This window comes from Terribacillus aidingensis, from assembly GCF_040703035.1.
GTDB lineage: Bacteria > Bacillota > Bacilli > Bacillales > Amphibacillaceae > Terribacillus.
In genome coordinates, this window is the sequence record NZ_CP159996.1 from 1,089,963 (window position 1) to 1,147,633 (window position 57,671).

At 38.6% G+C, this 57,671-nt stretch carries 64 protein-coding genes, 1 tRNA gene, 1 pseudogene and 2 riboswitches (1 of these 68 only partly in view); of the genes and pseudogenes, 46 read left to right on the top strand and 20 right to left on the bottom strand.

Annotated features, from left to right (window positions below; translation table 11 throughout):
* Positions 1–39: 39 nt before the first annotated feature.
* A complete protein-coding gene (locus ABXS78_RS05895) occupies positions 40–309 on the bottom strand; it encodes a hypothetical protein (RefSeq protein ID WP_366249317.1) in 270 nt (89 codons plus the stop codon).
* 620 nt (positions 310–929) lie between these two features.
* Here ABXS78_RS05895 and ABXS78_RS05900 point away from each other — a divergent pair.
* From ABXS78_RS05900 to ABXS78_RS05930, 7 genes are all read left to right on the top strand, one after another.
* On the top strand, positions 930–1,343 hold the full coding sequence (locus tag ABXS78_RS05900) for a PTS sugar transporter subunit IIA (RefSeq protein ID WP_366249318.1): 414 nt from the start codon (positions 930–932) through the stop codon (positions 1,341–1,343).
* A 15-nt stretch (positions 1,344–1,358) separates the two neighbouring features.
* Entirely contained in the window at positions 1,359–1,829 is a 471-nt protein-coding gene (locus ABXS78_RS05905; protein ID WP_366249319.1) for a PTS sugar transporter subunit IIB, read from the top strand.
* Positions 1,830–1,847: 18 nt separating this feature from the next.
* A complete protein-coding gene (locus tag ABXS78_RS05910; RefSeq protein WP_095223831.1) occupies positions 1,848–2,597 on the top strand; it encodes a PTS sugar transporter subunit IIC in 750 nt (249 codons plus the stop codon).
* Positions 2,597–3,442, top strand: coding sequence for a PTS system mannose/fructose/sorbose family transporter subunit IID (locus ABXS78_RS05915; protein ID WP_366249320.1), 846 nt, complete (start codon positions 2,597–2,599; stop codon positions 3,440–3,442). The genes ABXS78_RS05910 and ABXS78_RS05915 overlap by 1 nt, the downstream gene beginning before the upstream one ends.
* A gap of 26 nt (positions 3,443–3,468) precedes the next feature.
* Positions 3,469–4,536 carry an SIS domain-containing protein gene (locus ABXS78_RS05920; protein WP_366249321.1) on the top strand — a complete coding sequence of 356 codons (1,068 nt, stop codon included), beginning with the start codon at positions 3,469–3,471 and terminating at the stop codon, positions 4,534–4,536.
* Positions 4,537–4,615: 79 nt separating this feature from the next.
* Positions 4,616–7,393: a sigma 54-interacting transcriptional regulator gene (locus ABXS78_RS05925; protein WP_366249322.1), complete on the top strand. Its 2,778-nt coding sequence runs from the start codon at positions 4,616–4,618 to the stop codon at positions 7,391–7,393.
* An 18-nt stretch (positions 7,394–7,411) separates the two neighbouring features.
* A complete protein-coding gene (locus ABXS78_RS05930) occupies positions 7,412–7,696 on the top strand; it encodes an HPr family phosphocarrier protein (protein ID WP_366249323.1) in 285 nt (94 codons plus the stop codon).
* 38 nt (positions 7,697–7,734) lie between these two features.
* Here ABXS78_RS05930 and rpoN read toward each other — a convergent pair whose 3' ends face one another.
* Complete coding sequence (rpoN, locus tag ABXS78_RS05935) at positions 7,735–9,027, bottom strand: RNA polymerase factor sigma-54 (RefSeq protein WP_366249324.1); 1,293 nt, start codon at positions 9,025–9,027, stop codon at positions 7,735–7,737.
* 229 nt (positions 9,028–9,256) lie between these two features.
* Between rpoN and ABXS78_RS05940 the strand changes: the two genes are divergently transcribed.
* Positions 9,257–9,329 (top strand) — tRNA-Val (locus ABXS78_RS05940).
* A 108-nt stretch (positions 9,330–9,437) separates the two neighbouring features.
* Here ABXS78_RS05940 and ABXS78_RS05945 read toward each other — a convergent pair.
* From ABXS78_RS05945 to ABXS78_RS05960, 4 genes are read right to left on the bottom strand one after another with little or no spacing between them, the layout of a single operon-like run.
* On the bottom strand, positions 9,438–9,953 hold the full coding sequence (locus tag ABXS78_RS05945) for a site-specific integrase (RefSeq protein ID WP_366249325.1): 516 nt from the start codon (positions 9,951–9,953) through the stop codon (positions 9,438–9,440).
* Positions 9,916–10,272, bottom strand: coding sequence for a hypothetical protein (locus ABXS78_RS05950; protein ID WP_366249326.1), 357 nt, complete (start codon positions 10,270–10,272; stop codon positions 9,916–9,918). The genes ABXS78_RS05945 and ABXS78_RS05950 overlap by 38 nt, the downstream gene beginning before the upstream one ends.
* A gap of 11 nt (positions 10,273–10,283) precedes the next feature.
* Entirely contained in the window at positions 10,284–10,553 is a 270-nt protein-coding gene (locus tag ABXS78_RS05955; protein WP_366249327.1) for an Arm DNA-binding domain-containing protein, read from the bottom strand.
* Positions 10,553–10,759 (bottom strand): helix-turn-helix transcriptional regulator, encoded by a 207-nt coding sequence (locus tag ABXS78_RS05960; protein WP_366249328.1) that lies wholly within the window; start codon positions 10,757–10,759, stop codon positions 10,553–10,555. Before ABXS78_RS05960 ends, ABXS78_RS05955 begins: the two co-directional genes overlap by 1 nt.
* A 315-nt stretch (positions 10,760–11,074) precedes the next feature.
* Here ABXS78_RS05960 and ABXS78_RS05965 point away from each other — a divergent pair, with 315 nt between their 5' ends.
* Positions 11,075–11,686, top strand: a complete 612-nt coding sequence (locus tag ABXS78_RS05965) for an undecaprenyl-diphosphatase (RefSeq protein WP_366249329.1) — start codon at positions 11,075–11,077, stop codon at positions 11,684–11,686.
* Between the two features lie 427 nt (positions 11,687–12,113).
* Here the strand turns inward: ABXS78_RS05965 and ABXS78_RS05970 are convergent, their stop codons facing one another.
* Positions 12,114–14,210 (bottom strand): heavy metal translocating P-type ATPase, encoded by a 2,097-nt coding sequence (locus tag ABXS78_RS05970; protein WP_366249881.1) that lies wholly within the window; start codon positions 14,208–14,210, stop codon positions 12,114–12,116.
* A gap of 28 nt (positions 14,211–14,238) precedes the next feature.
* Complete coding sequence (locus ABXS78_RS05975; protein WP_366249330.1) at positions 14,239–14,607, bottom strand: metalloregulator ArsR/SmtB family transcription factor; 369 nt, start codon at positions 14,605–14,607, stop codon at positions 14,239–14,241.
* Positions 14,608–14,798: 191 nt separating this feature from the next.
* On the opposite strand from ABXS78_RS05975, the gene ABXS78_RS05980 reads away from it, so the two are divergent.
* The 5 genes and pseudogenes from ABXS78_RS05980 to ABXS78_RS06000 all read left to right on the top strand — a co-directional run.
* Positions 14,799–15,131 carry a metalloregulator ArsR/SmtB family transcription factor gene (locus ABXS78_RS05980; protein WP_366249331.1) on the top strand — a complete coding sequence of 111 codons (333 nt, stop codon included), beginning with the start codon at positions 14,799–14,801 and terminating at the stop codon, positions 15,129–15,131.
* A gap of 19 nt (positions 15,132–15,150) precedes the next feature.
* A complete protein-coding gene (locus tag ABXS78_RS05985; RefSeq protein ID WP_366249332.1) occupies positions 15,151–16,419 on the top strand; it encodes an NAD(P)-binding domain-containing protein in 1,269 nt (422 codons plus the stop codon).
* A 4-nt stretch (positions 16,420–16,423) separates the two neighbouring features.
* Positions 16,424–16,906 (top strand): N-acetyltransferase family protein, encoded by a 483-nt coding sequence (locus tag ABXS78_RS05990; RefSeq protein ID WP_366249333.1) that lies wholly within the window; start codon positions 16,424–16,426, stop codon positions 16,904–16,906.
* On the top strand, positions 16,903–17,139 hold the full coding sequence (locus ABXS78_RS05995; protein WP_366249334.1) for a hypothetical protein: 237 nt from the start codon (positions 16,903–16,905) through the stop codon (positions 17,137–17,139). The genes ABXS78_RS05990 and ABXS78_RS05995 overlap by 4 nt, the downstream gene beginning before the upstream one ends.
* A 140-nt stretch (positions 17,140–17,279) precedes the next feature.
* Positions 17,280–17,452 (top strand): annotated as a pseudogene (locus tag ABXS78_RS06000) (helix-turn-helix domain-containing protein); the annotation flags it as partial.
* 121 nt (positions 17,453–17,573) lie between these two features.
* Here ABXS78_RS06000 and ABXS78_RS06005 read toward each other — a convergent pair.
* A complete protein-coding gene (locus ABXS78_RS06005) occupies positions 17,574–18,068 on the bottom strand; it encodes a hypothetical protein (protein WP_366249335.1) in 495 nt (164 codons plus the stop codon).
* Between the two features lie 72 nt (positions 18,069–18,140).
* Positions 18,141–18,962 carry an EcsC family protein gene (locus ABXS78_RS06010; protein ID WP_366249336.1) on the bottom strand — a complete coding sequence of 274 codons (822 nt, stop codon included), beginning with the start codon at positions 18,960–18,962 and terminating at the stop codon, positions 18,141–18,143.
* A gap of 429 nt (positions 18,963–19,391) precedes the next feature.
* Here ABXS78_RS06010 and ABXS78_RS06015 point away from each other — a divergent pair, with 429 nt between their 5' ends.
* From ABXS78_RS06015 to ABXS78_RS06030, 4 genes are all read left to right on the top strand, one after another.
* Positions 19,392–20,006: a hypothetical protein gene (locus ABXS78_RS06015; RefSeq protein WP_366249337.1), complete on the top strand. Its 615-nt coding sequence runs from the start codon at positions 19,392–19,394 to the stop codon at positions 20,004–20,006.
* Positions 20,007–20,010: 4 nt separating this feature from the next.
* Positions 20,011–21,849, top strand: coding sequence for a DUF6792 domain-containing protein (locus tag ABXS78_RS06020; RefSeq protein ID WP_366249338.1), 1,839 nt, complete (start codon positions 20,011–20,013; stop codon positions 21,847–21,849).
* Positions 21,849–22,187 (top strand): hypothetical protein, encoded by a 339-nt coding sequence (locus ABXS78_RS06025; RefSeq protein WP_366249339.1) that lies wholly within the window; start codon positions 21,849–21,851, stop codon positions 22,185–22,187. The genes ABXS78_RS06020 and ABXS78_RS06025 overlap by 1 nt, the downstream gene beginning before the upstream one ends.
* Positions 22,188–22,517: 330 nt before the next feature.
* A protein-coding gene (locus ABXS78_RS06030; protein ID WP_366249340.1) for an IS3 family transposase occupies positions 22,518–23,680 on the top strand; the annotation gives its coding sequence in 2 pieces (ribosomal slippage) (positions 22,518–22,794 and positions 22,794–23,680; 1,164 coding nt in all).
* 117 nt (positions 23,681–23,797) lie between these two features.
* On the opposite strand, the gene ABXS78_RS06035 is transcribed toward ABXS78_RS06030, so the two are convergent.
* The gene (locus tag ABXS78_RS06035) at positions 23,798–24,220 is read right to left on the bottom strand and encodes a hypothetical protein (protein ID WP_366249341.1); all 423 of its coding nucleotides are present in this window, start codon (positions 24,218–24,220) and stop codon (positions 23,798–23,800) included.
* Between ABXS78_RS06035 and ABXS78_RS06040 the strand changes: the two genes are divergently transcribed.
* A complete protein-coding gene (locus ABXS78_RS06040; RefSeq protein WP_366249882.1) occupies positions 24,212–24,352 on the top strand; it encodes a peptidoglycan-binding domain-containing protein in 141 nt (46 codons plus the stop codon). The two genes, ABXS78_RS06035 and ABXS78_RS06040, sit on opposite strands and share 9 nt — an antisense overlap.
* A gap of 367 nt (positions 24,353–24,719) precedes the next feature.
* On the opposite strand, the gene ABXS78_RS06045 is transcribed toward ABXS78_RS06040, so the two are convergent.
* The 3 genes from ABXS78_RS06045 to ABXS78_RS06055 form a co-directional block, all read right to left on the bottom strand.
* Positions 24,720–25,523 carry an alpha/beta hydrolase gene (locus tag ABXS78_RS06045; RefSeq protein ID WP_366249342.1) on the bottom strand — a complete coding sequence of 268 codons (804 nt, stop codon included), beginning with the start codon at positions 25,521–25,523 and terminating at the stop codon, positions 24,720–24,722.
* Between the two features lie 293 nt (positions 25,524–25,816).
* Positions 25,817–26,026, bottom strand: coding sequence for a hypothetical protein (locus tag ABXS78_RS06050; RefSeq protein WP_366249343.1), 210 nt, complete (start codon positions 26,024–26,026; stop codon positions 25,817–25,819).
* A 149-nt stretch (positions 26,027–26,175) separates the two neighbouring features.
* On the bottom strand, positions 26,176–26,622 hold the full coding sequence (locus ABXS78_RS06055; RefSeq protein WP_366249344.1) for a GNAT family N-acetyltransferase: 447 nt from the start codon (positions 26,620–26,622) through the stop codon (positions 26,176–26,178).
* Positions 26,623–27,764: 1,142 nt separating this feature from the next.
* Between ABXS78_RS06055 and ABXS78_RS06060 the strand changes: the two genes are divergently transcribed.
* The 3 genes from ABXS78_RS06060 (at position 27,765) to ABXS78_RS06070 (ending at position 29,361) form a co-directional block, all read left to right on the top strand.
* Positions 27,765–28,130, top strand: a complete 366-nt coding sequence (locus ABXS78_RS06060; protein WP_366249345.1) for a hypothetical protein — start codon at positions 27,765–27,767, stop codon at positions 28,128–28,130.
* A gap of 113 nt (positions 28,131–28,243) precedes the next feature.
* Complete coding sequence (locus ABXS78_RS06065; protein WP_366249346.1) at positions 28,244–28,465, top strand: phage terminase small subunit-related protein; 222 nt, start codon at positions 28,244–28,246, stop codon at positions 28,463–28,465.
* Positions 28,466–28,797: 332 nt separating this feature from the next.
* Entirely contained in the window at positions 28,798–29,361 is a 564-nt protein-coding gene (locus ABXS78_RS06070) for a GNAT family protein (protein ID WP_366249883.1), read from the top strand.
* A gap of 413 nt (positions 29,362–29,774) precedes the next feature.
* Here the strand turns inward: ABXS78_RS06070 and ABXS78_RS06075 are convergent, their stop codons facing one another.
* Together ABXS78_RS06075 and ABXS78_RS06080 are read right to left on the bottom strand one after the other, a co-directional pair.
* Positions 29,775–30,203: a GNAT family N-acetyltransferase gene (locus tag ABXS78_RS06075; RefSeq protein WP_366249884.1), complete on the bottom strand. Its 429-nt coding sequence runs from the start codon at positions 30,201–30,203 to the stop codon at positions 29,775–29,777.
* Between the two features lie 187 nt (positions 30,204–30,390).
* Complete coding sequence (locus ABXS78_RS06080) at positions 30,391–30,840, bottom strand: NUDIX hydrolase (RefSeq protein ID WP_366249347.1); 450 nt, start codon at positions 30,838–30,840, stop codon at positions 30,391–30,393.
* 521 nt (positions 30,841–31,361) lie between these two features.
* Between ABXS78_RS06080 and ABXS78_RS06085 the strand changes: the two genes are divergently transcribed.
* Together ABXS78_RS06085 and ABXS78_RS06090 are read left to right on the top strand one after the other, a co-directional pair.
* Positions 31,362–31,814 (top strand): MarR family transcriptional regulator, encoded by a 453-nt coding sequence (locus ABXS78_RS06085; RefSeq protein WP_366249348.1) that lies wholly within the window; start codon positions 31,362–31,364, stop codon positions 31,812–31,814.
* A 24-nt stretch (positions 31,815–31,838) separates the two neighbouring features.
* On the top strand, positions 31,839–32,357 hold the full coding sequence (locus ABXS78_RS06090) for a GNAT family N-acetyltransferase (RefSeq protein ID WP_366249349.1): 519 nt from the start codon (positions 31,839–31,841) through the stop codon (positions 32,355–32,357).
* Positions 32,358–32,421: 64 nt separating this feature from the next.
* On the opposite strand, the gene ABXS78_RS06095 is transcribed toward ABXS78_RS06090, so the two are convergent.
* On the bottom strand, positions 32,422–32,601 hold the full coding sequence (locus ABXS78_RS06095; protein ID WP_366249350.1) for a hypothetical protein: 180 nt from the start codon (positions 32,599–32,601) through the stop codon (positions 32,422–32,424).
* 166 nt (positions 32,602–32,767) lie between these two features.
* Between ABXS78_RS06095 and ABXS78_RS06100 the strand changes: the two genes are divergently transcribed.
* From ABXS78_RS06100 to ABXS78_RS06115, 4 genes are all read left to right on the top strand, one after another.
* Positions 32,768–33,571, top strand: coding sequence for an HAD-IIB family hydrolase (locus ABXS78_RS06100; protein WP_366249351.1), 804 nt, complete (start codon positions 32,768–32,770; stop codon positions 33,569–33,571).
* A gap of 61 nt (positions 33,572–33,632) precedes the next feature.
* Entirely contained in the window at positions 33,633–34,013 is a 381-nt protein-coding gene (locus ABXS78_RS06105) for a VOC family protein (protein ID WP_366249352.1), read from the top strand.
* A gap of 40 nt (positions 34,014–34,053) precedes the next feature.
* Positions 34,054–35,055, top strand: coding sequence for an ROK family protein (locus tag ABXS78_RS06110; protein ID WP_366249353.1), 1,002 nt, complete (start codon positions 34,054–34,056; stop codon positions 35,053–35,055).
* Between the two features lie 105 nt (positions 35,056–35,160).
* Positions 35,161–35,379, top strand: a complete 219-nt coding sequence (locus ABXS78_RS06115) for a TM2 domain-containing protein (RefSeq protein ID WP_366249354.1) — start codon at positions 35,161–35,163, stop codon at positions 35,377–35,379.
* Between the two features lie 158 nt (positions 35,380–35,537).
* Here ABXS78_RS06115 and ABXS78_RS06120 read toward each other — a convergent pair whose 3' ends face one another.
* Complete coding sequence (locus ABXS78_RS06120) at positions 35,538–35,879, bottom strand: helix-turn-helix domain-containing protein (protein ID WP_366249355.1); 342 nt, start codon at positions 35,877–35,879, stop codon at positions 35,538–35,540.
* Positions 35,880–36,128: 249 nt separating this feature from the next.
* Between ABXS78_RS06120 and ABXS78_RS06125 the strand changes: the two genes are divergently transcribed.
* Together ABXS78_RS06125 and ABXS78_RS06130 are read left to right on the top strand one after the other, a co-directional pair.
* Positions 36,129–36,971, top strand: a complete 843-nt coding sequence (locus tag ABXS78_RS06125) for a sulfurtransferase (RefSeq protein ID WP_366249356.1) — start codon at positions 36,129–36,131, stop codon at positions 36,969–36,971.
* A 44-nt stretch (positions 36,972–37,015) separates the two neighbouring features.
* Positions 37,016–37,993 carry an aldo/keto reductase gene (locus ABXS78_RS06130; RefSeq protein ID WP_366249357.1) on the top strand — a complete coding sequence of 326 codons (978 nt, stop codon included), beginning with the start codon at positions 37,016–37,018 and terminating at the stop codon, positions 37,991–37,993.
* A gap of 27 nt (positions 37,994–38,020) precedes the next feature.
* On the opposite strand, the gene ABXS78_RS06135 is transcribed toward ABXS78_RS06130, so the two are convergent.
* A complete protein-coding gene (locus ABXS78_RS06135) occupies positions 38,021–39,184 on the bottom strand; it encodes an acyl-CoA dehydrogenase family protein (RefSeq protein WP_366249358.1) in 1,164 nt (387 codons plus the stop codon).
* A gap of 71 nt (positions 39,185–39,255) precedes the next feature.
* Positions 39,256–39,362, bottom strand: a riboswitch (SAM riboswitch).
* Between the two features lie 126 nt (positions 39,363–39,488).
* Positions 39,489–39,591: riboswitch (SAM riboswitch) on the top strand.
* 91 nt (positions 39,592–39,682) lie between these two features.
* Here ABXS78_RS06135 and ABXS78_RS06140 point away from each other — a divergent pair.
* The 14 genes from ABXS78_RS06140 (at position 39,683) to ABXS78_RS06205 (ending at position 54,153) form a co-directional block, all read left to right on the top strand.
* The gene (locus tag ABXS78_RS06140) at positions 39,683–41,086 is read left to right on the top strand and encodes an LLM class flavin-dependent oxidoreductase (protein WP_366249359.1); all 1,404 of its coding nucleotides are present in this window, start codon (positions 39,683–39,685) and stop codon (positions 41,084–41,086) included.
* A complete protein-coding gene (locus ABXS78_RS06145) occupies positions 41,083–42,114 on the top strand; it encodes a methionine ABC transporter ATP-binding protein (RefSeq protein WP_366249360.1) in 1,032 nt (343 codons plus the stop codon). The genes ABXS78_RS06140 and ABXS78_RS06145 overlap by 4 nt, the downstream gene beginning before the upstream one ends.
* On the top strand, positions 42,080–42,745 hold the full coding sequence (locus ABXS78_RS06150) for a methionine ABC transporter permease (RefSeq protein ID WP_095222854.1): 666 nt from the start codon (positions 42,080–42,082) through the stop codon (positions 42,743–42,745). Before ABXS78_RS06145 ends, ABXS78_RS06150 begins: the two co-directional genes overlap by 35 nt.
* 19 nt (positions 42,746–42,764) lie before the next feature.
* Positions 42,765–43,577, top strand: a complete 813-nt coding sequence (locus tag ABXS78_RS06155) for a MetQ/NlpA family ABC transporter substrate-binding protein (protein WP_366249361.1) — start codon at positions 42,765–42,767, stop codon at positions 43,575–43,577.
* A gap of 459 nt (positions 43,578–44,036) precedes the next feature.
* Complete coding sequence (locus ABXS78_RS06160; protein ID WP_366249362.1) at positions 44,037–45,005, top strand: sensor histidine kinase; 969 nt, start codon at positions 44,037–44,039, stop codon at positions 45,003–45,005.
* On the top strand, positions 45,006–45,659 hold the full coding sequence (locus ABXS78_RS06165) for a response regulator transcription factor (protein WP_366249363.1): 654 nt from the start codon (positions 45,006–45,008) through the stop codon (positions 45,657–45,659).
* A 105-nt stretch (positions 45,660–45,764) separates the two neighbouring features.
* Positions 45,765–47,957, top strand: coding sequence for an MMPL family transporter (locus ABXS78_RS06170; protein ID WP_366249364.1), 2,193 nt, complete (start codon positions 45,765–45,767; stop codon positions 47,955–47,957).
* Positions 47,958–48,083: 126 nt separating this feature from the next.
* On the top strand, positions 48,084–48,506 hold the full coding sequence (locus ABXS78_RS06175; RefSeq protein ID WP_366249365.1) for a MarR family transcriptional regulator: 423 nt from the start codon (positions 48,084–48,086) through the stop codon (positions 48,504–48,506).
* Positions 48,507–48,634: 128 nt separating this feature from the next.
* Positions 48,635–49,657, top strand: coding sequence for an NADH:flavin oxidoreductase/NADH oxidase (locus ABXS78_RS06180; RefSeq protein WP_366249366.1), 1,023 nt, complete (start codon positions 48,635–48,637; stop codon positions 49,655–49,657).
* A gap of 146 nt (positions 49,658–49,803) precedes the next feature.
* Entirely contained in the window at positions 49,804–50,637 is an 834-nt protein-coding gene (locus tag ABXS78_RS06185) for a glycerophosphodiester phosphodiesterase family protein (RefSeq protein WP_366249367.1), read from the top strand.
* A 594-nt stretch (positions 50,638–51,231) separates the two neighbouring features.
* Positions 51,232–51,780: an SAM-dependent methyltransferase gene (locus ABXS78_RS06190; RefSeq protein WP_366249368.1), complete on the top strand. Its 549-nt coding sequence runs from the start codon at positions 51,232–51,234 to the stop codon at positions 51,778–51,780.
* Between the two features lie 51 nt (positions 51,781–51,831).
* Positions 51,832–52,326, top strand: coding sequence for a DUF402 domain-containing protein (locus tag ABXS78_RS06195; RefSeq protein ID WP_366249885.1), 495 nt, complete (start codon positions 51,832–51,834; stop codon positions 52,324–52,326).
* A gap of 95 nt (positions 52,327–52,421) precedes the next feature.
* A complete protein-coding gene (locus tag ABXS78_RS06200; RefSeq protein ID WP_366249369.1) occupies positions 52,422–53,648 on the top strand; it encodes a Zn-dependent hydrolase in 1,227 nt (408 codons plus the stop codon).
* 70 nt (positions 53,649–53,718) lie between these two features.
* The gene (locus ABXS78_RS06205) at positions 53,719–54,153 is read left to right on the top strand and encodes an NUDIX domain-containing protein (RefSeq protein ID WP_366249370.1); all 435 of its coding nucleotides are present in this window, start codon (positions 53,719–53,721) and stop codon (positions 54,151–54,153) included.
* Between the two features lie 121 nt (positions 54,154–54,274).
* On the opposite strand, the gene ABXS78_RS06210 is transcribed toward ABXS78_RS06205, so the two are convergent.
* Complete coding sequence (locus ABXS78_RS06210) at positions 54,275–55,405, bottom strand: PrpF domain-containing protein (protein ID WP_366249371.1); 1,131 nt, start codon at positions 55,403–55,405, stop codon at positions 54,275–54,277.
* A gap of 137 nt (positions 55,406–55,542) precedes the next feature.
* Between ABXS78_RS06210 and ABXS78_RS06215 the strand changes: the two genes are divergently transcribed.
* Complete coding sequence (locus ABXS78_RS06215) at positions 55,543–56,412, top strand: LysR family transcriptional regulator (RefSeq protein ID WP_366249372.1); 870 nt, start codon at positions 55,543–55,545, stop codon at positions 56,410–56,412.
* 120 nt (positions 56,413–56,532) lie between these two features.
* Positions 56,533–57,671: the 5' portion of a citrate:proton symporter gene (locus ABXS78_RS06220; protein WP_366249373.1), read on the top strand. The gene runs 169 nt beyond the window's last position; the window shows 1,139 of its 1,308 coding nt (coding positions 1–1,139); it begins with the start codon at positions 56,533–56,535; its stop codon lies off the right edge, out of view.

A 57,671-nucleotide genomic window follows, 5' to 3' on the forward strand; every position in this document is an offset into this window, starting at 1 on the left:
CTGGCAGTTGCCAGTCGGTCCATTTTATTTAATTGCTAGTTAAGGGCGAGTAATTTCAATCACATCATTCTGGGGTGTTATGTATTCTTCTTTTTGCTGCAAATACCCGTATTGAAGTTCGACGCTCATGTATTCAAATGTATTATCTTCTTTGATTACAACCAAGAGTTCTATATCATCTCTGACTGACATATTCACTGGATCATGGAATGTCAGACCTAGTATCTTCTTCATATCAACTTCAGTCGTGTAAGGAGTAAAGATATAAGCTTTCTTCCAATCATACTCAATATAATCTCCAAGATCCAATGAATTCGTACCTTCCTCCTTTAGCTTGTAGTTTAGACTTTTTTCCAATGTCTTATCGTGATGAACGGATAAAAAAGGCAAAACTATATAGACAGAAATTCCAGTAATTGCAACTAAGCAAAAAATTACTAATAGTATTTTTATTTTTCTTGAAATAGAAATTCGCTCCATCCTTTTCCAGTATATTACTTATTATAATACATTTGGATAGTCAGAGGTATAATAACTTGCTTGGCAGCTTCTACCCTTTATTAACAACAAGACAGAGCTGATTGTCTAACTTCATAATTCAACCTGCGTTCTAGTTAGCGGTATTATAAACCGATTCAAAACTGGTGATGCCATGATCCCAGTACGAACAGTTCATAAATGCGCGTGCTTCCATCCATTCCGTAACAGCGTTATCAAAGTAAATTAAATTGCCGATTGGAAGCAAGAGATTAACAGCAGTAATCCTGTCACTTAGTTGATGGGCTGCTAATCACACACCCCTCGTAATCCTCGTTGTGAAAGCAATACTGTGACACAGTAAGAAAGATATGCAGAATATAACGTTAATCTTACCACTTCACACTAATTGGCATGATTCTTGCTTATTAGTTAAGTGAGGAGGTGAAGGGATGAAAAAATTCATCATCGCATCACATGGCAATCTTGCAAAGGAACTTAAGAACTCTGTTCAAATGATCATGGGTGACGCCTATGAAATGGAAGTGGTGTGTATGGATTCCGAGAGAACAATGGATTCAATCAAAGAAGAAATCAGTGAAAAGCTAAACGATGTGGATGATAAAAATTCTGAATATATCATTCTCACAGATGTGTTGGGTGGAAGCATCGCTAATCTATGTGCTGAGTTTACAAGTCATTCCAATATTCATGTGATAACTGGTTTTAATTTATCACTCGTATTGGAAATGCTTAGTTTGAAAGATGCAATGTCAACGAACGATTTAATAGATCATTGTGTGCATCAAGCAAAAAACGGCATTGTGTATGTCAATGAATTGTTATCCAAAAGTATACCTCAATAGATAGGAGGAACAGTAATGATTAAACTTGTAAGAATTGATGATCGACTTTTACACGGCCAAGTAGCTTTTGCCTGGTCCCGCCACCTTGATGTGAATACAGTTATTGTCGCAAATGATCAAGCGGCAAGTGATCCTTTAAAGAAGATGACGTTAAATCTAGCAAAAGCACCGGGAAGCACACTATATGTCAAAACAGTGACTGAAACCATCGAGATACTTCCGAAATTGGAAGATCCCAAATTCAAAGCATTGATTCTAGTTGATAATTCAAAGGATGCTTTATCTTTAGTTGAAAGTTACACCGGGATAAAAAGTATCAATCTTGGCGGGATGCGGATGGCAGAGGGTAAAAAACTCATTTCCAGAGCGATTGCTGTAGATGAAGATGATAAAGAGAATTTAAACGAAATAATCAGCCGCGGAATTGAAGTGGAAATCCGTCAGGTACCAACGGATAGCAAAAAGCTATACGAAACTGTCGTCTAAACGGGAGGGGGAGTTCTTATGGTATTGGAGGCTATACTTATCGGGTTGCTTGGAGCTATTGGAATCTTGGACGGAAGAATATTCGGACAGATGATGTTTGAACGTCCGCTAGTCATGGGGCCGCTCGTAGGGTTAGTGCTGGGAGACTTCACTACTGGAATCATTGTCGGAGCAACATTAGAGCTCGTATGGATGGGAATCGTCGGTGTTGGATCGGCAACACCACCTGACGTAACAACTGGAGGTATCTTAGGGACAGCTTTTGCCATTATGACTGACAGCGGAGCTGAGGTTGCTTTGGCATTAGCAGTTCCGATAGCCATACTTGCTCAATCTCTTGGCATCCTTGTAAGGACAATCAACACTTCCTTCATACATCGCGCAGATAAATATGCCGAAGAAGGTAATACAAAGAAAATTGTTCTGATGCACTGGCTTGCTGTAGGACTATTTTTCCTAAATGGTTTTGTTCCAAATTTCTTGGGGATTCTATTAGGTTCTGAAGTGGTGGAGGGTATCGTGAACGCTATTCCTCAAACTATCACGGAAGGGCTGCAAGTTGCAGCGAATATGTTCCCAGCATTAGGTTTTGCACTTTTGTTGCAAATGACATTCACTAAGAAATTATCGCCCTTCTATTTTCTAGGCTTCGGTTTAGCTGTGTTTTTCGGGCTCGATATCACGCCTGTAGCGGTAATTGGAGCTATTATTGCGGTCGTGATATATCAGCTTATGCCAACAGATAAGGACAAGGAGGTGCTTCTCTAATGGAGGAAAAACAAATTAATCATCAAATGGATGCTGGTCAAGATGAGCTAGTAGATAAAAAAACATTGAGAAGGGTTTTTTGGAGATCATTTCACCTTCAAGGATCCTTCAACTATGAGCGGATGCAAGCTTTAGGCTATCTATATGCGATGATTCCTATCCTGTTAAAGCTTTATCCAAAGAAGAGTGATTTGGCTGCTGCTTTAAAAAGGCATTTGGAGTTTTTCAATACTACTCCTGCTGTTTCAAGTTTCGTCATGGGTATCTCAACGGCAATGGAAGAAAAGAATGCAAGGGAAAAAGGGGTATTCGATTCTTCTTCCATTAATGCGATAAAAGTCGCCTTGATGGGACCATTAGCTGGTATTGGTGACTCGTTCTTCTGGGGAACTTTTCGGGTGATAGCGGCTGGTATCGGAATATCGCTTGCCAGCCAAGGCAACATACTTGGAGCAATCCTCTTCTTGGTGCTTTACAATATCCCTCACTTCTTCTTGCGTTATAAAGGAACATTCTGGGGTTACAACCAAGGGACAACACTCCTTAGCTCTTTATATGAAAAGGGAAATATGGAAAAAGTGTCGTACTGCGCAGGCATACTGGGATTGATTGTAATAGGAGCCATGACTGGAACTTTGGTACAATTCACAACTCCATTAGAAATCAGCATCCAGGGGGCTGCTGTTAACTTACAGGATACGCTGGATCAAATAATGCCGAATATCCTGCCGCTAGGGCTTACATTGCTGCTATTCTTGCTGCTGAAGAAAGGTATTAAGGTGAACTATATTATGATTGGTATCATTGCTGTCGGTATTTTAGGCAAGTGGGCTGGAATTCTATAAACCTATTGATAGGAAGGGGAAGCATTATGCAAACAAATCTAATGAATCAATTTATCCATGAGGAAAAGGAAGTTCTCACATCTATTTTACAAGGTAAGGAAGATATTATAGGGGACAGCGTGCAAGCTTACACAAATAACGATATCGAAAATATTTATGTGATAGGTTCCGGAACTTCCTATCATGCTGCATTAGTGGCGAAAGATACGATATCAAAATTACTAAACAAACAGGTATTTGTAATGTATCCAACACATTTTGAGCGGGAGCAACTGCATTTAGGCGGTAAACAGCTTGTTATTGGGATTTCACAAGGTGGCAGGAGCCTATCGACAATTCATGGAATTGAAAAAGCTAAGCAATGGGGGTTTCCTACTATCGGAATTTCCGAGTATGCAGAAAGTGATTTAGCGGAAACGGTAGACTATTTTATCCCTTTATCCATCGGTTCGGTTGAGAGAGCAGGAGCTAAGACAAAAGGATATGTCGGGACCATTCTTACTTTGATTCTCTTCGCTATGCAGGCTTCCGGGAAGCAAGATGAAGAATTGTTAGAGAAACTGCAAACTACTTTCAGCAACCTTGATACGCTGGCTCAAGTTTCTGAGGAATGGTATCAAAAGATTAAGGACGACTTCTACCATGCAAAAGATATCGCTGTAATCGGATATGGCACAAACTACGCTACAGCACTGGAAGGAGCATTGAAACTCCTGGAAACTGCGAGAGTTCCTGTGGTTGGTTATGAAATGGAAGAATACATGCATGGCGTTTATAACTGCATCAGCCCGGACAGCTTCATCATATTTCTGGCCTCAGAGCACAAAGATAAGGAAAGGCTGCTCAATATGAAAGATTTCTTGGGAAATATAACAGATCATTGTTACGTAATAGGTAAAGAGGGCACCTTTGAAACTTCTGATCAGGATTTAGCCTTCGCCTTTCAAGAGCAGGAAGACTTCTCTGCCTTTGAGTATATAGTGCCGCTTCAAATCTTGTCGTCGTTGTTATCAGCTGATAAAGGCATAGATGCAGCAATTCCGAAATTCCCTAACTTCCATACGATGATGGGAAGTAAGGTGGCTAATATCTAAATATTTTCTAACTATTAAGAAAATTATAGATATAATAGAAAGGTAGAGCTTCAGTAGGTCGGATAGGGAGAGGATCGATTTGATAAAAGATAACATAATCCAACAAATCTTACATCTGTCTGCTAATCTGCCAGATCAACATAAGGACCAGATTGGAATTGATGCCAGTCAAATTGCAGCATTGATGCAGATTAGCAGAAGTGCTGCAAGCAGGTATTTAAACGAACTTAATCGTTCGGGAGATATGGTCAAGGTCAACACTAGGCCTGTTTATTTTCACATGAAGAGACATTTGGAGGATTACTATAATAAATCTGTCGCTCAAACAAGCTTTTCTAGTTACGAAGAGTTATTTCACTACTTGCTTAATGAAGAAACCAAAAAAAGAGATCCTTTCTCTGTATTTATTGGTGCAGAAGGAAGCATGTCCACTCAAATAGAACAATTAAAAGCTGCTATAAGTTATCCTCCAAGAGGTCTTCCAATCATGATTGCTGGAGAAACAGGTGTAGGAAAAAGTAATTTGGCGCGATTGACGTATGAATACGCATTGGAAAGCAATCTTATTGGTCCTGAGAGTCCTTTCCTTACAATGAACTGTGCAGAATTTGCTGATAATCCAGAGTTAGTCACAGCTAATCTTTTTGGTTATGTTAGCGGGGCATTCACCGGCGCTGTGAAAGATACGAAAGGCATCATCGAGTCTGCTGACGGAGGGATACTCTTCTTGGATGAGGTGCATCGACTATCCGCGGAAGGACAGGAGAAGTTGTTTCTGTTCATGGACCAAGGAGTATTTCATCCATTGGGAGACAACCAAAAGTGGAAGAGATCAGATGTAAGGCTTCTATTTGCAACTACAGAAGGAATAGAAGAAACTTTTCTGCCTACATTCATAAGGAGAATTCCGATCATTGCATCGATTCCTCCATTAAGGGAACGATCTGACGATGAGAAGTTTCGCTTAATCTACCTTTTCTATGAAAAAGAAAGCAGGAATATCGGCGTTAAATTAAGTATCCAGCATGATGTCATCCGTGCGCTGATGGCCTATCGTCCAAAAGGGAATGTAGGAGAGTTAAAGAATGTAATTACTACGTCTTGTGCAAAAGCTTATCAAGAATCGATTGATGCTATAAATGATGGAATTCATATACAACAACGCCATTTGCCAAAGGAAATAGTTGAATACTATTTACTGAATAAACAAAAACATGTACTGGAACTGCCGGATGAATCTATATCCATACATCCGGCAGTAAAAATTATAAATGATTTTCCCTTTTTGAACCAATCTAGGGGTAAACTAAACCATATATATCAGTCTCTTATAAAACGATTAGCCGGTAATACGGATCCTAAGGAAGACATATCGGAGCTGGCTATCCTTGTTAATCAGGAAATTGACCGAATCATGTACAGCAACCAAAAAGTAATAGAAAAGGTCGAATTTCTTAGCCTGAAACAACTGATTACTACGTACATGGAGTATAGACCAGTGGATAAATCAATTATCTTTCCGGGAAGCTTCACTATCGGGCTGACACATTATCTGTTCGAAGCATGCAGCTCAGCCCTTACAGCTAAAGAAGAGGGCACTGCTAAGCAGGTGCTGGATTCCATTCAGTTAGTGCTGCCGGATGAAGTGACTTACGCCAATAGGATCGTCAACAAAATTAGGGATACCTTTGATGTATATGTTAACAAACTGGATATTGCTGTTATTGCTCTTTATCTCTCAGGGTTAAAGAAAAACAAGAGGTCTGACCGAATCAGGTCGGTCATCGTTGCACATGGTTTTGCCACAGCAAGCAGTATAGCCCATGTAGCAAACAGTGTACTTGGCGAGAACATATTCGAGGCTTTCGATATGCCATTAGAGGTTTCTCCTATTGATATTATTCATAAGATAGAGGATTATATGGAAGCTATTGATACGACCAATGGTGTCATTTTTCTAGTTGATATGGGCTCACTGACAGAATTGCAAAACCATTTGCAACCTAAGGGTCCAGGTGCTATTGGATTATTAAATAACATTACAACATCCATGGCTATTGAAGTTGGAGAATCAATCCTGCGTGAAGATAAAATAGATCAAATACTTAAGTGTGTTACAGCATCCATCAAACCAACCTACAAACTGATTAAAGATGAACATAACAAGTACAATGCTATCATTACAACATGTGGTACTGGCATGGGTACTGCGGTGAAAATTAAAGAGCTCCTTATGAAAGGCATTGGCAACACAAAAAACATCACAGTACTTCCTTATGATTTCTTAAGTTTAAAAAATAATGGGCTTAAGGAACATGTCTTTACTAGCTATAATGTTTTGGGGATTGTAGGTACTCTGGATCCGAAGGTGCCGCATATTCCTTTTGTAGCTATGGAAGACATTATTTCAGAGAAAGATACGAATAAGCTGAATGAAATATTCAGTGGAGTATTGCCGACTGTAAAGATTGAAGAATTAAATGAAACAATGCTGAAGCTTTTCTCTCTCGAAAGTGTTATTCACCATTTAACAATTCTTAATCCTGACAAGCTTATTGATAATTTGAGCGACATCCTAGGAAAAATTCAGCAAGAATTGAACATTACGTTCTCAAATCCTACTTTAATGAGTTTATATATTCATATGAGTTGTCTCGTTGAAAGGCTAGTCAAGAAAAGTCCTATTGAATATTACTCTGATATGGAACAATTCGGGGAAGAACACAAAACGTTCGTTCATCTGATGAAGCGTATATTCTATAGAATCGAAGAGAATTACGGCGTAGAGATTCCCTTGTCGGAGATCGGATACATTTATGACATTATAAAAATCAGAAACGAAGCCTTCGTTTATTAGAGAGGAGAGGGAGATAGTATGCTCTTAGAGAAATTTACAGTTACAGATAAAATGGGTATTCATGCTCGTCCTGCCACAAAGCTAGTTCAAGCAGCAAATAAATTTAAATCTAAAATTCACCTTGGGTTTGAGGAAACAAAAGTCAATATGAAATCTATTACTGGTATCATGACACTTGGAATAACAGAAGGAATGATTATTGAAGTTATGACAGAAGGAGAAGATGAACGGAAAGCGTTTCAAACATTATGTGAGTTGATGGAAAGAGAAAGTATAGGAGTGTCTGCGAAAGCTATCAGTTAAATGTAATGAAAGCATCAAGAGTTATTTCTCTGATGCTTTCATTTTTCTTTACGAATTCTAGAATCCTCAAATCCTAATTCCATTCGATATTTCGCGACTGTTCTCCTGGATATAGCGATGGAGTGCTTCTGGAGTAAGGTTGTAATTTTTTGATCTGATAAAGGAGAGGATTTCCGCTCATTTTCAAGTAATTCTTTCATTTTCTCCTTTATCTGATGTACGGAATGGAAAGCATCCGTCTTCGTACTAGAGACTCCTTTGGAGAAGAGCTGTTTGAAAGAAAAGAGACCGAGTGGTGTTTGCAGGTACTTATTGCTAGTTGCTCTGCTAACAGTTGATTCATGGACTTGCGCAGCGTTTGCAATATCTTTTAGCGTCATGGACTTTAAGCAAGTTGTACCTTCTTTGAAGAAATCTGGTTGGAATGCAAGTATCTCCTTCGTTATGTTGTAGAGAGTCTGTTGCCTTTGCTCCAGCCCTCTAATCAATTGAGAAGCTGCAAACATACTTGCTTTTGCGTATCGTTTCACTTCATTTGATGGGTCGTTATGAAGCATGGCTGAAAAGGAGGGGTCAAGTTTTACGACTGGTAAATGCGCTTGATTCACAATAATGTTAATGCCACTGTCTGTTTGTCTTAGAATCACATCTGCTGCAATATAGGGAGTAGGCTTTGTATGGAAGTTCATAGCAGGATAGGGGTTCAGTGACTTGATTTGTAAATCTGCCTCATAGATGTCAGATAGTTCTACACCGAGTATAGTTGAAAGTATTTCATATTCTTTTTCTGCCAGCAGTCCCAGATGCTCATCCACAATCTTATAGGCAAGGGAATTAGCGGATTTTATTTGCAGGAGAAGACATTCGTGCAAGTCTCTAGCACCAATCCCAGGGGGATCTAGAGTTTGAATTATAGCAATTGCATCATCTAATTTCTCACTCTTGATACGTAATGAAGTCGCAGCGTGTAACCTATCCAGAATCAGATAACCCTTATCATCTAAACTACCTATTAGATAATATAATACGGCTCTTACATCAGGTGAAATGGAAAATAGAGAAATTTGATGCTTCAGATTTTCTGTCAAAGATTCTTCTGATACCATTCTGTCGTATGTATCAGCTGCAGCGGAAGTATTTGACCAGTTGGATTCCCGGTCGTTGGTAGGAGATGCGTCTAATTGAAGCGCGGGATTGGACTGAATCTGATCCTGTATATATTCATTAAGATCAGCGGATGAGAACTGTAAAATAGAAATGGATTGCCTAAGAGATGGTGTCAAAGTAAGGGCTAGCTGCTGCTTTTGATGGAGACTGACATGCAAAGACATTAACTTCACCTCTAAATTGATTGATAATTCTAATTTTACACAGCTGTACAGGTGAAGGCTATACATACTTATCTAAAAATCAAATTACTACGTTAGGGGCTTCGTATTTTTCATTAGATATTCCTATTAGTTTCCCACGATTTCAAGTTATCAGAAAAGACTTTTCCTAAAAGCGTTGACAAGGCCATATAACTTTAATAGAATAATACAAGACGTTACATTACATATCGATTCCGTAGCTCAGCTGGGAGAGCACTACCTTGACAGGGTAGGGGTCGCTGGTTCAAGTCCAGTCGGAATCACTACTTACAATCGTTGATATGAAGCGATTTTATGACAAAAACACCACTTTAAAAAGAGTGGTGTTTTTGACGTTTATAGGTTATTTGATACGAATTTGATACGAATGCTTAATCGTTCTGTGCGTAGAACATTTTGCCGAACTCAGCGACAGTATTTTTTTGTAAGTTGGGTAGCAAATGACTGTAGGTATCTAATGTTATTCGTACATTAGCATGGCCGAGTCGTTCTGATACGATTTTCGGATTTACTCCTTGCTTTAATAACAAGCTGGCATGCGTATGCCGTAAATCATGAAACCTTATTCTTTTTACGCCGCTTTGTTTTATCAAACTATAAAATATTCGGTTGAGGTTTCTAGGGTTAAGAGGAGTACCTACGCTAGTCCTTATAACTAAATCATGCTCATTCTTATAAAGAGGCCTGTTAGCCATAAGCTCTTGCTTGTACATGGACTTCAACCGCAATATTTGATTGAGTGTATTTTTGTCTACAGATATTCTTCTGTTACCGGCGCTAGTTTTGGCGCCAATGTTTAACTCGCCATTCATATCCATTGTCTGTACAACAGAAAGAGTTTCATTCTGTTCATCTATATCTTTCCAACGTAGATCCAATTTCTCCACGTCTCATGCCTGTTGTTAAAGCTATTAGAAATACAGAATAATATCTGGAGTTCTTTGCAAAGTCTAAGAATGTCTTGATATCATCCTCATCCCAAACTTCGACTTCTTTCTTTGTTACCTTTGGTGGATCTACCAGAGCTGCAGGGTTACGAAGGATCATATCCCACTTCTGTGCTTTATTTAATGAATCATTTATAATTGTGTGCAACTTTCGTAAGTTCTCAGATGAAAGACTTCCGCTGCTTTTCACATCATTATAAAAAGACTGGATGTCCCGTGGAGTAATCTTGCTTATTTCTAAATGACCAAGCGCCGGCACAATGTGGCTATTTACATAATAGGTGTAGCTTTGAAAAGTACTCTTACATTCATACCTTTATCTTCAAGCCAGGACTTCATGAACTCTGCGTATAAGGTTTTGGAAGGCTCAACATATACACCTTTGTTCATAGCATCTTTCGCCTCAGTCATTGCTGCCTCGGCTTCTTTCTTTGTTTTAAATCCGCGCTTCAATTTCTTTTTGTATTTACCATTCTCTTTATAGCTAAAGGAATAGTACCATTTATTCGTTTTGGCATTATCATCTTTATAGACAGGCATTATTTATCTTCCTTCCAAATGACGACTTGTTCTATCGGTATTTGATAATGACTGCATACCTTGTCCAATACTTCCATGGCAACATATTCATGTCTGCCCATCTTAGCCAGGGTGGCAGAAGAGATACCGACATCTTCACGCATCTTCGATTTTGTTTCCTCTACATCAATAAGATGCTTCCATAAAGGAGCATATGAGAAAGGCATTTAATAACCTACTTTCTTTCACTTCGACCAAGAGATACTTGGCTGGCTTTTTTTATGCCTACTGTCCTCTACGTAGTGGACACCGCTGTCCTCTACATAGAGGACACCAAAAATAGTTTCTTCATATAATGCAAAACTGCTAAAGAAAACTTTAAAGAAATATATAAAGAAATACCTAGCAAACATTATTGAATTTAGGTGACAAGTAAGTGACAAGTTTGTTCGTCTAAAATTAATTTTGAAATAAGGATGAATGGTTAGAAACTTCTCTTGCAATTAACATGTAGAGAAACACTACAGAGGAGATGCAAGAGTATGAACATTTCAGAATGGAACGTACATTTGTTTCGTTTAATTAATGACGCGGGTAAGGAATATACGTACTTAAATCCAATAATGATTTTTATTGCAGAGTACATGGTGATTTTCTTGGCTCTAAGCATGGCCACTATTTGGTTTACAAAGAATCGAAAAAATAAAATGATGGTTTTTTGTGGACTATTGGCTTTTATTTTTTCTGAGATGCTTGGTTCAGTAGCAGCAAAAATACATTGGAATACTCAGCCATTCGATGAGTTAGAAAAAGTAAATAAGTTAATCTCTAAAGCAGTAGACAATTCATTTCCTAGTGACCACACTATATTATTTTTCTCCATATGTATGACATTTTGGTTATTTTATAGAGGATGGTCCTTTTTGTTTCTTGTATTAGCTACTTCTGTAGGTGTTTCACGTATTTGGGTAGGTGTTCATTATCCAGCAGATGTATTTGTAGGAGCCTTGATAAGCATGATTTCAGCTACTTTAGTATATTTAATTATTCCCAGAATCCGCTTTATCCGAAATATAATTCCTATATTAGAGAAAATCGAACAGGCATTAATGTCCTTTCTCAGCAAGCTAAAGAGTAAAGTAACCAGAAAATAAAGTTAGTAGTTTTGTAATATTAGGACTTAAGAAATCGCATAAATTCCACAACAAGGGTGTTCTTCCCATTATTTAAGGAAGGATGCTTTTTTTCTGTAAAAAAGGATGGTAATGGGATGAGATGAAGAATAAAAAGGCTGCACCAGCTGTTAAAAAGTAGACTAAAAATAAAGCAAGAGCAGCCTTAACTCCCACTTTTTATATAAATATTAATTAGATCCGAGTACTACTTTTTGTTTAATACCTATACTATCTAATAGAGAATTAAATTGCTCAGGATCAACTTCTTTAACTCGGTCTATTATGATTTCAACGCACTTCTCCGTTTCGTCTACATCAACTGGTTTCCAGCTTGTATCCTCCATAACTGTGTTTATATGCGCATATATAAATATAATTAGTGGTAGAAAAAGGAGGGTATTCCCCCTTACTCCTTAACTCTCAATAACCTTAAGCTGTTTAATGTAACAAGTAATGTAGCGCCCATATCAGCGAATATAGCAATCCAAAGCGTTAACCAACCTGGTACTACCAATAGTAATGCGATCAATTTGATAGCAAGAGAGAAGGTAATGTTCTGTTTAATAATCTGTAATGCTTTTCGACTTAATTTAATGGAATATGGCAACTTACTTAAATCATCTGACATCAAAGCAATATCAGCAGTCTCAAGCGCTGTATCCGTTCCAGCGCCGCCCATAGCCACCCCAACGGTAGAAGCAGCTAATGCAGGAGCATCGTTTACGCCATCTCCGACCATAGCCACACTGTTGTGATCGTTACGAAGCTTCTTAATAAAAGTCAGCTTATCCTCGGGAAGCAGATTTGCTTCAATGCTAGTTACGCCAACTTGCTTACCTATTGTGTTGGCAGTCATCTGATTATCACCAGTAAGCATCACAGTACTAATACCAAGATTATTTAAGCTACTGATAACCTCTTTTGAGGAGTCTCTTATTTCGTCGGCTACAGCAATCAACAGCTGTATTTCTTTAGCTGTTCCTAGGATCATTACGGTCTTTCCTTCAGTTTGCAGCTGCTCAATCTGGCTGTTGAGATTCTTATCAATCGTTTGATGCAGTTCTGAGAAAAGAGTGGGACTTCCTACATAATAAGTTTCATTGTTAACAACGGCTTTAACACCTTTACCGGTAATGGATTGAAAGTCATCGATACGAATTGAGCTGAAATTTACATCCTTTGTTTCTGCTACTCTTACAATTGAGGAAGCAAGGGGATGCTGCGATCCATTTTCAATTGCTGCCGTTATAGCTAATAACTCATCTTCTTTGCCGCCAAAGGTCACTAAATTTGTGACAGTTGGAACACCTTTGGTTAATGTTCCGGTCTTATCAAACGCTATAGCTTTTAAGGCTCCAGCTTCTTCTAAATGAATGCCACCTTTGATCAATACACCTTTTCTTGCTGCATTACCTATAGCGGTAACAATAGCAACTGGTGTAGATACAACCAAGGCACAAGGACAACCTACTACCAATACTGCTAAGCCCTCGTAAATCCATTTACTCCAATCTGCATTAAATATAAGAGGTGGGAGGATAGCAACTAGAAGTGCAATAATTACGATTGTTGGAGTGTAGTACTTTGCGAATTTATCAACGAAAGCCTGAGATGGAGCTCTTTCTGCCTGGGCTTCTTCCACAAGATCTATAATCTTTGAAAGGGTAGTATCTTCCACTCTTTTGGTGACTTTGACTTCAAGTAGCCCTTCTTCGTTCAGGGTTCCTGCAAATACCTCATCTTCAACAGTTTTAGTAACGGGGACACTTTCACCAGTAATCGCAGCTTGATTGAGCGTTGAGATACCTTTCGTAACAACGCCGTCCATCGCTAACTTTTGTCCTGGTTTGACGATCATTGTATCGCCGATTTGTATATCTTCCACGTTAATCATAAGCTCTTTGCCGTTTCGACGTACTAGTGCCTCATTTGGTGCAATGTCCATTAATGATTCAATGGATTGCCGTGCTTTATCCATAGAGTATCGTTCCAGGGACTCGCTTATAGCAAATAGGATAACGACAGTCGCGCCTTCACCCCATTCTCCAATAATGGCGGCACCAATAATCGCAATAGTCATAAGTGTGTTCATATCAAAACTTAAGCGACTTAGGTTCTTAAGCCCTTTTATAAAGAGAGAATAACCACCAATTAAAATAGCTGTTCCATAACCTACTGTCGGTATAAGATGTTCTTCTCCGTATTGCGTACTCAATCCCCAACTTAGTAGGACAAGCAAAGCGGCTATATAGACCTTGATGTTTTCTTTTTGCTTCCAGAAAGGAGGACGTTCAACTTTCTTTTCTCTATCTTCACGGATCTTTAGGTTTTCAAAAGCACCGGCCTTTTCTAAATCTTCAATTGTTGTATCGCCGTTGACATAGATCTTTGCCGCACCAAAGTTTATTTTTGCATCCTGGACTCCTGGCAATTCTTTAACGTTACGTTCGAATTTAGCTGCACAGTTAGAGCAGGAGAGTCCTTGTACGCGGTATGCTTTCATATCTTCCTCGGTTAATCCTATATTCTCATTAGACACTGACCTTCACCTCGTTTTGATGAGCAAGCGCAATCTCCATGATTTGTTTGATATGATCATCGTCTAAAGAATAAAAAGCGAGCTTTCCTTCTTTTCTATACTTAACAATTCCTTGCTTATGAAGAGTCCGTAAATGATGGGATGCATTAGCAACAGTAATACCCAAGACATTGGCAATGTCGCAAACGCAAAGTTCGTCATCTTGGCATAATATATAAGTGATTTTAGCTCGATTTTCGTCAGAAATAGCTTTCAACATTTGAGCAACATTTAGGATATTGACTGACTGCAAATCCTCTTGTATACGGTTTACCTTCTTCTTGTCATAACAATATATCTCACAAGTATCCTTCTTACTCACAAGTATCACTCCATTTCATTCAAGTATCCATTTGATTATAGTCTAACTTAATTTGTATTTTATTCAAGTGGATACTTGAATGTTACGCATTAATTTTCAGATAAGTTGCATATTTTGGTTGTATATCAAAAAAAGTTGATGTATTATCTGTTTATAAACATCAAGAAAATTTGATGTAAGGTGGTGACGTTGTGGAAACAAAGGAACTTGTACTAAGTGATTATCAGGGAATATTCAAAGCTTTAGCGGATACGAAGCGTTTAGAGCTACTCCAGTTATTATCTAAATCACCAGAGGAACCTATTTGTGTTTGTGACCTTACTGAATCTATGGAAATGGCTCAGTCTAAACTTTCTTATCATTTAAAGATTCTTCTCGACGCTGACTTAATTACGAAAGAAAAGCGTGGTACGTGGAATTATTATGGATTAAATCCATCTATGTTGAACCACATACTTTCGGAAGAACTTTGCTGCTTATTCAGAGGTCCAGCGGTAAAAGCAGAGAAATGCTGTACTAACTAAATGAAAGGGGTGGAGTAATATGAGCAATCAATTACCTGTAGTAATTATTGGTGCTGGTCCGGTAGGCTTAGCGGCTGCGGCACATTTAGTGAAATATGATTTACCTTTTGTGATTTTGGAAAAAGGGGAAAGCGTAGGAAGCAACATTCTAGAATGGGGCCACGTTCAACTATTTTCTCCTTGGGAGTACAACACGAATCAAGCAGCAACGAAGCTATTATCTGAAACGGAATGGCAACATCCGGATAATGATAAGTTGCCAACTGGTAAAGAGTTAGTAAATGAATATCTAAAACCACTTTCACAGCTCCAAGTAATGCAAGATAATATACGCTTTAATTCCGAGGTTATTGCTGTAACTAAGGATGGTGCGGATAAATTGAAGTCTGATAACCGAAATGAACAAGCATTTGTTATCCATTATAAAAATGGTTCTAAATTAGAGAAGGTAAATGCTTCAGCAATTATAGATGCAAGCGGAACTTGGCAAAATTCGAATCCACCTTATGCTGACGGTGTGTGGCTTGATTCGTCTATAAGAGATTCAGTACATACAAATATTCCGGCAGTGCAGCAGCAACCGGAAGTATTTATAAATAAGCATACTGTTGTGATTGGGTCTGGCCATTCTGCATTGAATACATTGCTGAACCTAGCGGAGCTGAAAGAAAATCATCCATCAACGAAGATATCTTGGATTCTTAGAAGAGAATCACCGGTATCTGCATTTGGGGGAGAGGAACAAGATCAACTTGCAGCTCGAGGTGCATTAGGATCAAGCGCACATAAGCTTGTGGAACAAGGCGTTATAGATGTATTCGCTCCGTTTAATGTAGAAGAGATTGATTATGACGGATCCAAATATACATTAAGCAGTAAGGAAGGAAATTTTATCTCTTCCGTTGACGAAATTGTAGTTAATACAGGTGCGCGGCCAGATTTTAGTTTTCTTCGAGAAGTTCGGTACGTAATCGATCCAATTGTAGAGAGTACACCAGCATTAGCACCGCTTATTGATCCAAACTTGCATAGCTGCGGAACGGTTCGCCCGCACGGTGAGGAAGAGTTGAGACACCCGGAAAAAAACTTCTACATTACCGGCGTTAAAAGCTATGGTAGAGCTCCTACATTCTTGCTGGCTACAGGATACGAGCAGGTAAGATCCATTGTCGCTTCTATTGCGGGTGACGTTGAATCAGCTAAGCAAGTGAAATTGAAACTTCCAGAAACGGGTGTATGTAAGACTAATATCGTTACTGCAAAACAACAAAGTTGCTGTGGGTGTTAAGGCAATGAAAGCAGCTCACGTACGAGAATTAGATAAAAACGATTGGGAGCGCGTTAGGGACATTTACAAGATCGGTATAGATAGTGAAAACGCTACTTTTGAGACTGATGCTCCCGATTGGGATTATTGGAACAACAGCAAGTTGTCGTTTGGCAGACTGGTTGCAGAGATTGAGGAAAAGATAGCGGGTTGGGTAGCATTATCTCCTTATTCCTCTCGCCAAGTATATAGTGGTGTTGCAGAAGTTGGTATTTACGTTGATCCAGAATTCCAAGGTAATGGTATAGGGTCTGCATTGTTAGAAACAGTGCTTAGTGTTTGTGAGAAAGAAGGACTGTGGACTGTGCAGGCAAGTATTTTCCCTGAGAACGCTGCAAGTTTGGCACTGCATCAAAAGTTCGGTTTTCGTGTAGTCGGCAGGAGAGAGAAAATTGCTCAGTTAAATCATAAATGGAGAGACGTTATGTTACTGGAGAAGAGATTATGATTATAAATAAAGGTGGAGTTTTAGGGGAAGAGTATTTTATTTCGTATCTTAAGCTTGTGAAGAACTCATTAAATTGCAGTAATGAAGAGGCGTACAATATTACTTTTTCACGGCTATTTAAGAATGATTCGGATTCTTTAGGTGAGAAGAGTTACGATACTTTCCAAAGAGCATATAATCAATTTAAAAGAGATTTATTCATAACAGATACATTTATTAATGATAGATCATAAAGGCGATGTTAAAAAAACATTGCCTTTATGTGTATAAAAAAATGAGGCGAAATTACTTAACCACTAAGGCAAGTGTGTGTTAATCAGAATTTAAATTGCAACTTGCAACCATCTAAATATAATAGAGTAGAGGTAATTATATGGAAGATGTTAGAGAACTGATTCAAATGTTAACAACGACGTTTTGGACTTCTAAGTTGTTGTAACACAGGTGCATACGATATAAGCCCAATTCAAAGTCAGATATTATTTGAAATTGATCGTCAAAACACCTTCTATTCAGCAGATTGCAGAAACTCTTGGCACAGATATAAAAATACACTATTTGCGCCTGCAACAAAATGAGATTGGTAAGGGCTTTTTTTACTGAGTGCTACACCAGGCACTACCTTCATTAGTTGCTTTAAAGAAGTATGAAGTGAGTTATTAGTTTTTTATTTCAACACTTTATTTACTTTGTTGATATAAGTATCATAACTATCAATTAATAAGTCCACCTTCTGCTGCGTATCAAAGTGTACTTCTTTCATAGAATTTCTTAGATGCTGACTAAAATTCTCGTCGTTTACATCATTTCCATAACTACCCAGATGCTGTAGACTGCCTAAACAATCATAATAAGATTCAAATAAAGAAAGTGGAATATCCTCATAAGATATTTCTTTTAATTTATTCACTGTCTCTTTTAAGTATTTACTTTCTACTTCAATAATCTCACTATAAAAATCATTTTCAGTAATATTTATCAGAACATACTTCGCTGAAATCAACTCTGGTCTTACAAGATAGTAAGTCCGAATTTCTTTCTTGTGTTGATCAGTTAACTTACCTTTATGTTCATAGTGATACTTAAGTTTTGCATTTGACCAATTAACTACTAACGGAGTTATAGCTCCCGCAGTAAAGGTTAAAAGTGTACTCCATTCCATTTAAGTTATCCTTTCTTTTTATAGCGGCGGTTATGCTATTACATCTTTTCATATTTTAATTTGTAAACTATATTATTTTATATCTATAATTTTTCCGTTTTCTATGAGCCAACGTTCTTGGAAAGCTCTTTTTGCGGCATTAGATACTTCTTTCATAAACCAGGCATTACTAGAGCTTCCAACTACAACGGATACCAAGGGTAGAATTTGCAGTGCTTTTCTCTTTGTTAAATTAATTCCTAACTTCTTGGCAATTTTTTTTATCATCATAATTGTAGCTTCATCACTCAATCTATTATTTGCCGCTTTTTCACTAATCTTTTTCCAAGTTTCTTTAGCGATAGTAGTATGGATTGATTTCAACTTTGCTAAGGCAAGACTCTTTTCTCTTACAGAGTTTGAACCCGAAATAGATAAAATACCTAATGCAAATTGCTTCTCTTCCTCTGTCTTGCATTCAAATCCATAGCAGAGCCCAATCTTGTGAATAGTCCGCATAGCTAATGTCGTTACAGCGGGTATATCTACAACAGTCCCAAAAGCACCATATATGCCCGTTGCACCACCTTCAGCAGCTGCTATTCCTACTGCCCATCCTTGAACTTCATTTGCTAATTTATCGCAGATCTTTAGATCCACATATCGGAGGTCTTCTATAGAATTTAACTGTGATTTTCTAACAATTCCTTTAGTATCAGCTAAAAGTCTTCCTAACTCATTAGCCCCTTCTAAGGCACCTCGAATTGCTGCTTCAGGTATAACGGCATTAATTACTGAGGCCACCGGAGCGGCTGCTTTACTCATAGCGTTTGAAATGACCCCAGGATTTGAATTCTTCCATTTTTTAATCTTTTTAACTTGTTCGGCTTCATAATCATTCAACTCATTATCCAAAATATTAGACTCTATTTTCTTTATCCCCCTTTAGTACTATTAACTTAAGGTTAAACATAATTATTGGGTTGTTCAATATTTTTTTAAAATACAGGATCTATTGTATATTTTGCTAGTTCTTTTATTTTAGAAGGAGTAGTAAATAAAGGACAAGGTAATGATTTTTAAAATCTTCTTCCAACTAATCCATATTATGTTTTCAATGTTTAGAGGTCTTAAATACTACTTATCAAGAAAATATGCTTACTTAAGTACCTGGACTAAAGGAGTGTTTTTATTTTTGAATATTAAATTAATGGGAATGAATGGATAATTCTTATATAATTTTTAAGTACATAAGCAATAACCCAACATTGGAGGTTAGGCTGCGTGAGAATAAATTTTGTTATTGTTCTTATTTTAACAACATTGATTATAGGAGGGTGCGGTGTGGGTGGCGATAATCAGTCAGTATCTCCTTCTGAAATGGATCCAAATGAATTGCCGGATGTTCCTGCGTTTCAAGATGAATTTACTCGTGACTTTATACAAAGCACTGAGCCTGTAAAAGAAGAATACTACCATTTCCAATCCGGATCGAACAGTTTTACAATGAATTTCCCCGAAAGAATGATAGTAGTTGATGAAAGTTACAGCTTAGGTCCTGATGATAGAAGTGAATATCTTGAGTTTTCACATCTAAAAGAAGATAAAGAGGAGATGGATATTCTCCCTGTGATAACTATGGATTATTACAACTTTATGAGCAGCGAAGAATCAAGTAAAGAAGGACTATCAGGGAAAATAGATGAAGAGCTTGAATTTAAACAGTTAGAAACAGAAGAAAATCTGAATATAGAATATGCTGATACTACTGAAGGACCTTATCCAGGTATTGCTGCTTTAGTTTGGAACAAGAATGATCAGCAAATACAGATATTCACAACCTTCATATGTAATGATGGCATTAATGAAGACCAGTGCAAGAAATTAATCGAGTCAGAGAAGGAAAAAACCCTAGAAATAATAAGTTCAATTCACTTTACGAAAGAAGAAAGTGAGTGATTTTATGTCTCTAGACAAAATCACTGCAACAGATGTATGGATGCGGCTAGTAAATACAGAGTATGATGAGTTACCTTCTTCTCAACTTGAAGAGAAGTTTAAGTATATTTATCTTGAGGAAACAGGCGAGATATTCAATGGTGATTTAAAAATGTTTCACTCCTCTGAGTCTAAATCGGTTAATCCAGAAAAAACAGGATATGATGGAACAGCTCTTCTTATATCTGAGGGTGGAGAGGAAGAACTCTTCATAATTAATCAAGGAACTCAGTCAGATACACCAGTGGACTGGGCCTATAATATTAAAGGAGCTTTTTTAGGTCAAACAGTTGACCAGGCGGAAGCTGCAAGAGAGTTCACCAGAGAAGCGAAAATACACTTTGATGTAGATGAAGACGTATCTGTGAATGCATTGGGGCATTCTCTAGGTAATCAGAATGGTACTGTAACAGGTGTATCAGATGGAACTTTTGATGAGATATATGGTATTAACGGATTACAAATTTCCCCGTATTCACAATTTAGATATGACCGTACATTTGCCAATGAAGTGAGAGAAGAGTTTAAAATAGTTGATTCTCAAGAGATTTACGAGATACCTAAAGAGGATTTAGTCAAATTCACAAAGGATTATTTTGAGAATACAGGAGTTAAAATTAAACAAGTCATCTCCACAGACGACCCTCTCTATGGAATTACAGAAAAAGGCGGCTTAGTAGCACTAGGTGAGATTGAATATCTTGATACAAACCCAGAATTAAGCGGCATTAAAACGATTATAGATGATATTCCGGATGATGTACTGAAAGAATTTATTGATTTAGGAGTCGTATATGCTTCAGCCGATCAAAAAGGCGGCATTGCTGAAGTGCTGCGACAAACACTTGGAGTCAATTATGACTATATAAAAGATATAAATTCCTTACAAAGTCTTGGTCAATGGTATTTACTAAATCAGTCGGAAGTGGATGAAACACTAAAAGCAATCGATAGTAATCTCCCCCCACTAATAGATAAGCTTAACTTAATAACCGACAATTCTGAGGTTATCTTTGGAAGACTTTTTGAAGAAGGCTATATAACGGAAGAACAAAAGAAAATTATGATTGATGAAATCTCAAAACTTGCACAAGAACTCGAGTACGTGCAGAATTCTCTGACTTACAATGTTAATACAGACGAAAAAGGCGGTTTCCTTGATAAGCTGACAGCTGATGGTGTTTTGGGAATGGTGATTTATAATCTCTATAATGCTTACAATGACGCAATGAAAAATATAAAAGATAGCGGGATTATGGATAGTTTGGCAAGTATAGTTGATAGCCACAGTATTAACGAGTTATTAAATGCTCGTACTATTGGGAACAAAACTTACGTAGGTAAGGATGTTATCTATACTTCTGAAGGTGTAAATGGAGGAAAACCAATTAAGGTTAATATGTCTGCTGCACTAAGATTTTATAATGAAGGAATTGTTTCATTAGAAAACAAACTACAATATATCAATAATCTAGAAAAGACTGTCTATGAAGAGTTAACCCACATCTTTAATAGTAGAAGATCGAAAATCATTAGAGGAATTAGTAGCATTGAATCAAGTCCGCGAAGTTATGCAGCGATGTTAGAAGAACACAAATATATGTTAATGAAAATAAAAGACGTGAGAATCATTGAGACTATACCGCGACTGAATATCTCGCATCTTGATGAAGATATAGAGCGGATGAAAAAGTCAGTTGCAACAGGCCGTGATTTCGTCGAGAGATATCGAAGTGCTATACTACAACTTTTTCGAGAAGAAGAAAATCTTTCAAAAATGTTTGATTTAGCGAGGGAGATATAATGCCGGAGTTTACTGTAAAATTAACAAAACCCATAATCCCTGAAGAAGACTTTAGTTATTTAAGAGGCACACTCTCCCGACTTGCAGAAGAGATTTTTGCGGAGGATGAAAAGTTCCATTCTTTAGCTAATTCAATCCTTGTAAGTAAGGGGCAGCAAGGAAAGATCATAGATGCAGTACAAGCAGAGAACTTTTTACGTCGTAGAGAAAATCTTGATATTGCTTCTATGTTTTCATTTAAGGTCATTGGTTTAGTGAATAGCTTCAATGAGCAAATAGATGAAATGAACAAACCGTCTATTTTTGTAACATATAGCGACAGCGATGAAGCATCTTAAGTTTTAGTCGATACCTGTATTAGTTCTGTTTAGGGTTAATGACTAGTACAGGTGTATCTAAAGCTGTTTGCTAACGTCAATGCTAACGTAATTATTTTTTTGAGCTGATTTTAACGGAATTAATGGACTATATGGACAGAAAAACCCTTAAAATACGCTATTTACGCTTATAACAAAATTGACAGGGTAGGGGTCGCTGGTTCTAGTCCAGTCGGAATCACTAACTAAAAACCTAGAGCCACAATTAGACTAACCTAGTTAAATGGGACATAAAAAAACACCCTTCAAGTGATACACTTAAAATAAGTGTCAATTTGGAGGGTATTTTTTATGGGGAAAAATAGATATTCAACAGAGCTAAAGTGGTCAGTTGTGAAGGATAAATTAAGTGGACAATATTCAAATCAACAAATTATGGAGAAGTATGGCATAAAGAATGTATCTCAGATCAAAACATGGATGAGATGGTACCGAAACAATGAGATGCATCGTTTCGACCAGCCAATCGGTAAACAATACAGTTTTGGGCATGGACCTGTTTATACATCTAACGAAGATAAGAAGAATCGACAGATCGAAAACTTGGAGATGGAGAATGAGATTCTAAAAAAGTATTTGGAGATCAAAGAGGAGTTGGAAAGGAAGTAGTTCTATATTTGGTGGGAAGATTGAGGAGGAAATATACAGTAACGGCAGTCTTAAGCGTCTTACAGATTGCCAGATCTACATATTATCGATGGGCCTCTGAGGGTATCCAACCAAAATCGACCGTAGAGAAAGCAATTATTTCCCTTTGTACCGAAACATCGTTCCGGTACGGCCACCGTAAGATCCGAAAGCTGCTTCAGCGTCAATATGGCATCAAACGGAATCGAAATACTGTACAGCGTATTATGCAGAAATACCATCTTCAATGCCGTGTGAAACGCAAAAGGAAATGGAAATCACAAGGGGACTCTGTCATCATTGCCCCAAATCTACTAAATCGGGATTTCACCGCAATACACCCGAATACAAAATGGGTAACAGATATCACTTATATACAGTACGGACCGAGAACGTTTTATCTGTCGACGATCATGGACTTGTACAACAATGAGATTGTTGCATATATCCTAGATAATCATCAACAGATAGCACTTGTATTAGACACTCTAAGAACAGCTTTAGAGAACAGAAATCACCCCGAAGGTGTGATTGTGCATTCTGATCAAGGAAGTGTGTACAGTTCGTATGCATATCAAAAGAAACTGGAGACAAGGAACCTTATAAGCAGTATGTCCAGACGAGGTAACTGTTGGGACAATGCAGTAATTGAATCTTTTCATTCCAGCTTAAAGTCAGAGGAGTTTATGTATACCAAATTCAACTCTTTATCAGAAAAAGAGGTCAGACAACGGATCGACCGTTACATGAAGTATTATAATGAAGAGCGTATCCAAGAAAAATTAGGCTACTACGCACCAAAAGAGTTTGGTGGCACAGCAGCCTAATTAAGGGTGTTTTATTAGTGTCTCATTCCGCTATGTCAGTCTAAATGGTTCTAGGGTTTTTCTTTGTTCCTGTAGAAATACGAACACTAATAAAAAGTTGACCGTTTGTCGACCAATTTAAGATGGTTTGTATTTTTGTAACTGATTTATAGTCTTCTCTCGTCTCTTTTTAGAAATATGGCCATACACATCAGCAGTAAATTTTGAGCTTGTGTGACGAGCTTGTTTAGAGATAGATAAAAGGTTTACGTCGTCTTTTTCCATAAGAAGGGCAACCATTGTATGCCGGAAATCGTGTAACCTGTTTTTCTTTACATTATGCTTTCCTCGAATTTTCCTCCACTTCTTAGAAGGGCTGTCGGGGTAGAGGTGATTACCAAACCCATCATGGTAAAGGTAATCTTTATCCCCACCTTGCCAGAGGTCTCCAGCCATCATCTTCTCTTTCAACCAATGGCGTCTGTACTCTTTGAACATATCAGTAACAAACTTTGGAATTGAGATCGTTGCTGCTGAAGCTTCGGATTTTGGATTGTCCATGGATACAAGTTAGCTGTAGATGGTATCTTTGGTTCCGGAACAGAAGCAGCACTTAAATCATTCCAGAAGAGCAAAGGTATTGCTGCCGACGGTGTAGCAGGACCTAACACATACGAGAAGTTCTTTAAGTGAAACAAAAGCCCCTCCAATTATGGAGGGGCTTTTATGTTTGTGATTCGACGGAGTATGAGGAGAATCTTTAATATCTTGTTCGTTCACAAATAGATTATGCAAAAAAGTCCTCAAGCGAGGATAAGTAAAAGGAGTCATACGTTGCTGGCATACAGCATTGTATGCAAAAAAAATATCGATGTGTAAAAAAAGAGGCCGAATCAGGCCTCAGTTCTTTCGAATCTTATAATCGAAAAAGATGATAATAAAGTATAGTTAGTGACTGGATATTATATACCTACCTGCACAGCATCTTTTTTGGCCCGCCATATGAAGAGGCAATTCCCTATCTCTATCCACAAACCTTTTATCACTTTTAAAAATAAACTCAACCGTTAAAAGTTTTTTCCGATTCAAGTTTGTTTAACCAGTTATGAACTAAAGCGTTAAATACATCAGGTTGTTCAATTTGTAGGTTGTGACCAGCCATATCAAGCACTGCAAAGGTTGCCCTTGGATAATCTTCAATAAGACGCAAGGCATCGTGATATCCGACTACATGGTCTTGATGTCCAGTTATAACTAGTGTGGGATGTTCAAACTTAGACGAAATATCGATGGAAAAACCATATCCATTCTGACGAATGTGGTTCAAAAATTCATGGTTTGTTTGTTTTGAAGGAATTAAAATCTCATCTTTAAACCTCTCCCATTCAGTATGACCTTGCACCACTCCCATGGAGCAAAACTCCTCAGCATCCGTTGAAGACAATTGTGATATAAGATTGCTATCTCTTTTTATAATGGTTTGCTGTGGTACTACTCTATCATTAAATTCGGGTATTATCATGGGTGCAATCAGCAGTAATCCACGAACTCTATTTTGACGTGAACTGACTATACCTCTTGCGATATATCCTCCATATGAATTTCCACAAATAATAAACGGTTCACCAGGAATAATCTGGTCTAGAAGATGTAATATTGCTTCTAGCATATCATCTGAGTTGTGAATAGATGGTTTCTGCTCGGATTTCCCCATACCTGGCAGATCAATGTAAATTCTTTTCCATCCTCTTCGTTTCTCAAATAGCGGTTCCATAGCATGTAACATTACTTGGTGATCAAGTGTCCAACCATGCAACATAACGATAGGATATCCTTCTCCAATTACTTTATGGTATATAGACATGTTTTTCCCCTTTCCCTGTCAACGGATAAAAATCTATAAACAAGCATATACAAGATTTTTAATATAGTGAAGAAGATTTATTGAATTAACCAGACCAGATAGAGAAATCATCAATATGCAAAGGTGAGAAGTAGAGTAAATAAATTACTGTAGACAACTTGGTATGAGAAGTTTTAAGTGATAAAATGTGTCTTGAGCAATGGCATAATAGGTAGACGCTAATATGCCCATTTGCTCAACTATATAGAAGATAAGATGCAAAAAGCTCCTTTCCTTAATTGGAGGGGCTTTTTTTATTTGATAGTGTGATCACCAAAGATAAGAGCTGCATGATCAATAAACATTTCTTCGAACATCTTGCGCTCCTCATCAGTAAACCTCAAAAACCTATGATCCCATTCTAATGCCCTTTCCAAGTCGTACCCTTCCTTATGTGCAGTGAAGTCATGAACTACCTTCTGGCGTACCAACAAATACTCCGAATACCTTTCTGGTCTAATCACTCTGATCATCTCCTTTTACCCATATAAGCGCAATGAAGAGAAGAAAAGCGTGATTAATTTTTGTATGCGTTAGGTGTAAAAAAACCACTTCCAAAAGGAAGTGGTTTTACTATTGTTCAACTTAAGCGCCCATTACTTTAATAAGGAAATTATAATTTCTTTTCAAAAAAGGTTAAGGATAGTTGTTCATTTACTAAGACTTCGTTAATATTTTGAAATCCATTCTTTTTATAAAAACTAACAGCTGGAGTATTTTTAGATCCTGTTGCTACTTTTATTGTTTCAACCTGGAACTTAGTTTCAATGAAATTTAAAAGTAACTGCGCAATGCCTTTTCTAAAATGGTTTGGATGTACGATTAACCTATGTATATCAACTACATGATCGTCTACTTTTATAGATACTACTCCGTTTAAACTTTCATTTTCATATAAACCAAAGAAATCTTCTCCACAATGTTGCAATGTGTAAACCGTGTCCTTTAATGGCGGTATATCATATCCAATAATTTCTGCCTCTACCTTATATGAAGGTATTTGTATGTTTAAAACATCTGCAGCACACTTAATATTACGAATGTCAATTTTTTTAATCAAGGGATCCCCTCGTTCTGTTATTTTCTTAAAATTATACCATAAAATAGTAAACAAATCCTTTCATTATGCGATTAGCAACAATTATTACGAAAACAACCTTTGATAAACCTCCAATAATAGGGGCAGTTTTATCATAATGAAATTGGAGATTTGATTGAGGATAGTCCCTCTTCTGTTACTTCTGAATGATGACAAGTGCGGAAGAGATGGAACAAATAAATAACCCCTCCAAGAAGGAAGGGCTATTATGTGTAGGGAGGGAGTGAAGCTCTTTCCTGAATAGCATATCGTTATTGTATAGGAATGCCATGAGAGGAGTCATAAAGATGTAAAAAAACAAAAATTACGGTACACAATCAGCCATCTACTTAGTGGGTACTTTTTTTATTGCATCGATAGTAACATTTTCTCAGAGGCAAAAAGTCCTCTGGGAGAAGCGCCTTTCCCTTATCAAGACGTACTCGCCTGATTTTGCACGACTGTGAAGGATGCCTGGTTAACGAGGGTAGTATCTGGGGTTGGGAGCGCGCGGCCAGTTTAACTGGTCACCGATCATTCGGTTAGTTGCGATTAAATCAGTCGGGGATTGAATTGTTGATTCTGCATTTTTTTGAATCATGAATTGACTTCTCAATCTCAGCCTTTCCTCTCGTTGAATTGGGTCAGTCAATACTAAACAAGCATTTGGCATAAGGTGGTGCATAACAAATAAAAGGGGAAAGAAGTTGGCAAAATAAGAGGAATTATGGCTGCCAAGTTAAATGTGCAGTCGGACAACGAGCTCGATGCTCAAGCAGCCAAAGATCGCAAACTGCGTGAATTTGAGGATCTGATGGGCATATCAGAGAGTCGGCAGGCGAGTTCGTAGGAAAAGGTAAAAAAATAAAGCGGAAATTTGGAGGTCCATGCTATACTGGGAGGCAGGACGGAGCGGTATGTGCTTCTCTACCAGCGCCCTTCGGATCTCCAATTCCGAAGACTATGTTCGTACAAATTGAAGCCCTGTAAAAAAGCATATTACACAAATGTGATCTACATAAGAAATTTCAACAGATGTATTTTTATAATATTCCTTTTTTACTATTGAGGAGGTTGGCTTAATTAAAAATATAATAAGTTGATCAATGAGGGAGGAATCTTATATGGAGAATAATACATATAAGTTTGAAGAAATAATGGAGGTTTTGATTAAATCTTGGTCTTTAGAATCTAGTTCAAAATGGAGTGAGGACAATCCTGCAAAAGGACAATGTGGCGTAACCGCATTAGTTATAAATGACTTATTAGGTGGAGAAATTAAGAAAACCAAATTGCCAGATGGATGGCATTTTTATAATATTATAAATGGGAAGCGAAATGATTTTACAGATTCTCAATTTACAGAAGAAATCTTATATATGAACATTCCTTCAAGTAGAGAAGAAGCATTAAAAGATACTAATGAAAAACAGTATAACCATCTAAAACAAAACGTTTTACTCAATTTAAAAACATTGACGTCACGTTAGAAATTACAGGAAATATTTATAAGGATTATAAAACACCCCAAACGGGTGTTTTTTTATTGTATATAGAAAAAAACTTAAACTTAATTCGATTGATGGAGGGGGGGATGATGTAGATGGCTAGACCTCGCAATCCGAAGCGGGATGAAGCCTTTCGCTTATGGAAAGAAAAAAATGGAACCAAGGCTTTGAAAGAGATTGCAGCCGAACTGGATGTCGGTGATTCGCAGATTAGAAAGTGGAAGAATCAAGACCGCTGGGAAGATCAGTTGAATGGTAACGTTACTAAACGAGGCTCCAAAAGGGAGCAAGAATGCGCTTGTCACTGGTTAGTATGAATCCATCTATGGAGATGTGCTGTCAGAAGATGAACAAGCGCTTTTTGGCGGCTCCAAGATGTATCAAATTAAAACCGGCTTGTATATTACTGCTTCCACTAAGTATCTAAAAGTACGCAAATAAAGTCTCAATTTTATAGTTATGAAGTTAGTCTTGTAAACCATTGCACTCTAGAATATTACAATTTAGGTAATTTAATGCTACAATAAATTGGTCAATTAATATGACAGTATTTCATCCTATAAATTCATGAAGGGACTGAACTATGCGCAGATATCAAAGCTTATACCATACCAAAATTTAATTTAAATAAATGGAGGTTAAGCATTTGATAGTCAATACTATTCAAACCAAGAGATTAATGTTAAGAAAGATGGATAAGTGTGATGCAAATTCATTATTTGCTATTTGGTCAAATCCTAAGGTAACAAAATATATGAATATTGAAGGGTTTACTCGAATAAAAGAGGCGGAAGAAATGATTGCCTTTTTAAGTGATTTATCTGAACGAGGAGAAGCCATAAGATATTCCATCATTGAAAAGAATTCTAATACTATCATAGGATCGTGTGGTTTTAATTCACTCAATTTTGAGGCAAATACAGCTGAAATTGGATATGATTTAGATAGTCAATTTTGGAACAAGGGTTATGGGACAGAAGCAGTCAACGGTTTAGTTAATTATGCCTTCCATCAACTTAACCTAAAAATAATCGAGGCGAAAGTAGACCCCAGAAACATACTATCTATAAAGTTATTACAAAAACTAAATTTCGAGTTACAAGGTATTGTAGAAGAGAATGCAGGTCAAGCTGATGATCTTTATCTTTACACAAAGGAATCTCACATACAAAAGAGCCCTAACGGGTGGAGCCTGCCGTCACAAAAGGACTGACAGTGAGCGTGTTCCAAGATGTATCAAATTATATCCGGTTAATGTATCACCGCTTCCAACAAGTATGTAGAAGTACGATAGTAAAAAGCCCTTTTCTATTCGGAGAGGGGCTTTTTTAATTAGGCCGTTTTCTAAAAGATTGTTTTTGAAGCGGGATTAGCTATGGAGGGGTAATCCAAAGAAAAGCCTGGTTACTTGACTTAGAAAGAAATAACATTGCTTTGCAGTAGGAAGACTAATATCATTCAATATAGTATAAATCAATCAGCCCTCTTCTGTAGTGGAAGAGGGTTTTTATATGATGGATAAAAAGCAAAAGGAGGACTTATGTTAGCTATAACATATCGCAAAAGGTGTCAGCTTGGATAACTCATTTATACTTTTATTCATCATTCGTCCTCGTAGTTCATTTATCACAGGTGTAATTTTAATCCTTCATGAGATGTCTTAAATCCTAACTTTTCATAGAATTGAATTGCGTCGGGTCTGTTTTTATCTGTTGTAAGTTGAACTATATGACATCCACGTTTTTTAGCACGTTGGATTGCCCATTGAATTAATTTGGATCCTATGCCTTTTCCACGTTCTGAGGATTTAGTACGAACACCTTCAATTGTAGCTCTCCATCCTCCCTGATAAGTAATGTACGGAGTAAATGTAATCTGCTGAACGCCTATTATCTCTTCGCCATAACAAGCCACAATTAATTCATTATTTGGGTCAGAGTCGATAGAATGAAATGCTTTTATATAACTCTCTGGTAAAGGTTGTTTATAAAGCTCTCTCTTGTTTCCTAAAACGTCATCTGAAAGCATATGCACAATTTCGTCAAGGTCTTGCATTTTTGCCTCTCTATATGTGACTTGATTTGGTTCCAATAAAATCCATCCTCCTAAGTAAGCATATTGTTATTTTGTTTCTTAAGGTTGAATTATTAAGTTTAAGCGGGACGTATTCAAAAACCTAGTTCTCATTCTTACTCTATGGGAACCGATTACTTAAAATACCATCTAAAAGCATTGTTTTATATCAGTACATTTTCATTATATATTGCTCAATAAACCTCATATAATTATCAGCTATATTGTCAGGCAAGTTATCTATAGAAAAATACGAAATTTCTTTTGATTCACTATAGTCAACCTTGATTTCCCCGCTTGTATCTTTCGTATAATAAACAGCCGTTACCGCATAAAACTCGTCACCATTTGAAACTTTTAAATAATACTCAGAACCAGAAAATACATTTAGTAAAATCAAGTTTTCCACTGTTAATCCTGTTTCTTCAAAAACTTCCCGTTTTGCTGCTTCTTCATAACTTTCTCCTAAATCCATTAAACCACCAGGTAATCCCCAGCATCCATCATGTCTTTTCTGCAGTAATACCTCATTTTGTTTGTTTAGGATAATAACTACAGAGCCTGGTAAGATAATTGGTTTATGTCCCACATATTGTCTTAGGTATTTATAGTATTCCATTATTAACTCCTCCTTAGTGACTGGTTCAGATAAATCATTATGTATTAGCTAATGAGGGGATTCGGGTTTTGGAAAGAATTAAGACTGGTACTGGTGTAATGTGGAAGTGAAGATATAATCTAAATTTACTTGTTAAAAGGTCATAGAAAAGGAGAATAGAACTTTGAAGGTTGAAAAAAGGACTTGACTTTCTAAATAAATGATTTGTTTGTGTAAATAACTTTATACAAATATTAACATATAATTAGAGTCTGATTGTTAACTTTAAAAAAACTTCGTTCAAGGGAATAGAATGTAGCTATGTAATATGACCATCGGTATAATTTCGATAACTGCTTGGATTGTCTTAAAGTCTTGAAAAATCAATTTGGAATATCTATATGTATTTTATTATTAATGGTTTTGAACATTTGATAATAATTGGCTCTTGAATAGCAAAATCAAGTAAAGGTTTTTTGTTGCAAATACAACAAAAAACCTTTACTATTTATACATATTAAAAGATAAACGGAGTTGTATTTATGAAGGAGATTCTACGCGAGATAGGAATGATAGCTCGGGCACTGGATTCTATAAGCAATATAGAATTTAAAGAATATGATCTGGCCAGGGGGCAGTATTTGTACCTCGTTCGAATTGTTGAAAACCCAGGAATCATTCAAGAAAAACTTGCAGAAATGATTAAAGTTGATCGAACAACGGCTGCTCGTGCAATAAAAAAGCTAGAGATCAATGGCTTTATCGAGAAGAAAAATGATGAACAAAATCAAAAAATCAAGAAACTTTTCCCGACAGAAAAAGGAGAGCAGGTTAATCATTTCATAAGAAGAGAAAATGATCATTCGGACAAGATTGCATTAGCTGGATTATCTGATCAGGAAGTAGAAAGCCTTTACTATCTTCTTCAAAGGGTTAGAAAGAATATTGAAATAGACTGGGAATATGTGAAAAAAGGAAACAAACGAGACTATTGATTATATGAGGGAGCTATACATGACATGACGTCTATAACTATTAAAAAATGCAGCATGGAGGACCTACAGATACTTCAAGAAATTAGCATCGAAACCTTCAGCGATACATTCAAGGACCAAAATTCACCTGAAAATATGAAAGCTTATTTAGATAAAGCATATACCTCGAATAAGCTGGAAATGGAATTGCTGAATACTTCTTCGCAGTTCTTTTTCATTTATTCGAATGCTGAACTAGCTGGATACCTTAAAGTAAACATAGATGATGCGCAGTCTGAAGAAATGGATGACGAGTCATTAGAAATTGAAAGGATCTATGTAAGAAGCAGATTTCAGAAACAGGGAATAGGTAAATATCTGATGAACAAAGCAATTGAAATAGCGATTGAATTGAACAAGAAGGTTATTTGGCTTGGGGTATGGGAAAAAAATCAAAACGCAATTGCTTTTTACAGCAAAAATGGTTTCGTTAAAACCGGAGCTCATGCTTTTTATATGGGTGATGAAGAACAAGTGGATTACATTTTGACTAAAACACTATAAGGTATAAAAAGAACAACAAGCTGCTTAACTTGTTGTTCTTTCTTTTTACAGTATTTGCTTTTCGTTAGTTGTGGAGGTCAGATTTGCTGATAGTGTTTCTATTAGAGTTTATGTAGTGCGCTGCATCTCTTTTGGCTTTTTGTGCGACGGCTGCAGAGATTTCATCTGGAGAATGGAAAAGATCTTTAGGAGTGGTAACAGTAATAACAACTACAACGAGCATGCCGATCAAAAGCAATAACATCTTACGTCTCCTTTTGTTTTTTCTAATTATTCATATTATAAAAGCCGCTTGTGTACATTATGTGTTGTCTTGGAATCATTTTCGAATAAAAAATATGTTGACATGAGATCGATCCCAGGATGTATGCTTCATTCGTACTTACTCACAGACGAAGGAGATGTGATATATGCTAAAACTTGTTGTAACAGACTTAGATGGTACTTTTTTGAATAATAAGGGGAGTTTCGACAAAGCGCTTTTCGATGAAACACATAAGATGATGAAGGAAAATGGAATCATTTTTGCCACTTGTACAGGGAAGCAGTGTGAACGGGTTGAAGAACTATTTGAAGGACATTCTGATATTTGGGTGCTAGGTGACAGTGCAACTCGCATTAAAAGGGATGGCGAACTGATAAAAGACTTTCCGCTGAACAAAATACTAGGTAATGACCTTATACGTCATATTCAAGCTTATGATCAAAAGGTGACGGTTATTGCGTGTACCGGGGACTCTGCTTATGTTAAATCAAATATATCTGAAGCCGATTATAATGTGGTTCGAAATTCATATAAAAAAGTGGAGAAAACAGACGATCTGACTGCTATTGAATCAGAGCTTGTTAAAATTACTGTTTATGATAGATCACTCGGGTCTGTTGCGCTTAAAGAGCACTTACTTGAGCAGACATATAATGAACCAATGTATATAGTTGCTTCCGAACCAGCTTGGCTGGATATTACTGCAGCGGATGTCCATAAGGGGAAAACCGTGCAAAAGCTGCAAGAGCTTGTGGGTGCGACAAAAGAAGAAACGATGTCATTCGGTGATGGCGAGAACGATGTAGAGTTGATGGACATAGCAGATTATAGCTTTGCGATGGCAAATGCATGTGACAATACGAAAACAGCAGCCAGCTTCATTACGAAAACGAACGAAGAGAACGGGGTTCTGCTTACGATTCAAAAGATGATCCAATTGACGAAGTGAGTTGAAATTTGAACACTTATTAAACTAGTTTAATAAGTGTTCTGAAGGAGAGAGTCAGATAATGAAAATTGAACACGTAGCCATATGGGTGAAGGATATCGAGAGAATGAAAGAATTTTACATCCATTATTTTGGAGCAGAGAGTAACAGTCTGTATGTAAATGAAAAGAAGGGATTTGCATCCTATTTCCTTACTTTTTCGAGTAGAACCAGATTGGAGATCATGAAGAAAGTTGGGGTTAACGAGCCTGCCCTGCCAGAACAATTGGGTTGGGCGCATGTAGCATTTTCTGTTGGCAGTAAAGAAGAGGTTGATAGATTAACGGAAAATATCAGAGTGGACGGTTATACGGTCAGGGGCAATCCGCGCACTACAGGCGATGGATACTATGAGAGTGTCATAGAAGACCCGGAAGGAAATGTGATTGAGATTACTATATAGGTGGGATAAGAAATGATATCTATAAAGGAGAAGATTTACGTTGGATGATCAGATGACAATGCAGGATCAGGTGAAAGCAAACATTATAAGAGGCATCCGGCAATTGTTGATGAACGCTCATAGTATGTCAAAAGCAGAAATAACAGAGGCACTTTCGATTAGCTTTCCAACTGCCAGCAAGTTCATCCAGGAGATGGTTGATAAAGGCGAAGTGCTTTCCTTGGGCCTTTTACCATCTGCGGGAGGGCGGCGAGCACGAAGCTATGCTTATAATCCTGACTTTGCGCACACACTGCTAGTTTACCTGGAAAAAGAGGAAACGAAGTATGTTATCACGGACGCCTTCGGCAAGAAGATACAAGAAGATTCTACACGGAGTTTCTTAAAGCAGGAACCCCGATCATTATCTGCATTTTTGAAAACAAAACTAGCAGAGGATCCGTCCATCCGAACCATTGCAATGGGCATACCAGGGGCTGTAAATGGTGATGTAATAAGCTACATACCTGGATATCCCATGTATGCAAATCAAAATATGAGAGACATATTAAATCTTCCTGTTGAAGTAACTATTGAGAACGACATGAACGCCGCAATTATCGGTCACCAGAACAGAAGGGGATTACCCATTGAAGCTTCTCTTGTCTATATATACATGGGCGCGAATGGACCAGGCGCGGGTATTTTGATCAATGGAAAACTAGTAAAAGGGCATACGATGTTCAGCGGGGAGATATCGTTTATTCCTTTTAACGAAAATAACCGATTTTTTCCTGAGAGTGAATTTGACGCAACTGATGAGAAGTCAGTCTTGTTGGTTGCTAAATTGATCCAGACTATTGGCGCATTAATAAATCCTTCTCAGATCATTTTTCATCAAGCGGAAGTCAATAAAGAATTTTTGGGTAAATCTGCAGATAATGTTAGATTAAATTTCCCGTCGGAGCATATACCTAAATTAAGTATTAGTGATTGGGATAAAGATTATAAAGAAGGTCTTTGGGAGATTGCTAAGTCAAAGTTGATAGAGATTTGTTTCTAAGTAATCTAAAATAAAACTAAACCGTTTTCTCAAAAACCAATGAAGAATTCTTTTTTTGAGCTATACTATAAAAGTAATTATATTATTGTTTCTAAGGAGTAACTTATGAAGAACAAGATTGTTGCAGGTGTACTAGGGATTTTACTAGGGAATTTAGGGATACATAAATTTTACTTAGGACAAATTGGTATGGGGATTTTATATGTTGTTTTCTGCTGGACAGGTATCCCTGGGATTATCGGTTTAATTGAAGGTGTAATTTATCTTTTTAAATCAGACGAAGACTTCAACGCTAAGTATAATCGTAATAGGGTGGCTTTTTAATATAAAAGATTAGAGCTACAGAGCTTACTCAAAGAATAGTGTTACCAGAGTATATTAAAGTAAATCCTGCTGTATTGTTTTTGATTTTTAGTATCCAACCTGCTGCTTTGTGAATTTGATGCTATAAAAATGTTTTTATTTACTCATTAATGAAGTCATTATTCCTGTTGTATCTCTTTTAACGTATTTAAATATTCTACTCCCCAAGAATCCATTGCAGAGATGATTGGACGTAAAGAATTTCCTAATTCACTAAGCTCATACTCTACTCTAGGCGGTACTTCTGCGTATGCATACCGAACTAAAATGCCATCTTCCTCCATTGCTCGAAGGTTTTGGGTCAAAACTTTTTGGCTGATACCGTCTATGCTTCTGCGGAGTTCATTGAATCTTTTTCTTCCTTTTAATAGCTGCTGTAAGATAAGTAACTTCCACTTACTTCCTATTAAGCCGACTGTTGTAGTAACCGGGCATACTGGGAGATCTTTTTTTGCTATCAAATCTATATACCTCCATTAGTTTCAAATGGGCTGTTAGTTACAATAATTCTCTTAGAGTCTAATTGTAACTTTTGCTCGAAGTGGCTGCAACAACATAATAAAACTGAAACGACGCTATAGTCTTTTAGGAAGCTTTGACTTTTTGAAGGATTCAAACATTCCTATCTAGTATATATAGAATGATAAAGTATGCTTTTTAAAAAGGAGATATACACGGTCTATTCTAAAATTAGTTAGGGGTTATGTTAGGTGAATTTTGTTGTTAATAAGGAATGGCTCAATGAACATCTAGATAACGATCGAGTTAGGATAATAGATTGCCGTTTTGAATTAGGCAATCCGGAGAAAGGAGCAGGTCTTTACGCAGAAAGCCATATTCCTGGTGCTGGTTATTTTGATCTAGAAAGACAATTATCAGCTCCTGTTTCAAAGCATGGCGGAAGACACCCGCTGCCTGACATAGACCAATTTAAATCTGACATCGAGAAAGCGGGAATTGATAACACACATACGGTAATTGCCTACGATGGTGGAGAAGGGTCATATGCTTCTCGATTTTGGTGGCTGCTTCAATATTTAGGTCATGAAAACGTATTTGTATTAAATGAAGGTTTTAATGGATGGGTTGAAGCTGGCTACGAGACGACAAAGGATTTACCTGATAATGAAACAACTGAATTTAACGTGTCTATCAGAAAAGAAATGCTGGCTTCCTATGAGGAAGTGAAGGAAGTTGTCGAACAAGAGAGAAAGTCTTCCATATTGATAGATTCAAGAGAGGAAAGACGCTACATAGGAGAAGTGGAACCAATTGACAGGGTAGCTGGCCATATTCCTGGCGCCATCAATAAATTTTGGGCAGAGGGATTGGATCAGGGTTCATTTAAAGGAAGCGAAGAGCAGATAAAAAGATTTGCTGAGCTGGATACTAAAGATCCGGTTATCGTGTATTGCGGATCAGGTGTAACGGCTGCTCCTAATTACATTGCTTTAAAAATGGCTGGGTTCGAGAATGTAAAATTATACGCGGGAAGCTACAGTGATTGGGTTTCGTATGAGCAAAATCCCGTAGCAAAGGGTAAACACCTATAACGAGATTCGCTTAAATCAATAAAACTTAGATTGGAGACCTAAAGATGGACTATCAATACCTTGGTAAATCTGGTTTGAAGGTAAGCAGACTTTGTTTGGGTACAATGAATTTTGGTACTACTACAGAAGAAAAGGATGCATTTCGAATTATGGATGCTGCACTTGATGCCGGCATTAATTTCTTTGACACGGCGAATGTATACGGTGCAGAAAATCGAGGTCTGACAGAATCAATTATCGGAAGATGGTTCAAGCAAGGCGGAGACCGGAGGGAGAAAGTCGTTCTAGGTACGAAAGTATACGGAAGCATGCATAATGCTGCCGATGGTCCAAATGATGAGGCTGGGTTGTCAGCTTATAAAATTCGGCGTCATCTTGAGGAATCTTTAAAGCGCTTGCAAACCGATCACATTGAGCTGTATCAGATGCATCATATTGATCCTGACGTAACGTGGGAAGAGCTATGGGGAGCTTTTGAATTAGGAATCAGCCAAGGAAAGATAGGTTATGTCGGCTCCAGTAACTTTGCTGCCTGGCAGCTCGCGGTAGCACAAGGCGCAGCAAAAAACCGTCATTTCTTAGGTCTGGTTTCCGAACAGCATAAATACAATCTCAACTGTCGATATGCTGAATTGGAAGTACTTCCAGCAGCGGAACAGCTTGGGATTGGCATTATCACATGGAGTCCTCTGGATGGAGGTCTGCTTGGCAGGAATGCACTTAAAAAATTACCTGGAAGCCGAAGTGATAAGATTGGTGATAAAATCGATGCCCAGCGAGTGCAATTAGAGAAGTTCGGCCAACTATGTGAAGAACTAGGAGAAACACAGGATAATGTTGCTCTGGCTTGGCAGCTTGCCAATCCAGCTATAACTGCGCCAATCATTGGGCCGCGTACAGTTGAGCAATTCGAGAGTGCATTACATGCGCTAGAAATTCACCTTGATGAATCCGTTTTAAAACAGCTGGATGAAATTTTCCCGGGTCCAGGCGGAGCAGCACCGTATGCTTATGCTTGGTAAATAGGAACTCCTGAATCCGTTATGGATTCAGGAGTTTTTTACTGCCCGAAGGACTGCATCCGCTAGCGAATACACTACTGCATCATCAGTAGGTGGGTTATGCAATCCAGCTCTTACATCACGAAAATGGCGCTGCAGCGGATTGTCGGCAGACAAACTCCGGGCTCCAACTATTCGCATGCATAGATCCACGACTTCGTTCGCTTTATTGGTGGCAATATGTTTTGCAGCAGCTAAATCAGGACTCATTTCTGATCTTTTTTCAGGGTGCTCGACCCACTTCCTGGCTGTAGCGTAAAGTACTTCTCTAGCATTAAAGAGAGCTAGTTCTATCTCGCCAATTTTTCTTCTAACCTCTGGAACATCTTTAATTGAACCCGGCAAGGAAACAGGCTGGAATTCTGACGCAAATTGAATGGTATAATCTCTCGCAGCAACAGCAATACCAAGGTAAACAGCTGCAATCTGTAAGTACCAGCCTCTTGGAGTGGATGTGCCTTTGTTTTCTTCCACAAGCAGCGCATCCTGGTCTACTAGTACGTCTTCCAAAATTAAATCATCGCTTCTTGTTCCTCTCATTGCGATGCTATCCCATGTTTCATCCACAGATACTCCGTCCAAACTATGATCAATTAAAAAGAAGCCTTTGTTTCCTGAAGGAAGTATAGTCGCGGTGGCTATGCTATAGTCCAAAGCAGCAGCTATGGAAGCAAAGGATTTACGACCATTGATTCGCCATTTTGAACCTTCCAGTTGTGCGGTTGTCCTTGGAGCTGCTCCTCGAGAAGGACTGCCGGTGGCGTTTTCTGTTTGAACCAAATTAAGAAGAATTTTGTCATGAATGATTTTGTTGCATAGATGCTGAAAACTTTGTTCGTCCCATTTTCTGCTTTCCGCATTTTCCAGTACAACACCGAGCTGCCAGCCAAATGATAGAGTGGTAGGAGCATCACCTTGAGCGAGAATCTCTTGCACTTGTAAGTACTCTACAAGATTTAATCCTTTGCCTCCATATTCTGTCGGCACAGTCAGTGACAAAAAGTCGTTCTCTTTTAACGCTTTGAAGTTTTCATAAGGAAACTCACCGCTGGCATCAATATGGGCTGCACGCTGCTTGAATTTTTTAGAAAGGCTTTTTGCTTGCTGTATCACTTGATCAAACACTTTTGTTTTATCTGCAGTATCTCGCATGAACATTCTCCTCATCCAAGTAAAGTAAAAACCTCTTTCATATGAAAGAGGTGGCGTTATGTAGGCATTCCCTCTCATCTCTCAGACTTGTCTGTCTGCTGGAATTAGCACCTTGCTTCATGAAAAGCGGTTGCTGCAGGGTCGTTGAACCAGTTCCTACCCTGACTCTAGATAAGTGTGTTTATTCGGTTGTCGGCATAAATATAAGTGATGATTTGAATATTGTCAATTATATATTTAATTTAGAAAACTTCATTGACAGGCAGTGGACTGTCCTGTATATTGGCATTAATTCAATAAGCATTTCTTATCCAGAGAGGTGGAGGGACTGGCCCTTTGAAGCCTCGGCAACAGACTGCTGCAGTACTGTGCCAATTCCAGCAAGCTACTAGCTTGAAAGATGAGAAGAGAGTGGACGTTGTACGCCTGCGTCGACTAAGCAAGACCTCTTCTTATCTGAGAAGAGGTCTTTTTATTTGTTAAAACGGAGGGATAAAAGTGGGGAAGCAAATCATTTTGAATGCATTCGATATGAATAGTGCGATGCATAACTCGCATGGGTTGTGGAAGCACCCAGAGAGTAAGCGGCATCGGCAGTATAAGGATTTGAATTATTGGATTGATCTGGCGAAGCTACTCGAACGCGGTAAATTCGATGCCATCTTCTTTGCCGATGTATTGGGGATATATGATGTTTACCGGAATAGTAAAGCTCCTTCTATCCGGGATGGTCTGCAGGTTCCCCTGAATGATCCAGCGCTATTGATTTCTGCGATGGCAAGTGTAACCGCGAATTTGGGTTTCGCCGTTACAGTAAGTACTACATATGAACCACCATTTGGAAATGCGCGTCGTTTTTCCACGCTGGATCATTTGACGAAGGGCAGAGTTGCTTGGAATGTTGTGACGTCATATCTTCCGAATGCTGCGCGGAATTTTGGTTTGACCGAAATGATCAAGCATGATGAGCGGTATGAGATTGCCGATGAATTCCTGGAGGTTTCTTATAAGCTATGGGAAAGCAGCTGGGAGGAGGATGCAGTGATTGAGGATTTGCAAAACCAAGTATTAGTGAATCCTGAAAAAGTACATGAAATCAATCATGAAGGCCATTACTTCCAGGTAGAGGGACCACATTTGAGTGAGCCTTCCCCACAGCGGACACCTGTGATTTATCAAGCAGGTACATCCGAACGTGGACGGGAATTTGCTTCCAAGCATGCAGAATGTGTTTTCGTTGGAGGGCCCACGCCTGAGCGCATCCGTTATTATGCAGAGGATATAAGGGAGAGAGCTGCCAAGCATGGCCGAAATCCAGATCATATTAAGATTTTCTCTTTCCTGAGTGTCATCGTAGCGGAAACAACAGAAGAGGCACAGCAAAAGTATCAGGAATATGCAAGTCATTGGAGTCCAGATGCTGCCAAGGCGCAATTTGGTGCAAGCGGCTATGACATTTCTGAATATGAGGAAAAGGATCCTGACGAGCCGTTTTCTTATGGTAAAACGACAGAAGGCGGTCACTATAAAGCAGCCTCATTGACAAAGGATGCAGCCAAGCAGCTGACAGTCGGCGAAGCATTGAAGCGGTTTGATACACCTGACAAAAGCTTGATAGTCGGGAATCCAGACGAGGTGGCAGATAGCATCCAGCACCAATTCGAAGAATCCGGAGTCGACGGTTTTAATTTGAACCATCTTGTTACACCAGGGGATTTGGAGTCCTTTGTTGACCTGGTCATCCCGATTCTGCAAAAAAGGGGACTTTATAAACAGTCCTACAAATCAGGCACATTGAGAGAAAAATTATTTGACTATGAATCAAGCAGACTGCCGGCTGGGCATCCCGCAACTAACTATCGCCAGCTGAAAATACCGACAGGAGAGGGAGATGAAAGGTGATAAAACTGGAGAACATCACAAAGAAATATAGCAGCAAGGGAAAGGAGATCATTGGCGTTAACGATGTGACACTAACCGTTGAAGCTGGAGAAGTGTTTGGGATAGTTGGATACAGCGGAGCGGGCAAGAGCACCTTGCTGCGCTGCATCAACCTATTGGAAAAGCCAACGTCTGGCAAAGTCTTTGTTGATGGAGTTAATTTGCATGAGCTGTCGCCAAAGGATCTGCGAAAAGCAAGACAGTCGATCGGTATGATCTTTCAAGGTTTTCATTTAGTCTCCTCAAAAACGGTATATGAGAATGTGGCATTTGCATTACGAGCTGCAGGAGCAGATAAAAAACAAATAAAGCAGCGAGTGGATGAGCTGCTTGCCTTAGTGGGGTTAGAGGATCGAAAACATCAGTACCCAGCACAGCTTAGCGGCGGTCAGAAGCAGCGAGTCAGTATTGCACGGGCACTTGCGAATCAGCCAAAGATCCTTTTATGTGACGAAGCTACTTCTGCCTTGGACCCTGGTACGACAAAATCAATTTTGGCTTTGCTGAAGAAAATAAATAAAGAACTGGGTCTGACAATCGTTGTCATCACGCACGAAATGGAGGTTGTAAAGGAGATTTGCAGCCGCTGTGCAGTGATGCAGGATGGGAAAGTGGTAGAGCATGGTCCCACTTATGATATTTTCTCCGATCCTGCTAATCCTCTGACAGTATCGTTTATCCAGACTGTACTTAGTTTTGATCTCCCTGAAGAATTATTGGGAGAGATAAACGGAAAGCTGGTCAGGCTGCAATTCAAAGGCAGCATTGCTGCCGATGCTGTTGTATCGGATATGCTGCAGGCTTTTCCGATCCGCGGCAATATACTGCACGGCAAAGTAGAGTACATCCAAAGCAAGCCGTTAGGAATTTTTGTGATGGAATTGAACGGAAATGAAGCAGAAGTAAATAAAGCAATTGCTTATCTGAGAGATAAAGTAAGCAAGGTGGAGGTGTTTGATGATGGATCGCGTAATCGCCATCTTGCCTGAATTGAACCAAGCATTTCTTGAAACGCTTCTAATGGTTTCCATCGCTTTGGCTGTGGCAATCTTGATTGGGCTGCCCTTTGGAATACTATTATTTGTAACAGACCGAGGTTTGTTTTTAGAAAATGTGGTGGTAAAAAGAATAGCCGGACTAATTATTAATCTCATTCGATCGGTTCCTTTTGTAATTCTGCTTGTCTTTTTACTGCCTTTCACACAATTTCTGCTCAATACGACGATAGGTCCTTTAGCTGCTTCTGTATCTTTATCTGTTGCAGCTATCCCGTTTTATGCGAGAATCGTTGAATCCTCAGCCAGGGATATAGACAAGGGTGTGATTGAAGCAGCTATTGCGGTAGGTGCTTCTCCGTGGATGATTATCAGAAGTATCATCCTTCCGGAAGTAAAACCGGGCTTAATCACAGGACTAACCATTACAGCTATCAGTCTTATTGGATATTCTGCTATGGCCGGCACAATAGGCGGAGGCGGGATCGGAGATTTGGCAATACGGTATGGGTACTACAGATACGATAATACAATCATGTTCACTACAGTTATCGTACTGATAGTACTCGTTCAAGTTGTTCAATACTTAGGTGATCTTATAGCAAGAGTTGTATCAAAAAGATGAACTATGAGGAGGAACGAAAATGAAAAAAGCTATTTTATTGTTATTTGCCACAGTGTTCATCACAGTCTTAGCTGGCTGCGGTTCCGGAGAAAGCAGTGCCTCATCCGATAAAAATATCGTCCTAGGTGCAACAATTCCGTATAGCGACATGCTTGAAAAAGGCGTAAAACCGTATCTGGAGGATAAAGGATATACAGTGGAAGTAAAGGAGTTCAATGATTATGTGCAGCCGAACAAATCGTTGGAAACCGGTTCACTAGACGCCAATTTATTTCAGCATAAAGTATATATGGACGCTTTCGCCGAGGAGAACAACATGGAGCTGACCAGCGTAATAACAGTTCCAACAGCACCTATCGGTATTTATTCAAATGAATTCAAGTCACTGGATGAAATAAAAGATGGAAGCACCGTTGCACTCGCTAATGATCCGACTAATCTTGGTCGTGGACTGACCGTCCTAAGAGATAATGGTCTTATTGAAATCGATGAAAATGCTGATCCATTGCGGGTCACAGAGAAAGACGTGATAAGCAATCCGAAGAATTTAAAATTTGAACCAGTAGAAGCTGCACAGCTGCCGCGGACATTGGAATCCGTTGATTTGGCTGCTATTAATGGAAACTTCGCTATATCAGCTGGCATCGATTTAGCAACAGCACTCGCACTTGACGAATTGCCGGAGGACATTCAGAACCGCGTAGTAGTCTCTACAGAAAATAAAGATGAGCAATTTGTTCAGGATATAAAGGAAGCGGTGGAGTCGGAGGAGTTTGCTAAGGTGATTGAGGAAGAGTTTCCAGAATTTCATAAGCCTGAGTGGATGAAGTAATGTACGGAAAGAGAAGGGTGATCCTTCTCTTTTTTTTGTGCTTAATAGATGTACCTTAAAGAAATTGTTCATGATATAGGTACCATATTTCGCAGACATAGCAGATTTACTTAAGTATAATTACACGGAAGAATAAGTAGAAAAAACTCTAGAGTGAAATGCCCGAACGGGAAAGACAGAACATCTTAGAATGGTGCATACTATTCTTAAGGATATCTTTAGGAGAAAAAAATGGACAATCATGTGTACACTCAAAACAATATAAAACAAGAAAACAATAATATGATCGCAGCAAGGATACCAGGATTAATTTGGATCTTTGTTACTTTTACTGCTTCTTTAATTTTACAAATTGTATCAGGCAGTTCTTTTCTGCATTGCGCTTTATTTAGTATATTGATCATTATTTTTAGCATTTTATATTGGCTTTCAAACAGATTCCTTCCAAAGAGAGCATGGATGTATTTTGGTGTCCAAGGGTTGATTGTGTATGGAAGTGCCTTTTTTATGTACAACGTTTCTGCAACAATTATTGCATTGTTTCCCTTGCTCTTAGGTCAGCTAGTAGGAATGGTTGGGAGAAACAGAGTTGCGTTCTTTGTAATATTATCAGGTCTTTCTATTATTGCATCAGTCATCATTATTCCAAATGAAGATTTGTTTACCTACTTTGTTATTGTTATTCCTGCTACTTTAATAATTGTTGCCTATGCTGCAATCTTCTTCAAACAGGTAAATGCAAGAATAAGAACGCAACAAATTCTGCAGGAACTGGAAGAGGCACATCACCAAGTAGAGAATCTAACGCTGTATAGTGAACGGCAGAGAATGGCTCGTGATTTGCATGATACGCTGGCACAAGGGATTGCTGGTATAAAAATGCAGCTCGAGGCAATCAATGCCCACCTTTCTAATGGAAATCAAGAGCGTGCGCAGCAAATAGCGCAACTTGCTATGAAAGGTGCCAGCTCCGTATTGGCAGATTCCCGGATTGTCATTGATGACTTACGTTTACACGAAGAAAATATCGACTTAGAGTACATCCTGCGCGAAAATACGCAGCAGTTTACAACTGCAACAAGTATACCATGCAGTTTAAAATATGCAGTCGTGCAATCTCTATCGCCGAAAATTACCGAGCATCTTTCCAAAATCGTTAGTGAATGTCTGTTGAATATCGCACGTTATAGCAAGGCAAGCGAAGCTTCTGTCTCTATTACAGGCACTTTGGATAATCGTATCCGTTTAGAAGTGGAGGATAATGGTGTTGGCTTTGATGCAGAAGAAATCTCAAACAAGCAAGGGCATTACGGCTTAATTGGTATGAAGGAACGTGTAAGGATTTTAGGCGGAGAGATCCACATTAGCAGCACATTGGGAGAAGGTACAACAGTGACAGTCAGTATTCCGGAGAATGGAGAGGATTAAATGACGTATAAAGTGCTTATCGCAGATGACCATGTAGTCGTAAGAGAAGGTCTGAAATTGCTTATAGAAACAAATGAAAATTATAAAACCATAGGCGAAGCCGGACATGGGGCAGAAGCAATCCAGCTTGTAAATGATCTAGAACCCGATATACTATTGATGGATTTGTACATGCCGGTCATGAGCGGCATGGAAGCAATTCGTAAGCTATCTGTTACGCATCCTAAGCTGCCTATTATCATTCTCACAACTTATAATGAAGACCAATTGCTGGCAGAAGGATTTGCTTTAGGTGCAAAAGGTTATCTCCTGAAAGATACCAGTCTCCAATCTTTGTTTCATTCTATGGATGCTGCTATGAATGGGGAGACCCTCATAGGAGAAGACATGATGAAGAGAATCCGGGATTATCAGGAAAAAAGGCAACATATTAAAGAAAAAGTCCAGCTTTCCCGAATGGAAATCATCATTCTTCAAGCGGTTGCCAGAGGGACGACGAGCAAGGATATTGCTTTTGATATGGGTGTTTCGGAAAGGACAGTAAAATCAAGGCTAACAGCTATCTTTAATAAATTGGGCGTGGATTCCCGAACGGAAGCGGTTGCTGTAGCCATTGAATCAGGTTTGATTCACCTTAACTATAATAAATTATAGGTTCTATAAAAACGTACTGCCCAAACGTACGTTTTTTTTATTTGCGCTTCCTTTAATATGAATGGAGTAAGATATTCAGGTTCTAAAATGAGAAGGGAGATTTTTATGTCAACATTGTTATATAGATTAGGAAAATGGAGTGCATTGCATAAAAAGACGGTTCTTGTAGGATGGGTTGCCTTCATTGCCATCATCTTTATGTCTGCATTTCTTTTAAAACCGTCTTTCTCAGGGGATATGAGTATACCGGGAACACCGTCTGAGGAAGCAAATGCTTTATTGCAGGATGAATTCCCAAGTGGATCGGATACTGGTTCGCTAAGGATTGTGTTTGGTGCAGAGGGTAACGAGAGTTTAACATCTGAACCTTCACAGCAAACAATCAGCGACGTGCTTGATAAGATAATGGAAGATGACGAAGTAGCATCTGCAGCAAATCCATTTGAAGCACAGACTGTAAGTGCAGATGGAAGTGTTGCTTATGCTGATATCACATATAAAGAAGCTGCTGCCGATGTTCCGGAATCTTCGTTGGAACATGCTGAAAAAAGTATTGAAATTGCCGAGAACGAAGGAATACAAGTTGCAATGAAAGGCGATATCATACCGTCTGAAGTAGAAATCGGAGGAATCTCCGAGGTGATTGGTATCGTAATGGCCTTCATTGTATTAAGCATCACCTTTGCATCGTTTGTCATAGCTGGATTACCGATATTAAACGCATTACTTGGTTTGGTTGCCAGCATTGGTGTAACGCTGATTGGTGCAAGTATGTTCGACATTACATCATTTAGTTTGTCTCTCTCCGTTATGATCGGCTTGGCTGTTGGAATAGATTATGCGCTGTTCATCTTTTCTAAACATAGGCAGCAGGTAAGGGAAGGTATCGAGGTTAACGAATCCATCGCAAGGGCTAACGGAACGGCAGGGGGAGCAGTAATATTCGCAGGTCTGACAGTCATTGTTGCCTTATGCGGTTTGACTGTAGTAGGTATTCCGTTCCTTGCAGCAATGGGGATTACAGCTGCAATAAGTGTCCTTTTCGCAGTACTAGTGTCCATTACTGCTGGTCCCGCTGTATTGGCTTTCGTAGGCAGAAAAATAGAGAAGAAGAATCGTCTGTTAAGTAAATCAGCTAAAATTCAAAAAGGACAAACTGACTCGAACGCCTGGGGACGATTCGTTACAAAGCAGCCTCTAATAGTCGCGATTCTCAGCATCGTGATTTTGGTTATAATCAGCATCCCGGCTTCCGATATGCGGTTGGGTTTGCCTGATGATGGAATGAAAGCAAAAGACGATCAGGCACGGCAAGCCTACGATTTATTGGCAGATGGATTCGGTGAAGGTTTTAACGGACCTTTGGCTGTTTTGGTTGACGCTTCCGAAACAAGCGGTGACCAGACAGTACAGTTCCAAAGAGCAACAGAAGAGATTGGTAAATTGGATAATGTAAGCCAAGTAACTCCAGCTATGCCTAACGAAAGCGGAAAGTATGCAATCGTTAATGTATTACCGGAAACAGGTCCAAATGATAGTGGCACAGCAGACCTAGTTCACGATATAAGAAAGCTTTCTTTAAATGATGGTGGAGAGCATATCGAGTTACGAGTTACTGGTCTGACTGCAATCAATATTGATATTGCTGAAAAGTTGAATGATGCAATACCTATTTTTGCTGTGATTATTGTAGGATTTGCATTTATTTTGCTAATGATCGTATTCCGTTCCTTATTAGTACCGCTTACCGCAGTAGCTGGATTCCTGCTTACTATGACTGCGACATTAGGTTTTTCCGTATTCATTTTGCAGGATGGATATTTGAATAGCTTGCTAGGTATTCCGCAAGAGGGGCCAATCCTGGCATTCCTGCCAATTCTGGTTATAGGTATTTTGTTTGGTTTAGCAATGGATTATCAAGTATTCCTTGTTAGCCGCATGCACGAAGAATATACAATCACTAAGGATCCGGTCAGATCCATTTTAGCAGGTCTAAAGTATAGTGGCCCTGTCGTAACAGCTGCAGGTTTGATCATGATCTTTGTATTTGCTGGATTTATCTTTGCGGGAGATTCGATGATCAAGTCAATGGGACTAGCTCTGACATTCGGTGTGTTGTTCGATGCCTTCATCGTTCGCTTGGCACTTATTCCAGCAATAATGAAGCTGATGGGACATGCTACTTGGTACCTGCCTAAATGGCTCGATAAGATAATTCCTAATGTAGATATTGAAGGACATAAGTTGTCTGAAAAACTAAGTGAACAAAATAAAAAGGAATCTGAACGAATTAAGTAATATTTTGCTAAACAGACCATGTAGCTTTACATGGTCTGTTTTCTTATAAAATAAATTTGAGCTGCCTCTTCAATTCCAGTATAGTAACATGTATAGCATTCGAGATTAGAATAGGTGGAATATCGTATGAATACACCCCATGAATTCATGGATGACTGGCTGGCTCTGGATAATTTACAAATGAAAATAAAGAAGGAATTGGAAACAGTTCTTCAAAAAGAATACAGTTTATCAATTAGAGAGTTTTATGTATTGTACTATCTATCCAAAGCTCCAGAAAAAAAACTCCGTTTGCAGCAACTGCAGGAATTAATCGGGTTGAGTCAAAGTGCTCTGTCCAGGCTGGTCGGGAATATGGAAGCCGATAGCTGCGGTGCATTGCAAAAACATGTGTGTACAGATGACCGCAGAGGTACATATACGCAGATGACAGAGTTAGGGGAGAACAAACTGCAGCGTGGTCTTCAAACGTTTCATGAAGTCATAAGTACTAACTTTGCTCAAGTTGATTCAGAGCGGATATTAAAGCAATTGCTGGATAAATTATAAGATGTAGATAATCAAAGTACCTGAAAAGGTACTTTTTTTATATGCCTTTCATTTGACAGGGTAATTTTAAAACGATAAATTAAATGCATGTGTTATGCATATAATTCGTTTGCTAAGGAGTTTTCAACATGCAAAATTTGTTCAGTACTTATAAAATAAAAAATCTAGAACTGAAAAACAGAGTAGTTATGCCGCCGATGTGCCAGTATTCTGTAGAAAAGAAAGATGGTATAGCGAATGACTGGCATTACATGCACTATGTCAGCAGAGCGGTTGGCGGTGCAGGATTCATCATCGTCGAAATGACGGATGTAGAGCCGGATGGGAGAATCACGGATTATGATTTAGGTTTATGGTCTGATGAACAAGTACCCGCTCTTGCAAAGATTGTAGAGGCAGTACATAGCCATGGAGCAAAAATCGGTATCCAGATTGCTCATGCCGGACGCAAAGCAGAAGATGCGCCTGAACCAGTGGCACCCTCTGCTATACCATTTGATGAGAATTCCAAAACACCTAGAGCCCTTACAACAGAAGAAGTAAAGAGTATGGTCGAGAAATTCCGCTCAGCTGTAAGACGTGCAGTTCAGGCTGGTTTCGATGCGATCGAAATTCATGGTGCACACGGTTACCTTATTCACCAATTCCATTCACCATTAACGAATAAGCGTGATGATGAATATGGACAGGATTTGACTAAATTCGGTCGTGAAGTTATAGAAGCAGCTAAAGCAGAAATGCCAGCTGATATGCCTTTGATTATGCGAATTTCCGCAAGAGAATATGTGGAAGGCGGCTATGGCATCGAGGACAGTATCGAATTCTCCAAAGCATACAAAGATGCGGGTGCAGACGTGTTTGACGTTTCTTCCGGTGGCGAAGGTCAGATTGCTGCCTGGGGAAGACCAGGCACACATGCTGCTTACCAGGTACCATTAGCACGTCAAATCAAAGAAGCACTGCAAGTTCCAGTTATGGCTGTTGGCAGACTTGATGATCCAATCCTAGCTAATGCTGTTATTGGAAATGAAGAAGCAGATCTTGTACAAGTTGGAAGAGGCATGCTAAGAAATCCTTATTGGACATTGGAAGCTGCTAAGCAGTTGAGAAAAGAGAATATTGTACCAAAACAGTATGAAGCTGGATTCTGATTTAATAAAATAAGCCCCCTATATTTAGGGGCTTATTTTATATTAGATAATGAATTTTAATACGTGTAATAAGCTAATAAATAATCTTTAAGAACAGGCAATGATATATTGTAATATTTTACTTGTTATGGTAGTTTAGTAAAGTTATGAATAAATCATCTATTTTTTACTTATTTTTATCCATGTTATTTATTCTTTCCTCATGTACACCTGCTGTTAAACAAGAAGGAGAGAATAATAGTATACCTACATATAAACCATTAATCATCGCACACAGAGGGGCTTCAGAATTGGAGCCTGAGCATACTTTTTTATCTTATGACCGAGCGGAGAAAGACGGAGCGGATTATATTGAAATCGACTTGCGTCAGACTGAAGATGGGGAGCTGGTAGCAATCCATGATGAAGACGTGGATCGCATAACAGATGGTTCTGAAAGGGTTGAGAATCTAACATTAGAAGAGCTGAAACACCTTCATGTCGATAAAAAGCAGGAGATCCTAACACTTCAGGAGATTGTAGAACATTACGGTGATTCGGTCCATTATTATATTGAAACGAGAACAGATAGCGACGGTAATATAGGAATGGAGGAACAGTTGGTCTCTATTCTGAATAGCAAGGATCTTATTAAAAAGAAAAGAGTTATCATCGAGTCATTTTCAGAAGAAAGCATGAAGAAGATCCACGAACTTAACAACGATATTCCTTTTGTTAGATTATTGCGTAAAGCAGAAGTTCAAGAACTTGATGGTGCTACCATGCAGCATATTAAAAATTATGCAATAGGCGTAGGAATATATGCGGGTAGTGTGGATGCTGAGTTGGTTAGGCAGATACATGATTATAATCTTCAGCTCCATGTTTATTACTATGACGATGAGAAAAAATTGACTGATAAAATGTTAGATTTGAAAGTCGACGGTGTATTTACAAATAATCCAGATTACGCAATATCAGAAGTGGGTTCATTAAACTAATGAGCCTGCTTTTTTTATATAACAGAAACATAATCTGAAATGGGAATCTTAATGAGTTTACTTCATCAGTTCCAATCTTTAGCCATAATGATAAAGTTATAAGAATTTCCTCTAATTGTATCTTCAAATTCTCCTCTCTTCATAAATCCTTCTTTTTCGTATGTCCTAATAGCTCTGCTACAGCTAATTCTAGATGGTCATACTTAAACAGCTGTCTACCTTATTCAATGATCGCTTTGGAGTATTTTGAGCCATGGCCTTGGCCAGTCTGTGAAGGCTTCATTTGCAGTCCAACTACTAGAATTTCAATATCATTCTTGTACATTATAAAACTCGCAATTCCCAGCTAAAATTTTGCTGTATATTGTTGTCGTAAAAAGAATAAATGCCATCGTAAGTCCATGTAATGAACTCATTGATATCCTCATTTGTTCGTTTTCAAATGAATTCCATATAAACACCCCATTTTTTGGATGCATTTACTATAGTGTACGAGCTTCTCCTATCTCAATTAAATCTATGATAGACTAATTTTATCAAGTATTACCAATATTGGAATTACTATATTATCCTTTATAGAAAGGTGCAGTGTTTATGAATGAGGTAAGAGTTGTTATTGGCGCAGGCCCATACATGAATAACCCTGATTGGCTGCACACACAAGAAGAAGAACTGAATGTATTGGATGAAAAAACATGGCGAACCAGGTTCTGTGAAGGTTCTATAAAAGCCATTTTAGCGGAGCATGTATGGGAACATCTCACTTATGAAGAAGGTTTAGAGGCAGCAAAGATTTGCTTGCGTTATCTGCAGCCTTCTGGTTATATTCGCTGTGCCGTTCCCGATGGCTATTTTCCAGATGATACTTACCAAGATATTGTGAAGGTTGGAGGCCCAGGGCCAGAAGACCATCCGGCTGCCAGTCATAAAATAGTGTATAACTATAAGTTGTTTACAGAGTTGTTCCAAGCTGCCGGATTTAAAGTTAAATTGCTAGAGTATTGTGATGAAGAGGGAAACTTTCATCAAAATACTTGGGATGGAGCTGGTGGAGTCATCTTTCGATCCAAGAAGTATGACCTTAGAAACCAAGGAGAAAAAATAGTTTTTCCTTCACTTATAATAGATGCAATAAAGTTGTGACCAAGGTATCTACTTTAAATAGACGGGGAGAAGGTGAACAAAGTGATACATATGAAATCTATGAAATATCCCGACATTCCGCACTATGAATGGAAAGGTCGTTTATTGAGAAAAACGCCGGAGTATGTGGTGGTTCTTTGTGAAAGTGGCAGAGAGTTAAAACACCATACGAAAAATACAACCTTTACAATAGATGTAACTTCGTTGGAGTACTTCTTCTTTAAAGAAGGCTACACAGTTGCCATGGAGATTGAAGAAGGTAAAATACTCTCGTATTACTGCAATATTGCAATGCCTTCTGCGCTTAATGACAATCAGCTTAGTTTTGTTGATTTAGATTTGGATGTAGTGAAAAGAAGAAATGAAGACTGGATGGTTGTAGATGAAGATGAATTTGAGGTTAACAGTGTAAAGTATGGTTATCCCGCTGAGTTAAAGGAATATGCTTTAAGGTCATTGTATTTATTACAGAATAAAATAAGTGATAATTTGTTTCCTTTTGATGAGAATGATTTGGAGTTGGTAAGAAAATATAGCATGGGTTAATGACTATAATTAGTCTTATAAGCTCTGAGGTGCATAATCAAGGAGAAACGTAAAAATAAGTAAGGTAACATACAGAATTAGATTGGAGGTAAGCTATGGATTTAAAACGCTTAGAGAAGACATTGCATGAAATGAATCAGTTTGGTCGTTCGAAAGAGGGAGTAACGCGCTTAGCATATTCTAAAGAAGAGCGACAAGCAGCCGAACATTTTAGCAACCTTTGCAGAAAAGAAGGCATGGATGTTCGGATTGATACTTGTGGAAATGTGATAGCACGCAGGGAAGGCAGTAACCCTGATCTTCCTGTCGTAGCATGCGGTTCCCATTTAGATACAGTAATCCATGGTGGAAATTACGATGGAACATTAGGCGTTATAGCAGCCCTCGAGGTTATTCGCAGCTTAAATGATAAAGGTGTTAAAACAGAACACCCGATTGAGATCATTGCTTTTGCCTGTGAAGAATCGTCAAGATTCGGTGTTTCCACAATAGGCAGCAAGGCAACGGCAGGAATATTAGAATTGGAATCTTTATCTGAGCTTAGTGACAGCGAAGGGAAATTTATTCGCAATATATTTTCTGAATGTTCCCTTAATTTTAACGAGATAGATAAGAGTACCCGTCAGAAAGAGGAGTTTAAAGTATTTCTAGAAATGCACATTGAGCAAGGTCCTGTTTTAGAAAGACGACAAAAACAGATTGGTATAGTTACAGGAATTGCTGCTCCAACACGATTTGAAGTAAAAATTAAAGGGCAAGCATCTCACTCAGGAACGACACCAATGGATTATCGAAGGGATGCCTTCTTGAGTGCAGCCGAAATAGCCTTGCTGCTGGAGCAGGCCGCAAAAAGGGAAGCTGGTAACGGAACGGTGGCAACAGTGGGTGCATGTGAAGTTAAACCAGGATCAATGAATGTGATACCAGATCTGGCTACGATGAAAATTGAGATAAGGGGAACTTCTACTGATTCAAAGAATAGAGTAATTAAAAGCCTATTTACTGCGGTAAAACAAGTAGAGCAAAAGCGAAATGTTAGTATTGAGTACAGTAAGTTGAGTGATGAGCATCCTATCAATCTTGATAAAGAAGTAATAGATTCCCTGTCTCTTAGTTGTGAGCAAAAAGGATATACGTATACACATATGGCAAGTGGAGCAGGACATGATGCAATGAATATGGCATTGCTTTGTCCAACTGGGTTACTATTTGTACCTTCTAAAAATGGTTTAAGCCATCATCCTGATGAATACACAGAAATGGAGCAGATTGGTATAGGAGCTGATTTATTAGAAACGGCAATTATAAAGTTTGCAGGATAAATGTATAGTATCTCTTTATCTAGGTTATGTAATAATATGTTAAAAAGATAAAGTTATAGGGGGATTCTCAATGTTTATAGTCAATGTAGAAGGTGCCATTCACCGTGATGGAAAATGGCTTATGATCACAAGAAGTGAAAAGGAAGAGCATGCAGCAGGATGCCTTTCTATGGTTGGCGGTAAGTGTGATTTGGAAGGCGTATCTTCTGATATTTTGGAAAGGACACTGAAGCGGGAGATTTTTGAAGAGGTAGGTATCGAAGTGGAGAACTTAACTTATATTAACAGCTCTTCATTTGTAACGGATAAGGGTACGCATGTTATTGATATCGTTTTTCTTTGTCAGGGTATAGCTGGTGAACCTTATGCAAAGAGCGTGGAAGAAGTAGGTGAAGTGATGTGGCTGACGACGGAGGATATATTGGTACATAAAAATGCGCCTTCCTACTTAAAAGAGAATATTACACTAGCTGCTAACAAGCTCACCTTTGTAAAAGAAGTCTGAGTATAAAGGATTCTTGAATTGAAATAACTTCATTAGTTTCATTCAAAGAAGGTAACTTACACTAACATAGGACTTTTTAGTGATCAAGATAAATTAAAAAGCTGTCACTATCGACAGCTTTTTAATTCTCTGCAGCAAATACTTCTTTTAAATTATAGTTCTTCTTTACATATGCAGTGCCTTCGAGGATTCTTCTGGCTGTACGTATTACTTTTATTTCTGACAAGCTGCTGTATGCTGTTTCAGTAATGCCGGAAGGATGGGCAATACGTAAGTTTCCTGCTGTTTTTCGAGCAAGCTTATGCGGCAAAGTTCCAGGAATAGCACATGCAGCAGTTGTGCAGATTGCACCAGTTATTGCAAGTGCTTCATGAGGTCTTTGCATCGATAGCATGCGCACATGGATATCCATATCTTCAGTCGAGTACTTATTCTCGTTCATATCAGTAAACGCTTGTGCTTTTCCGATCAATGTGAGTTTTGGTACTGCCGGAGAAAGCTTAGTGGCATTTTCTCTAGTGGTAAATCCGCAGAGTTCAGCTGCAGCAGCACGCAATTCCTCGCATCGCTGCAGGTCTGCTTCTGAGAATGCAGCTGGCAGAATGGTCTCTTGTAAGCCGAGGTCAGCAGCTTCTACAAAAACTAAAGGATTGGCAGCATCAACAATAGAACAGCGAACGCTGCCAAAGCTCGTCTCAAGTACATCGGTAACATTTCCGGTAGGTAACAACTCGCCAGTCACGGATCCCTCTGCATGGCAAAATGTCAAAACAATCTCCGACCCATAACCAGGTACTCCAGGTATGGCTGTCGAACCTGTGGTTTGGACGTCACCATCCTTAACTGCTACTTCGGCAATAATCAATTTTTGGGTATTCGTATTCCAAATTCTTACGGTCGTAATCGGCTCTGTGACAGGGACAAGTCCTTCCTGAATTGCAAATGGACCTACAGCAGAAGAAATATTGCCGCAGTTTCCTTTCATATCGACTGTTTCATCTGTAATACTCACTTGTGCAAAAGTATAGTAGACATCAAAGTCTTTATCGGTCTCAGCTTTTCGAATGATGGCAGCTTTGCTCGTTAGGGAATTGGCACCCCCCAATCCATCGATTTGCCGTTTGTCTGGGCTTCCCATCAGATCAAGAAGGAATGGTGTCCAGTCTTCCGTTTCTGCAGGCATGTCTGTTTCATGTAGGAAAACAGCTTTACTTGTGCCGCCGCGCATGTAGACGATACGGATTTTTTCCATCAGCTCACGTCCTTTTTAGGATGAAGTGGTTTATACTGACAGCATAGTCTCGATCGTTAATAAAATAAAATACAATTATTTTTGGCTTAGCTAAAAATATTTTTATAACTATGAGTAATTACCTAGGAGGGTGAGCAATGGATGAAAAGGATTGGCTATTATTAAAGCTATTAGGTGAAGAAAAGAGTGTCACAAAAGCTGCTGAGAGATTATTCACATCTCAGCCCTCTTTGACATACCGCATTCAAAAGATTGAGGAGAGTTTTAACGTAAAGCTGTTTACAAAGCGGAATAGGGGAATCACCCTGACAGTAGAAGGGGAGTACCTTACAGATTATGCTGTCGAGATGCTGCGAAAGCTCAAAGAAACAAAGGATGCGATTGCTAATCTAGGTAAGGATGTGCAAGGCACGCTGCGTTTAGCAGTTTCTAGTAATTTCGCTCAATATAAACTGCCGGGCTTGCTGACAAAGTTCTCTTCCATTTATCCGAATGTCCAATACAATGTACAGACTGGCTGGAGTACGAGGGTGATGAAGTTACTGGATGAAGGGGATGTACATTTAGGCATTTTGCGTGGAAATCATCGCTGGCAAGGAGTAAAGGAAATACTGACGAGGGAACAATTGTACGTCATTTCAAAACAGCAGATCAGCATAGGTCAGCTGCCTTTACTTCCTTTTATTAAATACAATACAGACACATCGTTGAAAACAATTATAGATGGATGGATACATGAACATCTGCAGCATGCACCGCTCACAGCAATGGAGGTGGATAGACAGGAAACGTGTAAAGAAATGGTGAAACATGGCTTAGGTTATTCGATAGTACCTGAAATTTGCCTGCGTGAATCCGATCAGCTTTACCGTATTGGTCTGACGAATGAAAAGGGAGAGCCTTTGCTTCGTGAAACATGGTTAATGTATGACCCGAAATCACTTGATCTGCAAGTGGTAAAAGCATTCATCGGCTTTTTGAAACAGGAACAGCATGTAACAATATAAAAAATACTTATGAGTTTTGCAAAAATACTTATATTTAACTTATCTCCCGCTATGTAATATGCTAAGTCAAATGCTTCTTGCACAAGTAAATGAAAGCGTATTCAAAGAGAGGGGATAACCATGCTGACGATATTAGGTTTTTCTATGATGATTGTATTTACTGTTCTGATTATGTCTAAAAAGCTTTCTCCCATTGTTGCTTTGACGTTAACACCGATTTTCTTTGCTTTAATTGGAGGATTTGGAGGAAGCCTTGGAGATATGATTTTGGATGGACTGCAAACTGTTGCGAGTTCGGCAGCCTTGCTGTTATTCGCTATCTTGTTTTTCGGAATCCTTATTGATGCCGGGCTATTTGATCCATTAATTAAGAAAATACTAGTACTAGTAAAGGGTGATCCTGTAAAAATTGCGATTGGATCAGCTGTACTGGCAATGCTGATTGCATTGGACGGTGATGGAACCACTACTTACATGATCACGGTTTCCGCAATGCTTCCTTTGTATAAACGGATTGGTATGAATCCGCTTGTTATGGCAACAGTCGCGATGCTGGCCTTGAGTATCATCAGTGGTATGACTCCTTGGGGAGGTCCTGCAACCAGAGCAATCGCGGTACTGGGGCTCGATCTTTCGGAATTCTTTGTCCCGCTTCTGCCCACTATGCTTGGAGGTATGATTTTCGTAGTCTTTACTGCTTTTATGCTCGGTCTTAAGGAACGGAAACGTATAGGAGTGACGGAAATAAAATCCGGTAACTATGAGTCAGAACCATATATGGCTGCAGCTTTGGAAGGGGACTTACTGAAGCGGCCAAAGCTTCGCTGGATAAATTTATTCCTTGTCATAGCTATCTTGGTATTGCTGGTAATGGGAATTATGCATCCGGCAGTACTCTTCCTCATAGGTTTTGTGTTGGCTCTATCTATCAATTACCCTAATATCCAAATACAAAAAGAGCGTATTGCGGAACATGCAAGCAATGCAATCACAGTTGTTTTGCTTGTCTTTGCTGCAGGTGTTTTCGCTGGCATATTGTCCGGAACAGAAATGGTCAATGCAATTGCAGGTTCGATTGTCGCATTCGTTCCGCCGTCCATGGGTGAACTTTTCCCGGTAGTTGTAGCTATCACAAGTCTTCCATTGACCTTTGTTCTTTCAAATGATGCGTATTACTTCGGTATGGTACCTATATTCGCTGAAGCTGCATCTGCTTATGGTGTTGATCCTATTGAAATCGCCAGGGCTTCCATTTTAGG

Bases quoted from the DNA above. Each gene is read 5' to 3' on its own strand.
- ABXS78_RS05900 (WP_366249318.1), top strand. From the start codon at position 930: ATGAAAAAATTCATCATCGCATCACATGGCAATCTTGCAAAGGAACTT.
- ABXS78_RS05905 (WP_366249319.1), top strand. From the start codon at position 1,359: ATGATTAAACTTGTAAGAATTGATGATCGACTTTTACACGGCCAAGTA.
- ABXS78_RS05910 (WP_095223831.1), top strand. From the start codon at position 1,848: ATGGTATTGGAGGCTATACTTATCGGGTTGCTTGGAGCTATTGGAATC.
- ABXS78_RS05915 (WP_366249320.1), top strand. From the start codon at position 2,597: ATGGAGGAAAAACAAATTAATCATCAAATGGATGCTGGTCAAGATGAG.
- ABXS78_RS05920 (WP_366249321.1), top strand. From the start codon at position 3,469: ATGCAAACAAATCTAATGAATCAATTTATCCATGAGGAAAAGGAAGTT.
- ABXS78_RS05930 (WP_366249323.1), top strand. From the start codon at position 7,412: ATGCTCTTAGAGAAATTTACAGTTACAGATAAAATGGGTATTCATGCT.
- rpoN (WP_366249324.1), bottom strand. From the start codon at position 9,027: ATGTCTTTGCATGTCAGTCTCCATCAAAAGCAGCAGCTAGCCCTTACT.
- ABXS78_RS05955 (WP_366249327.1), bottom strand. From the start codon at position 10,553: ATGCCTGTCTATAAAGATGATAATGCCAAAACGAATAAATGGTACTAT.
- ABXS78_RS05960 (WP_366249328.1), bottom strand. From the start codon at position 10,759: ATGCCTTTCTCATATGCTCCTTTATGGAAGCATCTTATTGATGTAGAG.
- ABXS78_RS05965 (WP_366249329.1), top strand. From the start codon at position 11,075: ATGAACATTTCAGAATGGAACGTACATTTGTTTCGTTTAATTAATGAC.
- ABXS78_RS05970 (WP_366249881.1), bottom strand. From the start codon at position 14,210: ATGAAAGCATACCGCGTACAAGGACTCTCCTGCTCTAACTGTGCAGCT.
- ABXS78_RS05985 (WP_366249332.1), top strand. From the start codon at position 15,151: ATGAGCAATCAATTACCTGTAGTAATTATTGGTGCTGGTCCGGTAGGC.
- ABXS78_RS05990 (WP_366249333.1), top strand. From the start codon at position 16,424: ATGAAAGCAGCTCACGTACGAGAATTAGATAAAAACGATTGGGAGCGC.
- ABXS78_RS05995 (WP_366249334.1), top strand. From the start codon at position 16,903: ATGATTATAAATAAAGGTGGAGTTTTAGGGGAAGAGTATTTTATTTCG.
- ABXS78_RS06005 (WP_366249335.1), bottom strand. From the start codon at position 18,068: ATGGAATGGAGTACACTTTTAACCTTTACTGCGGGAGCTATAACTCCG.
- ABXS78_RS06020 (WP_366249338.1), top strand. From the start codon at position 20,011: ATGTCTCTAGACAAAATCACTGCAACAGATGTATGGATGCGGCTAGTA.
- ABXS78_RS06025 (WP_366249339.1), top strand. From the start codon at position 21,849: ATGCCGGAGTTTACTGTAAAATTAACAAAACCCATAATCCCTGAAGAA.
- ABXS78_RS06035 (WP_366249341.1), bottom strand. From the start codon at position 24,220: ATGGACAATCCAAAATCCGAAGCTTCAGCAGCAACGATCTCAATTCCA.
- ABXS78_RS06045 (WP_366249342.1), bottom strand. From the start codon at position 25,523: ATGTCTATATACCATAAAGTAATTGGAGAAGGATATCCTATCGTTATG.
- ABXS78_RS06060 (WP_366249345.1), top strand. From the start codon at position 27,765: ATGGAGAATAATACATATAAGTTTGAAGAAATAATGGAGGTTTTGATT.
- ABXS78_RS06065 (WP_366249346.1), top strand. From the start codon at position 28,244: ATGGCTAGACCTCGCAATCCGAAGCGGGATGAAGCCTTTCGCTTATGG.
- ABXS78_RS06075 (WP_366249884.1), bottom strand. From the start codon at position 30,203: ATGCAAGACCTTGACGAAATTGTGCATATGCTTTCAGATGACGTTTTA.
- ABXS78_RS06080 (WP_366249347.1), bottom strand. From the start codon at position 30,840: ATGGAATACTATAAATACCTAAGACAATATGTGGGACATAAACCAATT.
- ABXS78_RS06085 (WP_366249348.1), top strand. From the start codon at position 31,362: ATGAAGGAGATTCTACGCGAGATAGGAATGATAGCTCGGGCACTGGAT.
- ABXS78_RS06090 (WP_366249349.1), top strand. From the start codon at position 31,839: ATGACGTCTATAACTATTAAAAAATGCAGCATGGAGGACCTACAGATA.
- ABXS78_RS06095 (WP_366249350.1), bottom strand. From the start codon at position 32,601: ATGTTATTGCTTTTGATCGGCATGCTCGTTGTAGTTGTTATTACTGTT.
- ABXS78_RS06100 (WP_366249351.1), top strand. From the start codon at position 32,768: ATGCTAAAACTTGTTGTAACAGACTTAGATGGTACTTTTTTGAATAAT.
- ABXS78_RS06105 (WP_366249352.1), top strand. From the start codon at position 33,633: ATGAAAATTGAACACGTAGCCATATGGGTGAAGGATATCGAGAGAATG.
- ABXS78_RS06115 (WP_366249354.1), top strand. From the start codon at position 35,161: ATGAAGAACAAGATTGTTGCAGGTGTACTAGGGATTTTACTAGGGAAT.
- ABXS78_RS06130 (WP_366249357.1), top strand. From the start codon at position 37,016: ATGGACTATCAATACCTTGGTAAATCTGGTTTGAAGGTAAGCAGACTT.
- ABXS78_RS06135 (WP_366249358.1), bottom strand. From the start codon at position 39,184: ATGCGAGATACTGCAGATAAAACAAAAGTGTTTGATCAAGTGATACAG.
- ABXS78_RS06155 (WP_366249361.1), top strand. From the start codon at position 42,765: ATGAAAAAAGCTATTTTATTGTTATTTGCCACAGTGTTCATCACAGTC.
- ABXS78_RS06160 (WP_366249362.1), top strand. From the start codon at position 44,037: ATGTATTTTGGTGTCCAAGGGTTGATTGTGTATGGAAGTGCCTTTTTT.
- ABXS78_RS06165 (WP_366249363.1), top strand. From the start codon at position 45,006: ATGACGTATAAAGTGCTTATCGCAGATGACCATGTAGTCGTAAGAGAA.
- ABXS78_RS06170 (WP_366249364.1), top strand. From the start codon at position 45,765: ATGTCAACATTGTTATATAGATTAGGAAAATGGAGTGCATTGCATAAA.
- ABXS78_RS06175 (WP_366249365.1), top strand. From the start codon at position 48,084: ATGAATACACCCCATGAATTCATGGATGACTGGCTGGCTCTGGATAAT.
- ABXS78_RS06180 (WP_366249366.1), top strand. From the start codon at position 48,635: ATGCAAAATTTGTTCAGTACTTATAAAATAAAAAATCTAGAACTGAAA.
- ABXS78_RS06185 (WP_366249367.1), top strand. From the start codon at position 49,804: ATGAATAAATCATCTATTTTTTACTTATTTTTATCCATGTTATTTATT.
- ABXS78_RS06190 (WP_366249368.1), top strand. From the start codon at position 51,232: ATGAATGAGGTAAGAGTTGTTATTGGCGCAGGCCCATACATGAATAAC.
- ABXS78_RS06195 (WP_366249885.1), top strand. From the start codon at position 51,832: ATGAAATCTATGAAATATCCCGACATTCCGCACTATGAATGGAAAGGT.
- ABXS78_RS06200 (WP_366249369.1), top strand. From the start codon at position 52,422: ATGGATTTAAAACGCTTAGAGAAGACATTGCATGAAATGAATCAGTTT.
- ABXS78_RS06205 (WP_366249370.1), top strand. From the start codon at position 53,719: ATGTTTATAGTCAATGTAGAAGGTGCCATTCACCGTGATGGAAAATGG.
- ABXS78_RS06210 (WP_366249371.1), bottom strand. From the start codon at position 55,405: ATGGAAAAAATCCGTATCGTCTACATGCGCGGCGGCACAAGTAAAGCT.
- ABXS78_RS06215 (WP_366249372.1), top strand. From the start codon at position 55,543: ATGGATGAAAAGGATTGGCTATTATTAAAGCTATTAGGTGAAGAAAAG.